Origin of the sequence: Ferriphaselus amnicola, assembly GCF_000974685.2 — a bacterium.
Lineage (GTDB): Bacteria > Pseudomonadota > Gammaproteobacteria > Burkholderiales > Gallionellaceae > Ferriphaselus > Ferriphaselus amnicola.
Genome location: NZ_AP018738.1, coordinates 2056689 through 2113735, shown reverse-complemented (window position 1 = coordinate 2113735; position 57047 = coordinate 2056689). Strand labels below are relative to the sequence as shown.

Here is a 57047-nt window from a genome sequence, read left to right as displayed (position 1 = left end):
GTTCTGGGCGCGTTATGCGCCTTGCCGCTCAAGGCAGAGGAGCTGTCGAAGGGGCAGACGATTTATCTGCCAATCTACTCGCACATCTGGTACGGCGATCTGGATGCCTCCGGTCAGCCTAGGAAGGCGTTGATGTCGGCGCTGGTGAGTATCCGCAATACCAGCTTGAAGATGCCGGTTCGGGTGACTTCGGCGCGTTACTACAGCACCGAAGGGCGATTGTTGAAGGAGTTTGCCGCTTCGCCGCGCACCGTACCGCCGATGGCGACGCTGGAATTCTTCGTCGAGAAAAGCGAGTCGGCAGGCGGATCAGGGGCCAATTTCATCATTCAGTGGGAAGCCTCCACAGAGACCAATTCGCCACTGGTCGAGGCCGTGCATACCGACATTCAACTCAACCGCACGCCGACTTTCCTGACGTCTGGGAGGCCGATCAAATCAGAGTAGCGAGTTGTGTGGAGGCGTTGTTGAGCCTTCAATAGCATCGTTTCGCGGCAAAGTCGCTTGAGCGCCTTGCCTTCTTTAGGCGATGAGCACAGTAGTGGGAGGGAGCTTTCGTATGATCTGGATGTGGGTTGGTTTCATCGTGTTTATCTTGCTCATGCTGGCACTGGATCTCGGTGTCTTTCACCGCAAGGCGCATGTCGTCACGGTCAGAGAGGCGGTCGCTTGGTTCGTGATATGGATGGCAATGGGCGCTGCTTTCGCCGTTTTCGTTTACTTCGCTTACGATGGCCAGTGGTTCGGCCTTGGCACCTTGCCGGATCCCGTCGATGGCTTACTCAATGACGGGGCGACGGCGACAGAGAAGTATCTGACGGGCTACGTCGTTGAAAAGTCGCTCAGCGTGGACAATATCTTTGTCATCGCCATGATCTTCACATACTTCGGAGTGTCGCCGCTTTATCAGCACCGTGTACTGTTCTGGGGCATCTTGGGCGCGTTGTTATTGCGCGGCATGATGATATTCTTTGGCGCAAAGTTGATTGCTGAATTTCACTGGATACTGTACTTTTTTGCCGTATTCCTGATCCTGACAGCAATCAAAATGCTGTTTCTCAAGTCGGAGCAATCTGACCTGAACAGCAATGTCATCGTCCGAATGATTCGTTCCATTTTCCCGATAACGGCTAGGTTTCACGGCGACCATTTCATGGTTCGTGCAGGATCATCAGCTGCGTCCGAAAGTGAAACACCCAATGCACCTATTACGCCTGACGATATGGTGGAAAAGTCGAAGCCCGGCACGCTGCTGCTCACACCGCTGGCCTTGGCGCTAGTCATGGTAGAGACGACCGATCTGATCTTTGCGGTGGACTCGATCCCGGCCATCTTTGCCATTACTGGCGACTCATTCTTGGTTTTTACGAGTAACGTATTTGCGATGCTCGGCCTTCGCTCGCTCTATTTTGCACTGGCTGGCTTAGAGCGTAAATTCCGCTACCTCAAGGCCGCTCTCGCTACGCTGCTCATGGTCGTGGGTGTCAAGATGCTGTTCGCAGAGTGGCTCAAACTCTCGCTGGGTGAGCATTTCAATCTGTACTTGCTCGGAGTGGTCGTTATGATCTTGGCGATCGGCGTGGGTGCCTCGCTCATCGCGGATCGTAGAGGTATGAAAGGCCAGTAGATCAACCCGTGACGACGCTGATACCGATGGCAACGCAAGCAACCTAGGAGTTTTCTGATCTCTGGGGGCGCTTAAGTTAGAGTGTTTCGATAGCGACTGAGGTTCCAGTCTCGCGGCTCATCAGTGGCTGGCCAATTATTCGGCTCGGCTCATCGCTACCAGTGCCGCCCGTGCCTGTTGCGCATCCAACACGGGTTCGGGGAAGTCGAAGCGATACACGTCGCCGTCGGCGCGCACGTCGAAGCCGTCGCAGTCGATGCCGACCATCTCTACGGTCTGGGCTTCGCATTGGTGGACGTGCTGGCAGTAGCGGCGCAGCGAGTCGGCGTGGTCGGCGTTCATGTGGGCGAGGATGTCAGTTTCTTGCTCGATCAGCGGGTAGCTTTCAACTTGGTAGTTTTCTGCTTTGATCCAGTGGATGTGGCCGAAGCCGCCGATGTAGCGTAGAGACAGCGGGGCGATGCGGTAGAACGAGAAATCGTGCATCGCGAAGTAGGTCTGCGCTTCGGGGAAGTAGCGCAGATAGCGCTGTCCGGCGGCTTCGCGGTCGGCCACGATCTCGGCGTTGCCCAGCAGGGTGATGCGGCCCTGCGTCTGGATGTGCGGGCTACGCTGGTTGTGGCTGATGAGGCTGACGCGCGGGTCGGCGGCAATGTTCTTGGTGTGTTCGGCGAGGGTGCTGATGAGGATGAGCAGGCTGCCGTCGTGGTCCACCATGTAGGGCGTGATCGAGCCGAAGGGATGGCCGTCGAACTTTTTGGACAGGGTGGAGAGCGCGCCGTAACGATGGGCGCGTAGCAGTTGGCGGGCTTCACGGGCGTTGCTCATGCGTTGAGTCTCCTTGCAGTGAGGGCTAGACGTTTGCCTAGCGCGATACACAGTTTGCGTTCGTGTTCCGAGATCGGCAGTTCGCCCGCTACGCCTGCGTGGTGGCTGGCACCGTAAGGTGTGCCGCCGCTTTGGGTGCTGGTGAGTTCGGGTTCGGAGTAGGGCAGGCCGACCAGCACCATGCCGTGATGCAGCAGCGGCACCATCATGGTCAGCAGCGTGGCTTCCTGTCCGCCGTGCAGCGTGCCGGTGGAGGTGAACAGGGCGGCGGGTTTGCCCGCCAGTGCATGCTTCATCCAGAGCGGGCTGGTGCCGTCCCAGAAATACTTCATCGCGGCCGTCATGTTGCCGAAGCGAGTGGGGCTGCCCACGGCGATGCCGATGCACTCTTCCAAATCGGCATGGGTGGCGTAGGGCGCGCCGCTGTCGGGAATAGCCGGAGCGGTGGCTTCGCAAGTGGCGGAGACCGGCGGAACGGTGCGCAACCGAGCGGTTAAACCGGCCTGTTCTACGCCGCGTGCGATCAGTTGAGCCATCTGGCGAGTGGCACCGTGCTGGCTGTAGTACAGCACCAAGATTTCTTTGGCTTCGTTGTCAGGTATCATGCGCGCCATTATAACTGTGCATTTCACTATGCAATCTCTGATCCATAGACGCTTCCACGATTTTCGCCAGTTCTCGCGACTGCTTGCCCAGCGCTTTGTGCAGGATCGTTGTAACCAGATCGCGGCCAGCCTGACGTTCACCACGCTGCTGTCGCTGGTGCCGCTGATTGCCATCGCGCTGACCCTGTTCTCGGCGTTTCCCGTATTCTCCGATTTCTCGTCGTCGATCAAACAGTTCGTGCTGTCCAATCTGATGCCGGAGACCGGTGGCAAGCTGATCACGCGCTACATGGAGCAGTTCGCCGAGAGCGCGACACGGCTGACTGCCATCGGTGTGCTGTTCCTCGGTGCGGCGGCGATGCTACTGATGCACACCATCGAGGATGCCTTCAACGTCATCTGGCGAGTGTCGCGCCCGCGAGGGTTGACCCAGCGCGTGCTGATCTATTGGGCGGTGATCACGCTGGGTCCGTTGCTCGTGGGCGGCAGTCTGTCAGCGACATCTTGGTTGGTCAGCCTGTCGTCAGGCTATGCCAAGCAAGTGCCGCTATTCGGTGTGGGTGTGCTCAAAGTGGTGCCGATACTGCTGACCACGCTGGCTTTCTACTTGCTGTTCTTGGTCGTGCCTAACCGTCATGTGAGCAAACGACACGCGCTTATCGGTGGGGTCGTGTCGTCGGTGGCATTTGAGACCATGAGCCGTATCTTTGCCATCTACATCTCGCATTTTCCAACGTACAAACTGGTCTATGGTACGTTTGCCAGCATCCCGATCTTTCTGCTGTGGGTCTATTTTTCTTGGCTGACCACGCTGGTCGGGGCGTTGATTACAGCTACGCTACCGCACTGGCGCAGCAAGGTCGCTGGGCCGCTCACGCCAGCCACGGAGTTGTACTATGCTTTGCGGGTGCTACGCATCATGGACGAAGGACTGCGTACGGGGACAGTGCAGTCCATGCCCAGTCTGAGCGGTCACTTGCATGTCAGTTTCGAGAGGCTGGAGCTGATCCTTGATAAGCTGGTCAAGATCGGTGTGGTTCGTAAACTCGCCGCCAATGGATGGATAATGATCCGCGATGCGGAACATATCCGAGCAAGCGAACTCTATGCCAAGTTCGTGTACACCGTGCCCAAGCTGTATGCCTCCGATGAGGATGCAGCTATTCTGGCCTGGATGGCGCGTATGGCGGAGTTGTCGGCCGCGCAGGCCGATGTTACTTTGAAAGAATTGTTTGCCGAAATGCCCAGAGATGAGGAGAAGGAATGAAATCAATAGTTGCGATGCTGGCTATGCTGGGCATGAGCTCATTGAGTGGCTGTGTGGTCGTGGATGTGGCTAGTGCGGGCGCACATGTTGCTGCAACGGCTGTGTCGGTGGGAGCGACTGCCGTGGGCGTCGCCGCTGATGTTGCCGGAGCGGGAGTGTCGGTGGCCACCACCACGGTCAAGGCCGGCGCGGCGGTAGGTGGTGCGGCCGTCGATGTTGCTTCGTCGGCGGCAAAAGAAGGTGCGAATTAACACGGCTACGCCATCGTCGGTGGCATCCTTGGAGTAGGCATCATGCCAGAGTCATCTTCCTTTCTTGAGTTGCTCGCCCCCGCTAAGACCGCTGCCATCGGTCGGGAAGCGATCTTGCATGGCGCAGATGCGGTGTATATCGGCGGGCCGTCGTTCGGTGCGCGTGACAAGGCGGGCAATCCGATGGAGGACATCGCAGAGCTTGTGGCCTACGCGCACCGCTTCCATGCGCGGATATTCGTCACGCTCAACACCATCCTGCATGAGAACGAGTTGGAGACGGCGCGCAAGCTGGCGTGGGATTGCTACGAGGCCGGAGTGGATGCGCTGATCGTGCAGGATATGGGCTTGCTCGAGCTTGACCTGCCGCCCATCGATTTGCACGCTTCGACCCAGTGCGACATCCGCACGCCGGAGAAGGCGAAGTTCCTTGCCGATGTCGGTTTCTCGCAACTGGTGCTGGCGCGCGAACTAACTCTTCAGGAGATCGCCAAGGTGCGTGCCGCCGTGCCTGCCGATACCATCATCGAACACTTCATCCACGGCGCGCTGTGCGTGGCCTACTCCGGCCAGTGCTACATCAGCCACGCCCACACCGGACGCAGCGCAAATCGTGGCGACTGTTCGCAGGCCTGCCGTCTGCCCTACACCTTGCAAGACGCGCAAGGGCGTGTGGTCGCTTACGAGAAGCATCTGTTGTCGGTCAAGGACAACAACCAGAGCGACAATCTGCGTGCGTTGATAGACGCGGGCGTGCGCAGTTTCAAGATCGAAGGCCGCTACAAGGACGCGTCCTACGTCAAGAACATCACCGGCCATTACCGTCGTCTGCTGGACGAGATCCTCGAAGACCGTCCAGAGCTGCACGCAGCCTCCAGCGGCAAGACTCGCTTGTTCTTTACTCCCGATCCCGACAAGACCTTCCATCGTGGCGCGACCGAATATTTTTCCAATGGTCGCAAAGCTGACATCGGCGCGTTTGACGCGCCCAGCTTCGTCGGTCTGCCCTTGGGCACGGTGAGCAAGCTCGGCCCAGACTGGTTCGAGATTGAAACTGACGAGGTGATGGCCAACGGCGACGGCCTCAATTATCTTGTTAAGCGCGAAACCCACGGTATCCGCGCCAACAGCGTGAAGCATTTGGGGCGTTTCTGGCGTGTATGGCCGAACGAGAAGATGTTCGAGCTGGAAGGCTTGCGTGTCGGTTTGGAGATCAATCGCAACAGCGATCAAGCTTGGGAGCAGGCTCTGATCAAAAAATCCGCTGAACGCAAGATAGGCGTGAGTGCGGTGTTTGAGGAAACTGCACAAGGTTATGCGTTGACCTTGCAGGATGAGGATGGCATCCGCGTGACTGTGGCGGCAGAGTTTGACAAGCAGCCGGCCAAGCACGCTGACGAAGCCGAGGATAGGTTGCGTGAGCAGTTGGCTCGCTTCGGTAGCACCGACTTTGAACTGATGGCAGCCTCCGTCATTTGGGCGCAGCCGTGGTTCGTGCCTAGCTCACTGCTCAATCAATTGCGCCGTGAGGCCGTCGAGAAGTTGGACGCTGAGCGCCTCGCAGCTCATGTCCGTGTGATCCGCAAAGCCGCAGTCGAGCCTCCGGCGCGGTATCCGGAGGAGTCGCTGTCTTACCTCGCCAACGTTAACAACTCCGCCGCGCAAGCCTTTTACACCAAGCACGGTGTCAAGCTGATTGCCGCCGCTTATGAGCAACACGAGGAGGCGGGCGAAGTCTCGCTGATGATCACCCGCCACTGCATACGCTACTCGTTGAGTCTGTGTCCGAAACAGGCCAAGGGCGTGGTCGGCGTGCAGGGGCACGTGCGCGCCGAGCCTATGGTGTTGCTCAACGGCAGCGAGAAGCTGACGCTCAAATTCGATTGCCGCGCCTGCGAGATGCACGTGATGGGCAAGATGAAGAAACAGGTGTTGAAATCTATCACCGCTTCGGTGGTGCCGATCACGTTGTATCCGCGCCGTGATCGTGCCCATCACTCTGAGAAATTGGGTAAATAGTCATGTCAGTCACTCATGTTGATGTACTGCTGGTAGGTGGCGGTGTGATGAGCGCGACGCTGGGTACGTTGTTGGCGCAACTCGCACCTGAGTTGAAGATGGTGATGGTCGAGCGTCTCGATCAGGTCGCCCATGAAAGTACCGATGGCTGGAGTAATGCAGGAACCGGCCATGCGGGTTATTGCGAGCTGAACTACACACCGCAGGCAGCGGATGGCTCGGTCGAGGTCAAGCGGGCATTGGCGATCAACGCTGATTTTGAGGTGACGCTGCAATTCCTGAGTTACCTAGTAGAGCGCGGTCTGTTGCCGCCACCCGCTACGTTCATCAACCGAGTGCCGCATCTGAGTTTTGTCTGGGGTGAGGAGGATGTGACTTTCTTGCGTAAACGCTACGAGGCGATGCGCAGACACGCACAGTTTTCCGACATGCAGTTCAGCGATGATCCCGACGTGTTGCGTCAGTGGATGCCTTTGGTGATGGCGCAGCGTGATGTCTCCCAGCCTGTCGCTGCTACTCGGGTCGAATATGGTTCGGACATCGACTTTGGTGCGTTGACACGCGGCATGGTGGAGACGCTGAAGCGGCAACCGAACTTCAATCTTCTGCTCGAACATTCGGTGCGCTCGCTCGAACAGGATAAGCATGGCCACTGGCACGTCCATGTGCATGATCGCGCGAGTAATAAGAGCAAGACCTTCGTCAGCCGTTTCGTCTTTCTCGGCGCGGGCGGTGGTGCGTTGCCGCTGTTGCAAAAATCGGGCATCCCTGAGAGCAAGGGCTATGGTGGCTTTCCTGTCAGTGGGCAATGGCTGATTTGTAACGACCCCGAGATCGTTCAGCAGCATCACGCCAAGGTATATGGCAAGGCTCCACTCGGAGCGCCGCCGATGTCGGTGCCGCATCTGGATACGCGCATCATCAACGGCCAGCGGGCACTACTGTTCGGCCCCTACGCGGGGTTTACCACCAAATTCCTGAAGCAGGGCTCGTACCTGGATCTGCTGAAATCAGTCAGTCCGTTCAATCTTAAGCCGATGATGTCGGCGGGCTGGAGTAACGTCGATCTCACTCGCTATCTCATCGGAGAGGCGCTTCAGTCGCCTAAGCAACGCAACAAGGCCTTGCGCAACATCTATCCGCAAGCGCATGTGCGCGATTGGTCGCTGGCCAACGCAGGTAAGCGGGTGCAAGTTATCAAGGGCTATGACAAGGGTGTGGGCAAGTTGGAATTCGGTACGGAAGTCGTTGTCGCGCAAGATGGCACACTAGCGACTTTGCTGGGAGCATCTCCGGGTGCATCTATCGCACCGCCAGCGATGATCCAGATCATCGAACGTTGTTTCGCGGATAAGCTGAAGGCGGATGAGTGGCAACAGCGGCTGCGGGAGATGATGCCAAGTTACGGCGTCTCTTTGACGGAGGAGCCGGAGTTGCTAGCTAAGGTACGAGGTCGAAATCTGCGGGTGCTCGGCTTGGGTTAAACCATTGCGCCCGCAGCGGGAATATCAATCAGAGGAATCTATCCAGTAGCTTGCGGCTGTGCTTGTCCAACGATTGCGTGTCGCGGATGAGGTAGTGAATGCTGTGACTGTCGGCGATCAGCAAGGTGTTGTGGTTCAGGCGGCGGATGCTGTCTTCGCTCTTCAGCGTGAAACTGGCCGATCCGCGATCCGTGTCCACCTTCCAGATGGTGGGCGTGGAGAAGCTGGAGACATCTCGCAGGGCGGTGATGGTCGGCATGAATTCACGGCCAGCAAGCTCCTCTTCCAGTAAGGCGCGCGTGTCGGCGGGCTGGTCGCTGAGATGCTCTATCCATGCCAGCTCGTGACCATCTACGCTCATCAGCGCGATGCCGTGCTCGGGGTCGGCGATGGGGAAGGCGCGTACTGGCATGATGCCAGCGTGTTTCACGCCCTCGGCATCGGTCAATTCCAGCTTGCCGTAGGCATCGCGGGTCAGGCTGAAATCAGGCATCGGGCTTCCTCTCAAGCATGTCTTCGGTGTCCACGTTGCGCATCTGCGCTTGGTACAGGCGGTAGTAATGGCCTTCGCGTGCCATCAACTCGTCGTGGTCGCCGACTTCGACGATCACGCCTCGATCCATTACTACCAGCCGGTTGGCTTTTCGCAAGGTGGACAGGCGGTGGGCGATGGCGATCGTGGTGCGCCCCTGAATCAGATTATCGAGTGCGCCCTGGATCTCGCGTTCTGTGGTGGTGTCCACCGACGACGTAGCCTCGTCTAGGATCAGGATGCGCGGGTTGATGAGCAGGGCTCGGGCGATGGAGATGCGTTGGCGCTCACCACCGGACAAGCTCTGGCCGCGTTCGCCGACCAGAGAATCATAACCGTGTGGCAGGCGCAAGATGAATTCGTGGGCATGGGCGGCGCGGGCGGCGGCGATGATCTCTGCGCGGGAGGCGTTCGGCTTGCCGTAGGCGATGTTGTCGGCGATGGTGCCGAAGAACAGGAATGGTTCCTGCAACACTAGGCCGATGTTGCTGCGGTATTCATCTACTGAGAGCGAGCGGATGTCCACGCCGTCAAGCAGGATGGCACCTGCGGAAACGTCATAGAAGCGGCACATCAGGTTGACCAGCGTGCTTTTCCCCGAGCCGCTGTGGCCGACCAAGCCGATCATTTCGCCGGGCTGGATCACTAGGCTCACATCCTTGGTGACGGCGCGGTTGCCGTAGCGGAAACCGACGCGGCGCAGTTCGATCTGACCGCGAACTTGTTCAAGATGCACGGGGTGGGCGGCATCAGGCACGCTGGAAACGTGGTCGAGGATGTCGAAGATGCGTTTAGCGCCAGCAGCGGCTTTTTGCGTCACCGAAACGATGCGGCTCATCGAATCCAAGCGGGTGTAGAAACGGCTGATGTAGGCGAGGAAGGCGGCCAGTACGCCGACGGTGATCTCGTTGTGCGAGACCTGCCAGATGCCGAACGCCCATACGATGAGTAGGCCGATCTCGGTGAGCAGGGTGACGCTGGGAGAGAACAGCGACCAGACGCGGTTCACTCGATTGTTCACTGCTAGATTGCGCTGGTTGGCATCGCTGAAACGGGCGACCTCGCGGTCTTCCTGCGCGAAAGCCTTGACCACGCGCACGCCGGGGATGGTGTCGGTCAGCACGTTGGTGATCTCGGCCCAGATGCGGTCGGTCTTCTCGAAGCCATGGCGTAATTTGTCGCGCACTTTATGGATCAGCCAAGCGATGAAGGGCAGGGGCAGCAGCGTGACAAGCGCCAACCAAGGATTGATTGAGAACAGGATGGCCGCCGTCATCACGATCATCAGCACATCGGTGGCGAAATCGAGCAGGTGCAGCGACAGGAATACGTTGATGCGGTCGGTCTCCGAACCGATGCGTGCGACCAGATCGCCGGTGCGTTTTCCGCCGAAATATTCCAGCGACAGGCGCAACAGATGGTTGTAGGTGGTGGTGCGCAAGTCGGCACCGATACTTTCCGACACCAGCGCCAGCAGATAGGTGCGCGCCCAGCCTAGACTCCAAGCCACTAGTCCAGCAGCGAGCAGGCCGCCCAGATAGAACCATGCCTTCTGGAAGTCGATGGGATGACCGTTCTGATAGGGGATCAGCACTTCATCCATCAGCGGCATGGTCAGGTAGGGCGGCACCAGCGTGGCAGCGGTGGCGGTCAGTGTGAGCAAGAAGCCGAGTATCAGTCTTCCGCGATAGGGGCGGGCGAACCGCGCCAGCCGTAACAGCGCCCAGCCGTTGCGTCCGCTGTCTTCCTCGGGGGTGCAGTCGGGGCAGGCATTGATTCCGGCGGGGATGGTTTCGCCGCAGTTCGGACAGACGGTGGATTCTTCCACGGCTTGGGTGCCCGCTTGCTGGTGCCCGAAGCTAGTGATGAAATCGCGTACCGCTGGGTCGTGTTCCAGTGTGTAACGCCAATAGACCAGACGTGCGTGGCGATCCAGCAGTTCCAGCGTACCAACGCCGGCGTAGTCGAAATTTTGTAGCGACAGTTCGTTAGCAAGTTTCCAGCTTTGCCAGTCTCCATCGGCTTCTTTGCTGAGCAGACGCTGTCCAGTCAATACCAGCAGGGTGCGAGCGAAGTGCAAGCGGCTGTCCAGATCGAGCTCCAGCCAGCCGCGCACTGATTCGCCAGTCGCCAGTTGGGACTGAACGGCGGTGCGCCAGTGTTCCGGTAGCGGGAGGGTGGACGGATTTTTATCCATTCAGGTCAACCATTCTTGTTGCGGTGCGTTCAGGGCGTATCATATCCGAGGATGCAAGCCTACAGTCAGTATGGAACAAAGACAAATCGAAATTCTCAAGATTACCCCGCTGCGCGGTCCGAACATGTGGACTTACCGTCCGGTGCTCGAAGCACTGGTCGATATCGGGGCCCTCGAAGACTCACCCTCCAATACTATTCCCGGATTTTACGAACGGCTGTCCGCTTGGCTTCCCTCTCTGATCGAGCATCGTTGCAGCTACGGTGAGCGCGGCGGCTTCCTGCGTCGGGTGGAGGAAGGCACTTGGCCCGGTCACATTCTGGAGCATGTCACTCTCGAATTGCAGAATCTGGCTGGGATGCCCGGTGGATTCGGCAAGGCGCGCGAAGTATCCAAGCGCGGTGTCTATAAAGTGGTGGTGCGCGCTTGGCAAGAAGACGTGACTCGGGCCAGCCTGTATGCCGCCCGCGATCTGGTGATGGCCGCCATCGAGGATCGCCCGTTCGATGTGGCTGCCACAGTGGCTGAATTGCGTGATCTGGCCGAGCGCAAATTGCTGGGGCCGAGCACGAACAGCATCGTGGATGCCGCCGATGATCGCGATATTCCCGCCATCCGCCTCAATGACGGCAATTTGGTGCAACTTGGCTATGGCGCGAAGCAGCGCCGCATCTGGACAGCCGAGACCGACCGTACCAGCGCTATCGCCGAAACGATCTCGTGTGACAAGCCACTGACCAAATCCCTGCTGCAAGCCTGCGGCGTTCCTGTGCCCGAAGGCCAGATCGTTGAATCTGCCGCTGAAGCGTGGGAAGCCGCACAGGACATCGGTCTGCCCGTGGTGGTGAAGCCTTCCGATGGCAATCACGGTCGCGCAGTCTTTACCAATCTGACCACGCAGAGCGAAGTCGAGACGGCGTTCGCCGTGGCGCAGGAAGAAGGTAGTGAGGTGTTGGTCGAGAGTTTCATTCCCGGTGATGAGCATCGTCTGCTGGTGGTGGGCGGAAAACTGGTGGCAGCAGCCAAGGGCGAAGCCGCTTGGGTGACTGGCGATGGCAAATCGAGTATACAAGGCTTGATCGATAGCCAACTCAACAGCGACCCGCGCCGTGGCTACGATGAGGAGCAGCCGCTCAATCCGGTGCGTATCGACTCCGCTGCTCGCTTGGAGCTGGAGCGTCAGGGTTACGCTGACGACAGCATCCCTGCCGAAGGCGTGAAGGTGCTGATCCAGCGTAACGGCAACGTCGCCTTCGACATCACTGATCGCGTGCATCCCGAAAATGCCAAGGTGGCCGAGTTGGCTGCCCGCGTGGTCGGACTGGACATCGCCGGTATCGACTTGGTGGCTGAGGATATTTCCCGCCCATTGTCTGAGCAGAATGGGGCCATCGTTGAAGTCAACGCCGGCCCTGGGCTATTGATGCATTTGAAACCAGCGACTGGCTCGCCGCGTCCGGTCGGTCAGGCCATCGTGGATAGCTTGTTCGCAACGGGCGAGAATGGTCGCATCCCGATTGTCGGCGTGACGGGTAGCGGAGCTAATACGCTGGTTGCTCGATTGCTGGCGCGCTTGATGCACTTGGCGGGTCAGCGCGTCGGTCTGGCTTGCCGTGACGGTCTGTACCATGATCGTCGGCGAGTCGAAGCGGGCGACCGTACCGGCTGGACATCCGCGCGCAAATTACTGATGAGCGCATCCATCGATGCCGCCGTGTTCGAGAACGACTTACGTGTGATGGCGACCGAAGGTCTGGCCTACGACCGCTGTCAAGTGGCCGTGGTCACAGGTATTGCGCCGGATGCCGCGCTGCCGGAGGCTTGGATCGAGACACCAGAACAGGTTTTCAACGTGCTGCGTACGCAAGTCGATGTGGTGCTGGAGGACGGTGTCGCCGTGCTGAATGCCGCTGATGCGCGAGTCGCTGACATGGCCGAGCTGTGTGACGGCGAGGTGATCTTGTTCGGTCTGGATAGTGCGTCGGCAGTGCTGGCCGCCCAGCGTGAACAGGGTAAACGAGCCGTGTTCATGCGCGACGGCAAGATCATTTTGGCGACAGGCGCAGCGGAAGAGGATATCAAGGGCTTGGTCGTTCCTCCCGCCTTGCTGGAGCAGCCGGAAGCCATGCTGGCCGCCACCGCTGCTGCTTGGGCGCTGGGTATGACGGCGAAGCTGATCGCTGCCGGTATCGAATCATTCGGGTTGGACTGAGCCACCCAATCACAGAGAAAATAGGAAAATCTATGGAAGTCTCACGCATCCGCGCGCTGCGCGGTCCCAATCTGTGGGGTCGTCATACGGCCATCGAGGCGATCATCAATTGCGCCGAATCTGAACGTTCGATCGCCGATATATCTGGCTTCGAGGCGCGTCTGCGCGAGCGATTCCCAGGTTTGAGTGCCTTGAAGAGTCGAGGCAGCAAGTTGCCTATCCCGCTGGCGCACGTGTTGGAACAGTGTGCCATCGACCTGCAAGCGCAGGCCGGTTGTCCGGTCACATTCGGTCGCACGGTGGAAACCACGGAAGCGGGTGTCTATCAGGTGGTGGTCGAATATTCCGAGGAAGAGGTGGGGCGGCTGGCGTTCAAATTGGCTAGCCAACTTTGCCAAGCAGCGCTGGACGATACAACGTTCGATCTGGACGACGCGCTGTTCAAGCTGCGCGATCTGGACGAGGACTTGCGCCTCGGCCCTTCCACGGGTGCCATCGTATATGCCGCCGTGGCACGCGGAGTACCTTATCGCCGCTTGACTACGGGCAGCATGGTGCAGTTCGGTTGGGGCAGCAAACAACGCCGCATTCTGGCGGCGGAGACCGATCGCTCCAACGCCGTGGCCGAAGCCATCGCGCAGGACAAGATGCTGACCAAGGATCTGCTGGATGCCGCTGGCGTTCCCGTGCCGAAAGGCCGCCCAGTGGCTGATCTGGAAGATGCCTGGGCGACAGCGCAGGAGTTGGGGTTGCCGGTCGTGGTCAAGCCACAGGACGGCAATCAGGGCAAGGGCGTGACGGTCAACGTGAAGAGCTACGATCATCTCAAGATCGCCTATGCCGCCGCCGAGGAGATCAGCGACGAAGTGATGGTCGAGCGCTTCATGCCCGGCCACGATTTCCGTCTGCTGGTGGTGAACGATTACGTGGTCGCCGCCGCCCGCCGCGACCCACCGCACGTCATCGGTGATGGCAAGCACACCATCCGCGAACTGGTGGATCAAGTGAACAGCGACCCGCGTCGCGGCACCGGTCACGCCACCACGCTGACCAAGATCCGTTTCGACGACATCGCGCTGGCGCGTCTGGCCTTGCAGAATTACAACGCCGAATCCGTGCCGCCGCGCGGCGCGCGCGTGGTGCTGCGCAACAACGCCAACCTGTCCACCGGCGGCACTGCCACCGATGTGACCGAGGACGTGCATCCCGAAGTGGCGGCGCGTGCCGTGGCCGCAGCCAAGATGATCGGGCTGGACATCTGCGGCGTGGATGTGGTGTGCGAAAGTCTGCACGAACCGCTGGAAGATCAGAATGGCGGCGTGGTCGAAGTGAACGCCGCCCCCGGTCTGCGCATGCACTTGGCGCCTTCCTTCGGCAAGGCACGTCCGGTGGGCGAAGCCATTGTCGGAGGTATGTTCGCCGAAGGCGAGAATGGCCGCATCCCCGTGGTGGCGGTGGCGGGTACCAATGGCAAAACCACGACCGTGCGTCTGATCTCGCACCTGTTCACACAAAGTGGCAAACGCGTCGGCATGACTAACTCTGATGGCGTGTACATCGAAGGCAAGCGCATCGACACCGGCGATTGCAGTGGCCCGAAGAGCGCCCGCAATGTGCTGGCGCATCCCGATGTGGATGCCGCTGTGCTGGAAACGGCGCGTGGCGGCATCCTTCGCGAAGGCCTGGCGTTCGATCGCTGTAACGTGGCGGTGGTGACTAACATCGGTCTGGGCGATCACTTGGGTTTGAATTACATCCGCACCGTGGAGGAGCTGTCCGTGGTCAAACGCGTGATCGTCGAGAATGTCGCGACGGATGGCTACGCCGTGCTTAATGCCGCCGACCCTAACGTGGTGACGATGGCCGAGGCCTGCCCCGGCAAGGTGATCTTCTTCGCTCATGACAAGCATCATCCGGTACTGACAGCGCATCGCGCACGCGGCCAGCGTGTGGTCTATGTCGAGGCGGGTGAGATCGTCGCGGTGGAGGGGCGGCGCAAACAGCGTTACCCACTGGTAAACATCCCGCTGACACGTAATGGCATCCTTGGCTTCCAAGTCGAGAATGCGATGGGCGCGATTGCAGCGGCCTGGGGGCTGGGGCTGGATATCGATGTCGTCCGTGCCGGACTCGCGACGTTCATCAACGATGCCGCGACTGCGCCCGGACGTTTCAATATGTTCGATTATCGCGGTGCCACCCTGATCGCTGATTACGGTCACAATCCCGATGCGATCATCGCGCTGGTCAGTGCGATCGAGCAGCTGCCCGCCACCCGCCGCTGCGTCGTCATCAGTGGTGCCGGTGATCGCCGCGATGAGGACATTCGCCAGCAGACCGAGATTCTCGGTGACGTGTTCGACGAAGTGGTGCTGTACGAAGACCAATGCCAGCGCGGACGCGCCGACGGCGAGGTGCTCAAGTTGCTGAGGGATGGCTTGGCAAATGCTAAGCGCGCCAAGCAGACCCAAGAGATACGCGGTGAATTCAAGGCCATCGATGCCGCACTGGCGAACCTCAAGGCCGGTGAGTTGTGCCTAGTCTTGATCGATCAAGTGGACGAAGCGCTGGAGTACATCGCCAAACGCGTCGCCGAAGGTTGAGTCTCTGTATCAGGGGGCTCCCAAGATTTACGCCATTTTTATATCCATGATGCAATAATTTTCCCGATTGCTCAGGCTGTGCTGAGACGGCCACCTAGAGACAGGCGGGAAAATGGATACGTTTCACTCATCATCGGTAAGCAAGGAATCTGGGCTGGTGCATCAGCTATGGGCAATCGTGGCCTGTGTGCTGATGACGCTGGTGACTCAGCCCTTGCGTGATCTGGTCGATCTAGCCAACATCGTCATGTTGTTTTTGCTCACTGTGGCGATCATCGCGGTCTGGCTAGGACGCAAACCCGCCATCACCGCTTCGCTGGTCAGTATCGGGCTGTTCGATTTCTTTTATGTTCCCCCTCGGTTCTCCTTCTCGGTCAATGACGCGCAGTATCTGATCACCTTCACGGTGATGCTGATGGTCGCCCTGATCATCAGTCATCTGACTGCGGGTCTGCGGCAGAATGCCATCGAAGCTCAGCGACGCGAACAGCAGATACGTGCGCTCTACGCATTGGCGCAGCAGTTGGCAGGCGCGTTGACCGTCGAGCAAGCTTCGCTTGATGCTCAGCGTTTCATCCGCCATCTCGGCATGGAGCTGCATGTGTTGGTTCCTACGCTCAATGAGGTTCTACTGACTGTCGGCGGCGAGCCTGTCGCCTTGGATGTGGCCGAAATGATGGTGGCCAAGTCGGTATTTTCCAACAATGAGGCGATGGAGCTGAGGAGTGAGTCGCCGACCAAGTTGGTGTTGCCCTTGTCGGGTGTCACGCGTCCGCGCGGCGTGATCTTGGTGAGCGCCGAGCGCGAGGTGCTGGCACTTCAGCGCCCCTTGCTGGAGGCAGTTGCTTCCCTGATGGCGACCGCGCTTGATCGCTTACATTTTGTCGAGGTCGCCCAACAGCATCGGATGCAGATGCTGACTGAACGTCTGCGAAGCTCGATTCTGGCGGCCTTGTCGCATGATGTGCGCACGCCGCTTACGGTGCTTTACGGTTTGGCTGACACACTGACTTTGCCTCAATACGCACTGCCCGAATCAGCCAAAGAAACTGCGTGTGCCATCCGCGATCAATCTTTGCGGCTGAACAACCTCGTCAACAACTTGCTCGACATGGCGCGGCTGCATGCAGGGCAAGTTCAGTTGCGCAAGGAGTGGCAGCCCATCGAAGAGGTGATCGGTGCCAGCATCAAACTGCTGGGGGTCGCACTTCAGCGCCACCCCGTTAAGGTTCATCTGGCTGCCGATCTGCCCTTGATCGAATTCGATGCGGTGTTACTGGAACGCGTGTTCTGCAATCTGCTAGAGAATGCCGCCAAGTATGCACCGCTGGATACCGACATCGTGATGAGCGCGCGAGTCGTTGGCGTCGAGCTTGAAGTGACGGTCGCTAATGCTGGAACCGGATTCCCTCCCGATAAATTGCTTAAGGTGTTCGAGCCATTCGAACGTGGCATCGCTGAAAGTCCGGTGGCTGGCGTGGGGATGGGACTGGCCATTTGCCGTGCCGTGATCGAGGCGCATGGCGGGGAAATCTCTGCCAGCAACCCCGAGAGTGGCGGCGCCTGCGTGCGCTTCACTCTGCCCTTGGGTGAGCCGCCCGTGATCGAACAGGAAGCTGGAGAGTTGCCATGAGTCTGGTCTTGCTGGTTGAGGACGAGCGCGAGATTCGCCGCTTCGTCCGCCAAGCGCTCGAAGGCGAGGGCTGCGAGGTGCGTGAAGCGGGAACGATGGCACTAGGACTGGAGGAGGTGGTCACGCTTAAACCTCAACTGGTCATCCTCGACCTCGGGTTGCCAGACGGCGATGGCGTGGACTTTGTGCAGCGTCTGCGCAGTTGGTCGCAGATACCGGTGCTGGTGCTGTCCGCCCGTTCGACTGAGCGCGACAAGATCGCCGTACTGGATGCGGGGGCTGACGACTACCTGACCAAGCCGTTCTCCGTCGGCGAGTTGCTGGCTAGGGTGCGCGCCTTGTTACGGCGAGGTCGCTCGGGTGAAGTGTTCGAATCGCCGCTGGCTCGCTTCGGTAGTGTTGAGGTCGATCTAGCGCGGCACAGTGTTACCAAACATGGGCAGCCAGTCCGCTTGACGGCGATTGAATTCAAATTGCTCTCGGTGCTGCTGGCCAATTCCGGCCGGGTGTTGACGCATCGCCAATTGCTGCGCGAGGTATGGGGAGCGACGCACATCGAGAGTACGCATTACTTGCGTATCTACGTCGCACATCTGCGGCAGAAACTCGAAGATGACCCGACCCAGCCCGCCCACTTCCAGACCGAGATCGGCATCGGTTATCGCTTTCAGTTCTAATCGCAGGAGTTCACATGCAAGCAGCTAAATCCAGTCTAACCACATTGACCATTGCCGCGCTCGGGGTGGTCTATGGCGACATCGGCACCAGTCCCTTGTACGCTTTCAAAGAGGCCTTCGCCGGAGCGAACCCGCTGCCACTGGATGAGGCCAATGTCCTCGCCAGTCTGTCGGTGTTGTTCTGGTGCATGATGCTCATCATCTCGGTCAAATATGTCTGGTTGGTACTGCGCTTCGACAATCAGGGCGAAGGTGGCGTACTTGCACTGACCGCCTTGGCGCATCGCTTGAGTGTCAAAACACCGCGCATCGCCCAGCAGATCGTCGGCTGGGGCGTTTTCGCCGCCGCGCTGTTCTATGGCGATGCCATCATCACCCCCGCCATCTCGGTGCTGTCAGCGGTGGAAGGGCTGAGTATCGCTACGCCCCAGTTTGAACATTGGATATTGCCGATTACGGTCGGCGTGCTGATCGGATTGTTCCTGATCCAGAAGCAAGGCACCGGCAAGATCGGCGGACTGTTCGGACTGGTGACGCTGGCCTGGTTCATCACGCTTGGCGTATTGGGTGTGATGAGCATCGCGCAGAATCCTGTCGTGCTAAAAGCGCTCAGCCCACTGTATGCCATCGATTTTGCGGTTCATCACACCGGCGTGACTTTCCTGTTGTTGTCCGCCGTGTTCCTTGCGCTGACCGGCGGTGAAGCGCTGTATGCCGACATGGGGCACTTTGGCGCCAAGGCCGTGCGGGTAGCTTGGTACACGCTGGTGTTTCCGTGCCTCATCATCAACTATTTCGGCCAAGGCGCACTGGTGTTGCGCGATGCCAGTGCGGTGCAAAATCCCTTCTACCTGCTGTCGCCGGACTGGTTCATGCTGCCCTTGGTGGCCTTGGCGACGGCGGCGACCGTGATCGCCTCACAAGCCACCATCTCCGGCGCGTATTCGATGACGCTGCAAGCCTCGCGCTTGGGCTATCTGCCGCGCGTGCGCGTGCTGCATACGTCCGACAAGGAGCGCGGCCAGATATATATTCCCACGGTGAACTGGCTGATGCTGGTCGCCGTCATCGTGCTGGTGTTGCAGTTCCGCTCATCGGGTGCCTTGGCAGCGGCTTATGGCATCGCTGTGTCGGGAACGATGATCATCACCACCGTTCTCGCAGGATTCGTAGTGCTGGCAGGCACTGGGCGCCATCGCACTTTGCTGTTGTTGAGCTTTGCCCTGTTCGGCTCGCTGGAACTGGGATTCTTCGGCTCGAACCTGACCAAGATCGCCAGCGGCGGCTGGTTCCCGCTGGTGCTGGGGGCGATCATCTTCCTACTACTGACAACGTGGAAACGAGGAAGCTTGCTGGTGTCCGACCAGCGCCGCAAACTGGATATTCCGGTAGGAAGTTTCGTCTCCAGTGCGCTGCCGGATGTGCCGCGCGTGGCGGGCACGGCGGTCTATCTCACCTCGGATACCTCGCTCGTGCCCAGCGCTTTATTCCACACCCTCAAGCACTACAAGGTGCTGCATGAGCGCGTGGTCTTCTTGCACGTGTTGAACGAAGAGGTTCCATACATCGCCGCCGATCAACGGTTGGACATCAAGGAACTGACCCCGGGGGTCTATCGTGTGGATGTGCGTTTCGGCTTCCGCGAAGAGCCGGACATTCCCGAGGCGTTGCGGCTTGCGCCAAAATTCGGTCTTGAGATCGAAGCGATGAGCACCTCCTATTTTGTCGCACGCTCCGTGATCGTGGATGGCCCCGGCGCACTGCCGCGCTGGCGCTGCAACCTATTCTCCTGGCTGACCCGCCAGTCCGAAGGTGCCGCTGCGTATTACCGTCTGCCCGCAAACCAAGTGGTTGAACTGGGGACGCAGGTGATGTTGTAAGCAAGGGGCGACTTGTTGTCTTGAGTTGGGGGTTGCGGTGTTCAGTTTAGGCGTGGCTAGATTCAACGAAAACCGCCGGGTAATCACCGGCGGTTTTAACCATGCGGCGCAATGCCCGTTGGTTATTGCGCCCTACTTGCTTGCTGTCCTTGGGCTGCCAGCCAATTGCACTCGAATTCTTGCCACCTCTGTTCAAAGCTTGAGGAAGCTATCTCAGCGCCCAACTCCTTTGGAGCAGAGCCGAGATCGGTGAATATGCCGCAGTTTTTACCAAGAGGTGCGGCTGCAACCGTCTTGCCCGAGGCATTGAAAGCAAGCTCACGCTGCACATTTTCGTATGCCGACTGAAAGTCGGGATTGGCTCGTGGCAAAATGTGCGACAGGCAAGTGGCGATGAAGCTTGGCTTGAGCCATGGGCCAGCGCTGAAGGTGGCGTAGCGCATCGTTTGTTGTATCGTCTAACTAGAATTGGACTCCAAACTCGGAGTCCATTAATCCAACAAATCCGCAAACAGCGGTGTGGAAAGATACCTTTCCCCGAACGATGGGATGATGACCACGATGGTTTTGCCTGCGTTCTCTGACCGGTAGGCGACCTTCAGCGCCGCCCAGACGGCTGCGCCGGAGGAGATGCCGACCAGTAGGCCCTCTTCGCGTGCCAGTTTGCGGGCGGTGGTGAAGGCGTCTTCGTTCTTGACGCGCACGACTTCGTCATAGATTTGCGTGTTCAAAATGTCCGGTACGAATCCAGCACCGATACCTTGGATCGGGTGCGGGCCGCGTTGGCCGCCGGAGAGGACGGGCGAGGCATCTGGCTCGACGGCGATGATCTGCACGCCGGGCTTCCTAGCTTTCAGCACTTCGCCCACGCCGGTGATGGTGCCGCCGGTGCCCACGCCGGAGACGAAGATGTCCACTGCACCGTCGGTGTCGTTCCAAATCTCCTCCGCCGTGGTGACGCGGTGGATGGCGGGATTGGCTGGGTTGGCGAATTGCTGCGGGATGAAGTATTTGGGATCGGCGGCGGCCATGTCTTCAGCGCGCTTCACTGCGCCCGGCATGCCTTCCGGCCCCGGCGTCAGGATCAGTTCCGCGCCATAGGCTTTGAGCAGCAAACGGCGCTCGCGGCTCATGGTCTCGGGCATCACGAAAGCGCATTTGTAACCGCGCGCGGCGCACACCATCGCCAAACCGATGCCGGTGTTGCCGGAGGTCGGTTCTAGGATCACTGTGTCCGGCCCGATCTTGCCCGCCTGCTCCGCTGCGTCCAGCATGGCGACCGCGATGCGATCCTTCACGCTGTGCGCCGGATTGAAGAATTCGAGCTTGAGCAGGATGCGGGCGTGAGCGTCCTGACCGATACGGTTGAGTTGAACCAGCGGCGTGTTGCCAACCAGTTCGGCGACATTCTTGGCGATCTTCATGGTGTCCATCCTTAGCGATTCAAAGTGGGCAAAACTATAGCGCAGCGCGTGTGTGCTGTGGCGAACTTATGATGCTGATCATATCGCTGCCGGTTATGAAGCAAGGTCACCTCGGAAAACCTACTGCGCGACTTGATTTACCCGCTAGGGGCAGGTCGGCGGGTGCCCGGCGGCGTTGCCGCCACCCTTTCGCTCGCGGCGTTGCGCGGTGCTCACTCAATCGCTCCGCTCCGTGCGCTTTGCACTCAAGCCGCTCGCTACGGTTTTTCGAGGTGCCCACAAGTGTGCCCAGCAGCGTGCATCCTTGGGGTACGATGACGCTTATTGATGGCAGTTACGGAAAGGTGATTCAAGTGCATATTGGCGTTCCCAAAGAGATCAAAGCGAATGAACATCGCGTGGCCTTGGTGCCTGCGGGTGTGGCTGCGCTGGTGGCGGCTGGGCATTCTGTGTGGGTGGAGCAGGGCGCGGGGCTGGGTAGCGGTTTCAGCGACGATCACTATCGGGCGACTGGTGCGCAGATCGCGCCGGATGCCGATGCCACGTGGGCGGCGGCGCAACTGATCGTTAAAGTCAAAGAGCCGATACGCGCCGAATGGCCACGCATCCGCGCCGGGCAGGTCATCTTCACCTACTTCCACTTCGCCGCCGACCGCGAATTGACCGAAGCGCACTTGGCCTCCGGCGCGACCTGCATTGCCTACGAGACCGTGGCCTTGCCTTCTGGCGAATTGCCGCTGCTCACGCCGATGTCCGAGGTGGCGGGCCGCATGGCGGTGCACGAAGGCGCGAAATATCTGGAGAAACACCACGGCGGCAGCGGTGTGTTGCTGGGCGGCGTACCCGGTGTCGCCGCTGCACATGTGCTGGTGATCGGCGGCGGCGTGGTCGGCAGCAACGCCGCGCGCATGGCCGCCGGACTGGGCGCACGCGTCACCCTGCTCGACCTCTCGCTGGAACGCCTGCGCCACCTCGCCGACACCTTGCCCGCCAACGTGCAGACGCTGTATTCCAATCGCCACAACCTGTTGGAACAACTCGCCAGCGCCGATCTGGTCATCGGCGGCGTACTCATCCCCGGTGCCGCTGCGCCCAAACTCATCCGCCGCGAAGACTTGAAATTGCTACGCCCCGGCTCGGTCATCGTCGATGTCGCTGTCGATCAAGGCGGCTGCTTTGAGACCACCCACCCAACTACCCACCAAGAGCCGACCTATCTAGTGGACGGCATCGTTCACTACGCCGTCGCCAACATGCCCGGCGGCGTACCGCGCACCTCCACGCTGGCGCTGACCAACGCCACCTTCCCGTATCTGCTGCAACTGGCGGACAAAGGCTGGCAACAGGCACTGCGCGACAATCCCGCTCTGCGGCAAGGGCTGAACGTGGTGGCCGGGCAGGTCAGCTACCGTGCAGTCGCCAAGGCCTTTGATCTGCCATACGCGGCGGCGGACGGGTTTCTGTAGCACTGGTGAACTGTCATTCCGGCCTGCGCCGGAATGACAGAGTCAGCTAAATCAGCACATCTGCCGCATTCAGCGGGGCACCGCGTCCCAGCGCCTGACGCAAGAGCGCCAGCGCCCGGCCACTGGAAAGCTCGTCCAGCCATTCCGGCAACGCGCCGAAGCGGCGTTCATACGTTTGCAGGGCTTCGTCCAGCAGGGAAAAACGGTGAATCTCGATGGTGTCCAACATGATTGCTCCTTGCCCTCTAAGTGTCTGGCGTAGCCAGCACCGGAGGGGTCGGAGCGAGCACGCTTTAGCCAGAATTTGTATTCCGCCCTGGAAAGTTGTCGGTTAAATCCGGCGGATGAGTCGCATCTTAATGAGTTTTGTTGTGCTGTAATGGAATGATTCGTTCTATTGATAGCTTGAATTGGAATATGGTATTTTGGTGAAAATGGAATAAGGAAATCAGAAAATATAATTTCACAGAATTAAGCAGCTTTTCTATAGTGCGCTCCATCGCAATTCAGTCAACCCAAGGAGCACACCATGAAAAGAAGTTTGTTGAGCATTGCCCTGTTGTCCAGCCTGTTTGTCGTTTCGGCGCAAGCCGCCGAAGTTTCATTGCTGAACGTTTCCTACGATCCGACCCGCGAGTTGTATCAAGACTACAGCGCTGCATTCGCAAAATACTGGAAAGCCAAGACCGGCGACACCGTTACCGTGAAAGCATCGCACGGTGGTTCCGGCAAGCAGGCACGCGCCATCATCGACGGTCTGGAAGCTGATGTGGCGACCTTGGCGCTGGCGGCAGACATCGACGCGCTGCAAGAAAAAGCGAACCTGATCCCCGCCAACTGGCAGACACGCTTGAAGCACAACAGCTCGCCTTATACCTCGACCATCGTTTTCCTAGTGCGCAAGGGCAATCCCAAGGCGGTCAAAGATTGGAACGATCTGGTCAAGCCCGGCATTCAGGTCATCACACCTAACCCCAAGACTTCCGGCGGTGCGCGCTGGAACTATCTGGCGGCGTGGGTTTACGCGCTGAAGAACAACGGCAATAATCCAGCCAAGGCGCAGGAGTTCGTCACCAAGCTCTACGGCAACGTGCCCGTGCTGGATTCCGGCGCGCGCGGTTCGACCACCACCTTCGTTGAACGCGGCATCGGCGACGTATTGCTGGCGTGGGAGAACGAAGCCTTCCTAGCGATCAAGGAACTGGGGCCGGACAAGTTCGAGATCGTCGTACCCAGCTTGAGCATTTTGGCTGAACCTCCGGTCGCCGTGGTGGACAAATACGCCGACAAACATGGCACCCGCAAGGTTGCCGAGGCGTATCTGGACTACCTCTATTCGACCGAAGGTCAAGAGATCGCGGCGCAGAACTACTACCGCCCGACCGACCAGAAGGTCGCGGCCAAGTATGCCAAGAACTTTCCCAAGCTGAACCTGATCACCATCGACGGCGCGTTCGGCGGCTGGACCAAAGCGCAGAAGGAACACTTCGCCGATGGCGGTGTGTTTGACCGCATCTACACCAGGAAGTAAGTGAGGTGAATCATGGCACAAGCAAACTACGCGTATCTAAAGCTGTTATTCAAGAACAATTTGTTGCTGGACTTGGATGAGTATGAATTGAGTGATGTGAACTCACTGGGCTTGGTGTGCCAATTTCTGGGGATGCACTTGTCGAGTGCTTTCCAGCCGATCTTCAGGTCGGATGGCAAGATCATTGGCCGAGAGGCATTGCTGAGGGCATCGGTACATGAGCAGTTCGAGTTGTTGCCCGAGGCTGCTTTCGAGGAGGCTTATCAGACAGGCAGGCTGGTTCAATTCGATCGCTTGGTTCGCACGATCCATTTATTGAATCACGACCGTCGTTTCCCGGAGCATGAGTTGCTATTCCTGAATGTGCACCCACGACTGCTGAGCGCAGTGAGTGATCATGGACGTACGTTCGAGCAGATCCTCCACTACTACTCGGTGCCGACCTCGCAGGTGGTCATCGAGATCAAGGAGTCTGCCGTTGCGGATTCTGTGGTGCTTGCAGAAGCAATTCGTAACTATCGCAATCTTGGCTACAAGATCGCGGTTGATGACTTCGGCTTAGCTCAGCGTGGGCTGAAAAAGCTATCCGGTTTGCCGGGCACTTACGAGCGGCTGGTTTCCAACATTCACCATGATGAATTGAGTCGGGTGATTGCTCTCCATCCAGACTTCGTCAAACTGGATGGCGCGGTGTTGGCAGATCCGCAAGCGACAGGTGTCATCTATTCACTGGTTACCAGCCTAAGGGCTGCGGGCATTCAGGTCGGTATCGAATGTATTGAGACGGCATCACAGTTAGCCATCGCGCGTAAGGCCGGGGCTGACTTCTTACAGGGAAATTATCTGGCTAAGGCTGAGAGCGCCCCATACTCAAAAATTCGCCCATCCGTAGCTGAACATCTGGCGGCGTAACGCAACTCTCCTCCTAGGCGCAAATCCAGGTTTCAGGGGCAGGCAACTGCCCCTGTTTTTTATGTTCATAGGGTTTATTCCAATTTCTGCTAACCAAAGTAGTTTTTCTTATTTTTCCTGCTAAGCAGCTGTCGTTAGACTGCGCGCCTTGCCTACTTTAAGGATGTTGTGATGGCGCAATTCAAAGCGCATAGCGTGTTGCCGGGATTCAATCTGGCGCTGGGTTACACGCTGCTTTACCTTTCATTGATCGTGCTGGTGCCACTGTCGGCGCTGTTCTTCAAGACGGCCACGCTGGGTTGGGGCGGATTCATGGAGGTCGCCAGCAGCGAACGGGTGCTGGCGGCGTTGCGGGTGACCTTCGTGACCTCGTTCGCGGCGGCGGTCACCAATGCCGTTTTCGGTTTGGTGGTGGCTTGGGTGTTGGTGCGTTATCGCTTTCCCGGCAAGAAGTTGGTGGATGCCTTCGTCGATCTGCCATTCGCTTTGCCTACGGCGGTGGCAGGCATCACCTTGGCCACCTTGTATGCGCCGAACGGTTGGCTCGGTCAGTATTTTGCTGCGCATGACATCAAGGTGGCTTACACCCCGCTGGGCATCGTCGTCGCGCTGACGTTCATCGGCTTGCCTTTCGTGGTGCGTACGGTGCAGCCGGTGCTGGCCGATGTCGAGGCGGAAGTCGAAGAGGCGGCGGCCAGTTTGGGCGCGGGACGCTGGGATGTGTTCCGCCGCATCATCTTTCCCGCCATCTATCCGGCACTGCTCACCGGCTTCGCGCTGGCTTTCGCCCGCGCCATCGGCGAATACGGCTCGGTGATCTTCATCGCGGGCAACATGCCTTACATCTCCGAGATCGCGCCGCTGCTGATCGTCGCCAAGTTGGAGCAATACGATTACGCCGGTGCGACCGCCATCGCGGTGCTGATGCTGCTGATCTCGTTCGCCCTGTTACTGGGTATCAACGCTCTGCAATGGTGGAGCAGTCGGAAAGGGGCACGCTGATGTCTGGCCATTCGTTGCAACGCAAGATCGCCACGCATGAATCCAAGGGCGTGACGCTCGCGCTTATCCTGCTGGCGTTGGGCTATCTGGTGCTATTCCTCGGGATGCCGCTGTATGCCGTGTTCTATCAAGCCTTCAGCAAGGGTTGGGACTTGTATTGGGAGGCGCTGAAAGAGCCGGATGCTTGGTCGGCGGTCAAGCTGACGCTCATTACGGCGGCCATCGCGGTGCCGGCCAACCTCGTGTTCGGCATCGCGGCGGCGTGGGCCATCGCCAAGTTCGAGTTCAAGGGCAAGAGTTTGCTCATCACGCTGATCGACTTGCCGTTCGCAGTCAGTCCGGTGGTGTCTGGCTTGATCTACGTGTTGCTGTTCGGCGCACAAGGCTGGTTCGGGCCATGGTTGATGGAGCACGACATCAAGCTCATCTTCGCCGTTCCCGGCATCGTGCTGGCGACCATCTTCGTGACCTTCCCGTTCATCGCCCGCGAGTTGATTCCGCTGATGCAGGCACAAGGCAAGGATGAGGAAGAGGCGGCGGTGTCGCTCGGTGCTTCCGGCTGGCAGACTTTCTGGCGCGTGACCCTGCCGAATATCAAATGGGGATTGTTGTACGGCGTGATCCTGTGCAACGCACGGGCGATGGGCGAATTCGGCGCGGTGTCGGTGGTGTCCGGTCATATCCGTGGCTTGACTAACACCATGCCGCTGCACGTCGAGATTCTCTACAACGAATACAACTTCGTCGCCGCCTTCGCGGTGGCCTCGCTGCTGGCTTTGCTGGCGCTGGTCACGCTGGGATTCAAGTCACTGGTCGAGTGGCAGGCACGACGGAGTGGCGAACCTTTGCATGGAGCACATTAAATGAGTATTACCATCGAAAATCTGAACAAGCGTTTCGGCGACCACATCGCGCTGAGCAACATCAACCTCGAAGTGAACAGCGGCGAGTTGTTGGCACTGCTCGGCCCGTCGGGCTGCGGCAAAACCACGTTGCTCCGCATCATCGGCGGCTTGGACGTGGCGGACTCCGGCAGCTTGCTGTTTCATGGCGAGAACGTGGAAGAACGCGATGCGCGTGAACGCAATGTCGGCTTCGTGTTCCAGCACTATGCGCTGTTTCGCCACATGACCGTGTTCGAGAATGTCGCCTTCGGTTTGCGCGTCAAGCCGAAGAAGGAGCGTCATCCCGAGGCCGAGATTCGCAGGCGGGTAACGCATCTGCTGGAGCTGGTGCAACTCGACTGGATCGCGGATCGATGTCCGTCACAGCTTTCTGGTGGGCAGCGTCAGCGCATCGCACTGGCTCGTGCGCTGGCAGTGGAACCCAAGATATTGCTGCTGGATGAGCCGTTCGGCGCGCTGGATGCCAAGGTGCGCAAGGAGTTGCGCCGCTGGCTGCGCCATTTGCATGACGAGCTGCATGTCACCAGCATCTTCGTTACCCACGATCAGGAAGAAGCGCTGGAAGTGGCCGACCGCGTGGTGGTGATGAACCACGGCAAGATCGAGCAAGTCGGCACACCGGACGAGGTGTATGCGACGCCAGCCACGCCATTCGTCTATCAGTTCATCGGCAACGTAAATCTGTTCCACAGCCGCATCCACTCGGCCTGGACGCAGCAGCATGGCGATGCCGTGGCCTATGTTCGCCCGCATGACATCGACATCAGTCATACTCGGCATGACGATGCATCGCTGGCTGGCGAGATCAAGCTGATACGCGCCATCGGTGCGGTGGTGCGCGCCGAAGTGGCGGTGGCGGGCAGTGAAGAGTTGGTCGAGATCGAGTTGTCGCGCGAGCGTTTCGAGGCGCAACCCTTGGCGAATGGCGATCAAGTGTTCATTCGGCCACGCCAAGTGAGAGTGTTTGAGGAATCGGTGAAGGGCACGCTATGAATTTCCAGCAACAACGCATCATCCGCGAAACGGTACGGCAGAACTTCAATCTGACCGAGGTGGCCAATGCACTTTATACCTCGCAGTCCGGCGTATCCAAGCACATCAAGGATCTGGAGGACGAGTTAGGCATCGAGCTATTTGTCCGCAAAGGCAAGCGCTTCCTCGGCCTGACCGAGCCGGGGCGCGAACTGGTCGAGATCGCCAACCGCATCTTGCTGGACGCGGGCAACATCAAGCAATTGGCCGAGAATTTCAACACGCGCGACGAGGGGCGGCTGACCGTGGTGACGACGCACACTCAAGCGCGTTATGCGCTGCCGTCCGTGGTGGCGAAGTTCAAACAGGCGTTCCCCAAAGTACATCTGGTGCTGCATCAAGGCAGCCCCGGCGAGATCGTTAAGATGCTGCTCGAAGGCCATGCTGACATCGGGTTGGCGACCGAGGCGCTGGAGGGTACCGAGAATCTGGTGTCGTTTCCCTACTACCAGTGGCATCACGCCGTGATCGTTCCTGCGGGGCATCCTCTGGAATCGGTGCAGCCGCTCACGCTGGAAGCTATCGCCGACTATCCCATCATCACCTACCACGAGGGCGTCACCGGACGGACGCGTGTGGATCAGACTTTCGAGCGGGTCGGGCTGTCGCCAGAGGTGGTCATGTCGGCGCTGGATTCTGATGTCATCAAGACCTATGTCGAACTGGGCATGGGCGTGGGCATCATCGCTTCGATGGCTTTTGAGCCTGCCCGCGACAGCAAGCTGCGCGTGCTCGATTGCGCGCACTTGTTCGAGCCCAACACCACCCGCATCGCCTTCCGGCGCGGCCATTAGCTGCGTGGCTATGCCTACCGTTTTATGGAATATTGCTCGCCGGAGCTGACCGAGAGCGTAGTCAGCTCCGCGAATACGGCGCAGTTATCAGAGTGAGTTTTTAAGCGGCTTGCCGTTCCAGCACGGCTGCGAAGAAGCCATCCGTACTGTGTACTTGCGGCAGCAGTTGCAGGTAGTCGCCCATCTCCAGCGGGATCTTTTGCTGCTTCAGCACTTCGCCTGCGGGCAGCAGGATGAAGTTGGGGTGGGCGGTGAGGAAGGCGGCTACGATTTCTTGGTTCTCTTGCGGCAATAAGCTACATGTCGCATAGACCAAGCGTCCGCCGGCTTTCAGCAGTTTGGCGGCGGCGGCGAGGATGGCGGCTTGCTTGACGTTGAGTTCGTCCACGCTGGTGGGCGACTGGCGGAACTTGAGGTCGGGGTTACGGCGCAGCGTACCTAGGCCGCTGCACGGCGCATCCACTAACACGCGGTCGATCTTGCCAGCGAGGCGCTTGATCTTTTGGTCGTGTTCGTGGGCGATGAGTTGCGGCTGGACGTTGGACAAGCCGGAGCGCGCCATGCGCGGCTTCAGGTTGGCCAGTCGTTTTTCGGACACGTCGAAAGCGTACAAGCGCCCTTGTGAATTCATCATCGCGCCCAGCAGCAGCGTCTTGCCGCCTGCACCGGCACAGAAATCCACCACCATTTCGTTGCGCTTGGGGGCGAGCAGGAAGCCGAGCAACTGACTGCCTTCGTCCTGTACCTCGAACTTGCCGCCCTCGAACATCGGGCTCTTGTTCAGCGGCGGTTTGCCTTTGACGCGGATGCCGATGGGGGAAAGTGGCGTGAGCGTGGCTTCCACCTTTTCGCCTTGTAGGCCTTGCATTACTTCGTCGCGGCTGGCGCGCAGGGTGTTGACGCGCAAGTCGAGCGGGGCGGATTGCTGCATGGCGCGCCCAGTGGCGAGGATGTCTTCGTCCGACATCGAACCGCGCAGTTTTTCGATCACCCAGTCCGGTAATTCAGCCTGAATGGACAGCGGCAGTTCGGCCATCTTGTAGCCTTTGACTTGCCCCAGCCATTCCGACTCGGTGGGCTTGAGCAGCGGCGTCAGTTCGCGCAGGTTGTAGCCGCCGAAGCGCACCCAGTAAGCCAACGCCATGCGGCGCGGTGTCGAGCGTTCGGCGGTGCAGGCCAGTTCCAAGAATGCACGGTGACGCAAGATGCCGAACACGGTCTCGGCGATCAGCGCTCGTTCACCGGAACCGGTGCGCTCGCTGCGGAAGTGGTGGCTCAGCGCAGCGTCAGCGGGATGAGCCAGTGGCAGGACGGCGCGCAGCGCTTGGATGACGAGTTCGAGGCGGTATTCAGTGATCAGCATGATGGTGTGTCTTGATTCGGGAGGGGGATTTTCTCATTTCAGCGAGGGCGGCATGAATAAATCTTCTAAGGGCGAGGTTCACTCGTCCGACAAGCGGATTTCTTGGATGACCATCACGCCGTTGATCGAGCCATCGCGTTCGATACGGACGACTTTTACTGGCAGCAAACGGTATTCCAGCGCCAACCAAATTTCCAGCCCTTCTTCGTCTGGACCGTGGATCTTGCGCACGGGCAAGGTGCGCAGTTTGCCCATCGGCGTCATGATCTCTTCCTCTTGATCGAGGCTGACGCGATAGCGCTCCAGCTTACGGCCATTGGTCACGGCCAGCGGCAGTGCTTCTTCGCGCAGTCGGAAGCGGGAGAGCTGGTAGAGCATGCTGAGTCTGTCTTGAGCATCATCGGTCAGCGCCGTTTCGCCACCTTGCGAGAAGCGCAGGATATGGTTCGTGTGGTCGAAGAACATCTCCACGTTCTGGTTCTTGCCGTCGAGGTTCTTGTCTTCTTGCGCGTAGTCCGGCTGGAATCCAGCGTGGGTGATGGTGCCGCGACTGGTCTGGTTGTAGAGCACGTTCTTGACCAAGCGCGCCAAACCTATGGTGCGGATGGTCGCGGTCAGCGTGTAGTGGCCGTCTTGGATCTCTAGCAGGTGGCGCACATCACCGACGTCGAAGCCGCCATCGGACAGGCGAACTTTGTATTTCAGCATGGCGTGCTTGGGCAGTGGCGGTGGCTCAGCTTCCAACGGTGCGGATTTTTCTGGTGGAGACGAGTCGGCAGCCGTCATGGTCGAATCCGGTTCGGGTTCGGCCGTGGCCTCGGTCGGCACGGCTGTGTCTGCCTGATCCGTAGTGGCGACTTCCGGCTGCGGGACGGGGGCGGCAGCAGGAGGTTGCGGCTTGGGACGCTTGGCGTTCAGCTTGGTCACTTTTTTGGGAGGTACGGCGGCGGGCTCGGGCAATTTCTCCAGCTTAGCTTGCAGCGGTGGCAGGTCGGGTTCGTCTTCCGGCAGGCTGAGCGGGACTTGCCATAACAGCAGCAGATGTAGCAGCGCCGAGGCGGCCAGCGCGATGACGATATGGCGCTGCTCGATGCGGGTCACGGCGTGATGCTGAGCCGGGTCAGGGTTTGCGTGTAGCGATTGCCACCGCCTTCGGTCACGACCACTTTTACCGGAAGCTGGTTGCGTTCGGTCGCCAGCCATATCTCGGTTTTAGCGCCGTTGGCTTGTGGCGGGGTGCTGACGTAGATCGCTTTGAATGTGCCGAAAGGAACCTCGATGTTCTGCTCAGCGGTGATCTGGTAATTGTAGATGTCCAGCTTGCTGCCGTTGGTCATGTGGAAGTCCAACGTCGATTTGCCCTGCAAGTCGAGGAACATGAACTGGTACATGGCCGACAAGCGGTCTTGCGTATCTTCCGGCAAGGTGACTTGGCGCGTGCCATTGTGGTCGTTCAGTGTGAGTTGATGGCCCGCCCAGTCGAACGTGGCGTTGGAATTCCGCTCGGTGTCCTTGATACGTTCCTGAGTCACGCGCTGCGGATGCAAGCCTTGCTCAAGGATGCTGCCGGTGCTGATGATCGTGATGGTTTCCGATTTGAACATGGCCGCGATGCCCACCGCTCGGGACACGCTTTCGATGCGGTAACTGTCGCCGTTGCGGGTGTAGGTCTCTTTGATCTCGGCGACATCCAGCCCCTCCAACTCCAGCGTGTATTCAGCTTCGACTCGGCTAGGCGGCGTAGCCCATGCGTTCGAGGAGATCAAGCAGGACAACAGGGCCAGCCAGCTCAGTACACGCAACATGGTTTACTCCATTTCAGGTGCGACGATGAAAGTATCGTTCGCTTCAGGCCCGTTGGAGGTGACTTTGCCGGATTCGTTCAACCACATCTGTCCGCCGCACAACCAAGCCACCGCTTGCGGATAGATGCGATGCTCCACTTTTAGGATGCGCGCCGCCAGCGTATCCGGCGTGTCGTCGCGTAATACCGGCACCGCACCCTGCGCGATGATCGGCCCGTGGTCGAGGTCGGCAGTGACGAAATGCACCGTGCAGCCATGCAGCTTCACGCCGTCGTCGATCGCACGCTGATGCGTGTGCAAGCCGGTGTAAGAAGGCAGCAGGGAAGGGTGGATGTTGATGAGTCGCCCGGCAAAATGCTCGACGAAACCCGGCGTGAGGATGCGCATGAAACCGGCCAGCACCACCAAGTCCGGCTGATGACGGTCGATCTCTGCCGCCAGCACCGCATCGAACGCCTCGCGCGTGGGATGTTCGCGGTGCGACACCACCGCCGTGGGGATGCCGCGCGCCTGCGCATAGTCCAGCCCACCCGCATCCGCCCGATTGCTGATGACCGCTGCGATGCGATGCGGCAGACCGGCCTCGACGATGGCCTGCATATTCGAGCCGCGCCCGGAGATAAGAATGACGATGTTCTTCATGGTGTGCAAAGGGATGAGGCGAGTGCGCGGATTATAACGGAAGCGCGCGGGTGTTTAGGCGGGCTGCACCACCACATAGTTCGCCGCGATTTCGCGGTAGAACTCGGCGGGGATGTCGGCCCAATCAACCAGTTGCACGATGATGGGCAGGTCGCTTTCGGAGAGCGCTTCAATCACGTCGGATAGGCTGGTCTGTCTGCGGTGCAGGTTATCCGGCTGCCGAACCACCAGATCAAGGTCGCTGGCGGCGTAGCAATCGCCGTTGACCCGGCTCCCATACGCCCATACTTCCGCTTGCGGCAGATGTCTGCGCATAATGTTCCGCACCATTTTCAGGTAAGGCGCAGGCAACTCCAGCCGCGCCGCTTCAGTCGTCGGCATGGCCGCTTTCCTTGTCCTGCTTGTGTTGCAGCGTGTCGGCCTGCGTGCGATGTTCCACAAAAAGGCGGGGGGCAGCACCAACGTTTTCTGTGTGAACTGCTCGCCGTAATCATGCGTACAGAATTTTACGGCTATCGCTCCGCGAAGAAAGCACTTTGCTGGCGAACTCACCCCGATTTGCCGCCAGATAACCCGTCAATGTTTGGTGGATGATGTCGGATTCGGAGCGATGCGTTTCTTCGGTCAGAGTTGACATGGTCAATACCTGCTTGGAGTAAAGTAAGGGGCGAAGTGCATTCCATCGGATGTTTTGGTATCCCCCATATGGGGCATTGCCCCTTTGTTATTAAGGCATACTCCGACTGACGGGGGCGAAGAATGGATGGCGACTACTTTTACGGAGATATTACTTCATTAGTTAGTAAGCTTTTTGCAAGTAAATCTGATGCTGCTGGTGTTAGATGACCATAGTCCCAAGTAGTAATGCCAAGTTTTCTATCTATTCCAATATATGTCAAACACCCCTCTTTGTTGCAAAAGAAGTCCATTAAATCAATAAACTTAACTCCACGTATCTTCTGAAATTTATTGGCCTTGAGGGAATCATTTAGTGCGAAAAATTCGCGATCAACACCTACCCAGGTTCTCTGGGGCGTGTTTATCCATAGATTACGCGCTATTACTTTTGGTAAGTCAGGCTTCCAGTGTGGAACCGGACCAGTAAAAATGATTCTATTTACCCCTATGTTTTTCAGCTTTTTAATAATCTGTTCCATTGAAGCTAGCGAGTGTCCCCCAGCTTGGGCAACTATAACAACGTCTGGTTTTACTTCAGAAATTGTTTTAATTGCAAACCAATTTGATTGCTCACAGTAGTTAGTAGTTGATGTGGCTGCAATACTAGGATGTGGAGCGCAACCAGAACTAGTAGCCATCAATATCTGCCAATCAAAGGGTAGATTTTTTTCAAGCCCAAAATATAACTGTTGTGCGTGTGAGTCTCCCCAAATTAGCACAGAGTGTGCGTATTTTGAATTTCTTGTATAACAGCTGCTAGCCACAGCTACACGCGGCGTTTGTGTTGACTTACCTGCCCGATATTTATCTATATCGTAAAAATCACAATCAAATCGATATTTGATGGGAATCTCCATTGTGGCAAAATATTTCTGTTTGGGGGGCGAGTTCTCAAAATAGGACAGGTAATCCCCCTTGTTATCGAGAGATCTTTGGGGAGCGCCTCCTTGCTTGTACAAGCCTGCTCCAAATGTCCAGACACACAACATTACAACCAATAAAGCAATAGTTTTTCCACGAGTGTCCCTCCCATGTCTGAATGGCTTCTCAACTAGCAGGTAGGAAAGCCAAGCTAAGCTGAGAGCCACTGCTAAAGCCAATAGCCCTTCGAAGGCAGATATATCGCCATTGGTAATTCTCAAATACGAAAGAATCGGCCAATGCCACAAATAGAGTGGATAGCTGATTAGCCCAATCCATACCATGAGTTTGTTGGTTAGCAGCTTTTCATTCAGCCAGGTTGTAGGTCCGGCGGAGATAATCAGAAATGCACCAATTGTTGGTAGTAATGCCCACCATCCCGGAAAATCTCTCCCTTTGTTTAGCAGGAGTAGTCCACTAAGGATTAGTGCAAACCCCAAGAGTGATTGGGTGTTTTTGTGTCTTTCGATGAGTTGTGGGCGATGCAAAGCAACGTAAGCTAAAACACCTCCCACCATTAACTCCCAAAATCTCGAGAGCGGTAGAAAGAATGCAGATGTAGGGCTGCGGTGTACTAGGTAGATATTGGTGGCAAAAGAAAGCACTGCAATCACGGCCGTAATTCGTAAAAAACTCCAATGACGTTTCCAAACATACGCCAGCAGTAGAGGCCAGAAGATATAAAACTGCTCTTCAATTGCTAGACTCCAAAGATGGAGCAAGGGCTTGGTTTCTGCTGAGTTGTCGAAGTAGCCACTTTCTTTCCAAAGAATCAAATTCTGAATGAAGCCTGAGCTAGCAGCGGTGTGTTTTCCAAGCTGTTTATATTCATCTGGAAAAAGCACAAACCAGCTAAATGCCAAGGAAGAAACCAGAACGAGGATTAGTGCTGGGAATATCCTGCGGACACGACGTGCGTAAAACTCTACGAGACTAAAGCGGTTGCGTTCAAGACTCGAGAAAATGATTGTCGAAATCAAAAATCCAGAGATAACAAAGAAAATATCGACGCCGATAAACCCACCGGGCATTTTCCCAGGAAATGCATGGAATATTACGACGGCAAGAATCGCAATCGCACGCAAGCCATCAATATCAGGCCGATATTTGGGGTGTGCTAGGTGGGGGTGTTTGGGGGGCGTCACTGCCAGCTCCCTCACTTCACCTGCGTCTGATGCTCTTCGCCATTCCTTGCACGAATCACGCCGATCTTGCTCACCGTCTCGCCCGCTGCTTGCAACTGGCTGACCGCCGCGTCGGCATCCGCTGCTGCGACCACGACTACCATGCCGATGCCGCAGTTGAAGGTGCGGTACATCTCTTGGGCTTCGACGTTGCCGCCTTCTTGTAACCAGCGGAACAGTTTGGGCATTTGCCAGCTAGCAGCATCGATTTCAGCGACGACGTTGGCGGGCAACACGCGCGGGACGTTCTCGGTGATGCCGCCGCCGGTGATGTGGGCCATGCCTTTGACGTTGATCGCTTGCATCAGCGCCAACAGCGGTTTCACGTACAAACGGGTGGGCGCCATGATGCAGTCGGCCAAGCTACGTTTGCCGTCGAATGCCGCGTCCAGATCAGGCGCGGAGCGTTCGATGATCTTGCGGACCAGCGAGTAGCCGTTGGAGTGTGCGCCGTTGGAGGCCAGGCCCAGCACCACGTCGCCAGGGACGATGGTGTCGCCGGTGATGATCTTACTCTTTTCCACCACGCCGACGGCGAAGCCAGCGAGGTCGTATTCGCCCACGGGGTACATGCCGGGCATTTCGGCGGTTTCGCCGCCGATCAGCGCACAGCCGGAATCCTCACAGCCTTTGGCGATGCCCTTGATGACTTCCGTTGCGGCAGCTACGTCCAGCTTGCCGCAGGCGAAGTAGTCGAGGAAGAACAGCGGCTCAGCGCCTTGCACCAGAATATCGTTCACGCTCATGGCGACGAGGTCGATGCCGACGGTGTCATGGCGGTTGAGTTCGAAGGCTAGCTTCAGCTTGGTGCCCACGCCATCGGTGCCGGAAACTAGCACTGGCTCTTTGTACTTTTTGGAGATTTCGACCAGTCCGCCGAAGCCGCCGATGCCGCTCAGGACTTCGGGACGCATGGTGCGTTTGGCGTAAGGTTTGATGTTTTCGACCAGCTGGTCACCGGCGTCGATGTCAACACCGGCGTCGCGGTAGGATAGGGAGGCGTTCTGGTTCAAGTTGAGTTCTCGCTTTCTTCAGGATAAAGTGCGGCAAATTTCGCCGGATTTTACCTTAAATGACCCCGCAACGCTTCGCTGCACTGCAATGGCTGGCCTTTCTTCTGGCTGCGCTGACGCTGCTCTACCTGCTAAGCCCCATCCTCACGCCGTTTGTCGCGGCAACCATCCTCGCTTACATCTGCAATCCGCTGGTGGCGCGGCTGTGCCGCTGGGGGTGCTCGCGCACGCTGGCGACGATCGCGGTGATGCTGGGTTTGGTCGCACTGGTGGCCGGGTTGCTGCTGATCATCTTGCCGCTGTTGCAGCAGGAATCGGCGCTGCTGGTGGAGCAGGTGCCGGGTTGGTACGAGCAGCTGCGCCAGCGCTGGTTGCCGCAGTTGCAACAGTTGTTGGGCGACGATGCCAGCGCCGCTGGCTTACGCAGTTGGCTGATGGCGCACTGGCAGAACGCAGGCGGCGTGGCGGGTAAGCTACTGCCTTGGCTGGGCGGCAGCAGTGCAGCGCTGTTCGCTTTGTTGATGAATCTGCTGCTGATCCCAGTGGTGCTGTTTTACTTGCTGCGCGACTGGGAAGCGTTGCTAGGCAAGCTGAGCGAGTTAGTGCCTATGCGCCATAAGGCGTTAGTGAGCCGTGTCACGCTTGAGATCGACGGTGTGCTGGCTGAATTCCTGCGCGGCCAGCTCTCGGTGATGGCGCTGATGTCGGCCTATTACGTGCTCGCTCTGAGTTTGACCGGCCTTGAATTCTCGCTGCCCATCGGTCTGCTGGCCGGAATGCTGGTGTTCGTGCCCTACCTTGGCATGGTTGCGGGGCTGGCGCTGGCAACCTTGGCGGCAGTGATGCAGTTCGACGAATTCACCCGCGTGTTCCTCGTGTGGGCGGCGTTCGGCCTCGGCCAGTTGCTGGAAGGCGTGGTGGTCACGCCCTGGTTGGTGGGCGAGCGCATCGGCCTGCATCCGCTGGCGGTGATCTTCGCTCTGCTGGCGTTCGGCCAGTTGTTCGGCTTCTTCGGCGTGCTGCTGGCGCTGCCGCTCTCCGCCGTGTTGCTGGTCGGCTTGCGCCATGCGCGCGATGGCTATCTTTCCAGCACCTTGTATCGGGACTGAGTGATGAACCAATTACTGCTGGGGATCGCACCCGACTGGGTGCCGACGTTGGACAATTTCGTGTCCGGCCACAATGTCGAATTGTTGGAACGTCTGCGACATGCGCTGCTGGGCGAAGGTGAGCGCAGCATCTACCTGTGGGGCGAGGCGGGCAGCGGCAAATCCCATCTGTTGCGGGCGTTGGTGGTCGCGGCGCAGGAACTGGGGCTGAGCGCGGAATACGCTGTGGCGAACGTCCCCGTGGTAGCCGATGTGATCGCAGTCGATGACGTGCATACGCTGGATGGCGAGGCGCAGATCGCGCTGTTCGCTTTGTATAACCAGATGCGCGATAGCGGCGGACTGTTGCTGGTGAGCGGTACGATGGCGGCGATGCAACTCGGATTGCGCGATGATCTGCGCACGCGGCTTGGCTGGGGCTTGGTCTATGAGGTTCACTGTTTGAGCGACGAGGAAAAGGCGCAAGCGCTGCAACGTCATGCCTATGCGCGCGGGCTGGAATTGCCGTCGGAAGTCATCCAATACTTGTTGCGTCACGGACGGCGCGATCTTCCTGCTTTGCTGACGACGCTCGATGCGCTGGATGAGCTTTGCTTGCGTCTGAAGCGCTGGCCTTCGGTGCCTTTGCTGAGAGAGGTTATGCAAACGGCAAGTCAGGCCGACTTGCCGTTCAACACTGATTAGGCTGACTCTGCCGCGCGTTCCACGCGCTGAATCTGCAAGGCCGTTTCCAACTGCTCGTTGCTGATCAAGCCATGCTGGATCAGGAACGCGCCGATGCGACCATCGCGTTTGGGGTTGAACTGCGCCAAAACGCCCATCAACACTTCTTCGGTGAGCGCGCCGGTATCCAGCAAGATCGCACCCAATGGGCGGTGGTTGGGTTTGTGCAGCGGCACGGGTTCGTGGACTTCACTGATCTCGCCGAAATACAGGGGATTGTCTTTGTCGATGCGCTGGCCGAGCGCTTGCACTTCTTTCCAGTAGGTGCGGTTGCTATCAGTCGCGGCGAAGCGGCGAGCGGCGCTTTCAAACTCTTCGTGCCGATCCAGTGAGCTAAGGATGGATAGCAGTAGCAACCAAGCCTGCGGCTTGTCGGGCGATTGATCCAATAGTTTCTCTAGGATTTGGATGGCCAGCTCGGGATGGCCGTGAACGGCGTACAGCTCAGCCTCTTCAACCACCCAATCGGATTCTTGGGGTGGCTCCGCTGGTTTGACGGGAGGCGCTACGGCGATGATGGGCTCGGGAGCTACGACGGCAGCGGGCGTTACTACGACTTCTGCGCTGGATGTGACTGGCGCGACATCTTGGGAGACAGCAACTGGGGTCAGATTGGCTGGAGCAAGTGGTAGGGTCGGCTCATCGCTGTCTTGCACGATGCTTTCGCCCGTCCATTGGGCTTTCATGCGTTTATTGTACTGGCGCAGGCCGACTAGGATCAACAGAATGGCACCCAAAGCCAAGGCTAGATTGCTCATCAAGTCAGACTCTGGCTCGATCACCGGGGGCGGTGTGGTCGCCTTGACTGGCGTGGGTTTTGCCGTCGGTACCGCTGCGGGTTGCGACTGAGCGGCAGGCTGAGCTGACTCCATCGAGGTCGCTTGAGCGGGTTCGCTCACTGCTTGCCCCATCTGGACGCGCACCAGCTTAAGCTCTTCCTGCAATTGCATGACCTGATGCTGCAAGGCAAGGAAATTAGCCGTCTGATCATCCTGATCCAGCAGGCGTTGTTGAGCGAGCAGTTTGTTGCGATCGGCTTCACTCAGCTTGCCGACGCGCGAGGTGTCGATCACATCGGTGGATAAGCGCAGATGGAATTCGCCGATCTCGGGAGCTTTGCGCGAGATCGGCGCAGAGCGATCATCTTTGGCTTGCGCAGTCTGGTTGGTTTTCACTCGTTTGCTGCGACGCGCTTTCGGTGAACTCGGTGCGGTGTCTTTGGCGGCGCTGCGAGTTTTGATCGGAATCGCTGTGCCTAGGGTCGGGCTTTGGATCAGGCTGGGTTCGGCAGGGGTTTCCGCGCTGGGGGACGACTCCAAACTGGGGAGCGCAGTGAACGTGCGGCTGATGCTACCTTGTCCGGGGCAGCGGACTTGTAACTGCAAACGAACGTAAGCCTTGTTGATCGGTTGATTGCCTTGGATGAGCACGACTGAGCGGTCTTTGTCTTGCTGCAATGACAAGCTGGCCTGAGTGATGAATTCGTCAGGATTACCTTGCTCGGCGCTGGGGGCGATCAGCGTGAGGCAGCCTTCATCTACAGTCTCGTTGCTGGCAAGAGAGAGTGAGACTCTGGCCTTGAGTGGTTCCCCTAAGTGACTTTGTAATACGATGTCGCCGATGCTGACGGCTTGAGCGATACACGGAAGTGCTAATGCCAACGACAGCGCGAGCGGCGAGGTGAAACGAAGCACGAAGGCGCGCGCCGTGCGGCGCTGCATCTGAGCGGTGTGCTGACTTTGAACGGAATCCATGCCATCCCTTTGGTTATTATGCGGCTGGGCTTTGGTGCCGACACGTTCCGCTGTGGCTTGAATCTGGTATCGTTCGCCCTCGCGGAAACAGCCTTTTCCCTGTGCGCGGCATTATAGCCCGATGCGAGCGTGCATTGCCAAGCCGCTTACGCGTTAGTTTTACTGAATAATTGGAGTTTTGTTGTGAATCTTGCCCTATTTGATCTAGATAACACGCTACTGGATGGCGATAGCGACTTCGAATGGTCGCAATTTCTCATTTCTATCGGCGTACTCGACCGCGAATTGTTCGAGGCGAAGAATCTGCACTTCTATGAACAGTACAAGGCGGGCACGCTGGACATCCACGAGTTTCTCGACTTTCAGCTGAAGCCGCTGTCACGTCATTCGCGCCATGTGCTCGATGGCTGGCATCAGCAATTCATGCGCGACAAGATCATGCCCATGATCACGCCGCAGGCTCGAACTTTAGTTGCCAAGCACCGCGATGCGGGCGATGTGTGCGTCATTATCACGGCGACGAATAGCTTCGTCACCGCGCCCATTGCGCAGGAGTTCGGCATCGAATACCTGATCGCAACCGAACCGGAGCAGAAGGAGGGTGAATTCACTGGCGGTGTGGCGGGCGTACCCAGTTTTCGCGAAGGCAAGATCACCCGGCTGGAGCAATGGTTGGCGGAGAGCGGCTGGACTTGGGCAAGTTTCGACCGATCTACGTTCTACAGCGATTCCTTGAACGACTTGCCTTTGTTGGCCAAGGTGCAAACGCCTGTAGCGGTGAAGCCTGACGCTACGCTACGTACCTATGCCGAACAGGCGGGGTGGCCAGTTCTGGAGTGGTAAGGGTCTAGCCAGCGAGTAGCTAGATATAGGCGTTCGGGCTTAATGCTTTATTTTTTGAAGTGCCTAATAATGAATGCGGTGCCGTCAAGGCGCTAGTCTGATTTGAAGTTAACCGACCACCAAGGAGACGAACATGAAACGATTGATCGCATTGGCAGTGATGGGTTCGAGTTTGGCTGTCGCACCCGCCGTATTCGCAGGCGCGCAGCAGGAGAAGATGAAGACGTGCAACAAGGATGCTAAGGAGAAAGCGCTCAAGGGCGACGAACGCAAGGCATTCATGAAGTCTTGTCTGAGCGGCGGTGCCGCCGAAAGTGGCAAGGGTAAGCAACAAAGCAAGATGAAGGACTGCAATAAGCAGGCCGAGGGCAAGAAGGGCGATGAGCGCAAGTCGTTCATGAGCCAGTGCCTGAAAGGGTGATGTCTGCTGACTCAACATTGAGGGCGCGTCTAGCGCCCTTTTCATTATCCAAACGATGAATCCACGCTGGCTTTTCATATTTCTGCTGTTCGTCGCTGCACTGTCTGTGTGCGGCGCGCTGCTGAGTGGCTCGTCGCCGCTGTCGGCGGGCGAAGTCTGGCTCGGCTTATTGGGTCGGGGTGAGGCTGCGCAGATCGTTCAGGAATTGCGCTTGCCGCGCGTGTTGGCGGCGTTCGCTTGCGGCGGGCTGTTGAGCTTGGCGGGCGTGTTGTTGCAAGCGCTGTTGCGCAACCCGCTGGCCGATCCCTACATCCTCGGCGTATCTGGTGGGGCGGCAGTGGGCGCGTTGGCAGCGATGTTGTTGGGCGCGGGATTGCTGGCGGAACAGGGCGCTTCTTTGGCTGGCGCACTGCTGGCGATTGTGGTCGTGTTCGGCCTGGGCTTTCGCCACGGTGAGCGCAACCTCTACCGTTTGCTGCTCACTGGCGTAGTGCTTTCCGCCGGATGTGGCGCATTGGTCAGCTTGTTGTTGACGCTGGCACAAGCCGAGCAGGTGAAAGGCATGTTGTTCTGGCTGATGGGCGATCTGTCGCAGCCGCAAGGCTTGGAGCCAGCTTGGTTGGTATTGCTGGTCGTCAGCGTGGTGGCGACGCTGGCGGCGGGCGGACTGGATGTGTTGGCAGGCGGGCGTGACAAGGCCGCCGCGCTTGGTTTGGCCGTCACGCGCTGGCAGGCCGCGTTGTATTTCGCTGCCGCGCTGCTCACCGTGGCGGCACTGCAACTCGGCGGAAGCATCGGCTTCGTCGGCTTGCTGGTGCCGCACGCGATCCGCTTGCTGGGGGTGTCGGCGCATCGCTGGCTGATCCCGTGTGCCGTGCTGCTAGGCGGCAGCTTTCTCGTGCTGGCTGACACGTTGGCACGCTCTTTGTGGTCGCCGCTGCAACTGCCGGTCGGCATCTTCTCCGCCTTGCTCGGCGTGCCGGTGCTGTTATGGTTGCTGGGAAGGCGGGCGTGATGCTGGAAGCGCGTAGCCTCACGGTGAGTATGGGCGGCAAGACCGTCTGCCGTGAACTGAGTTTTGCCGTACAGTCCGGCGAATGCTGGGGCGTGCTGGGACAGAATGGCGCGGGTAAGTCCACCTTGCTGCGCACCTTGGCTGGATTGCATCAGCCTGATTCAGGCGAAGTTCGCTGGGGGAAATCGCTGTTGACCAACATTCCGCGCCGCGAATTAGCGCAGCAACTGGGGGTGCTGCTGCAAAGCGAGGGCGGCGAATTTTGGGGCTCGGTGCTGGACTATGTGCTGCTGGGACGCTTCCCGCACCGCCGCGCCTTGTTCGGCTACAGAACCGACGATGAAGCCATCGCGAGACAAGCGATGGCGGCGATGGACTTGAGCGAACTGGCGCAGCGTCCGCTCAACCAGCTTTCCGGTGGCGAACGCCAGCGTGCCGCCATCGCTCAATTACTGGCGCAGCAAGCGCAATGTCTATTGCTCGACGAACCCTTACAGCACCTTGATCTACGCCATCAGGCGCAGGTGATGGAACTACTTTCTGGCATGAAGTCGCGAGCCGTGTTCATGGTGCTGCACGATCTGCTATGGGCGCAGCGTTGCTGCGACCACCTGCTGCTGATGTTCCCAGATGGTCAAGTGCTGGCGGGGGCGAGCGCTGAGTTGCTGACATGCGAACATCTAGAAGCGCTTTACCAGTGCCGTCTGCGGGTGGCCGAGGTGGAAGGGGAGCGCTGTTTTCTTCCCGGTGTATAATCGCGCGTCATTTTGACGCCGCATCCCAACATCAACGAACTCCATGATTAGAAAACTGTTCAAGCGCGTATTCGGCAGGTCGGCCAAAGCCAAGTCCGTGGGCATGAGCCACGCGATCCCGTTCGCCGAGCACGGTGTCAGCCGCGACGGCATCAGCTACGGCGCGAAGCGCGTCACCGATGGCTTGCAGGCCGCTGGATTCAAAGCCTACGTGGTCGGCGGCGCAGTGCGCGATCTGCTGCTCAAGCGCGACCCCAAGGATTTCGATGTTGCCACCGATGCCACGCCGGAAGAAGTGAAGCGCGTGTTCCGCCGCGCCCATATCATCGGTCGTCGCTTCCGACTGGTGCACGTGATGTTCGGGCAGGAGACGGTCGAGGTGTCCACCTTCCGTCGCGCATTGGAAGCGGAAGAGGCGCAGACCGACGCGCATGGCCGCATTCTGCGCGACAACGAATTCGGCAACATGGAGCAAGATGCCGCTCGGCGTGACTTCACCGCCAACGGCCTGTTCTACGACCCGACCACCCAAGAGATCTTCGACTACCACCACGGTGTGGACGATGTGCGCGCCAACGTGCTGCGCATGATCGGCGACCCCGCTACCCGCTACCGCGAAGATCCGGTGCGCATGTTGCGCGCGGTTCGTCTCTCAGCCAAGCTGGGCATGACTATCGATCCGGCTACCGCCCAGCCCATCTTCGGTATGAAGGAACTACTGAGCAACGTGCCTGAGGCGCGGCTGCTGGACGAGATGCTCAAGCTGCTGCTGTCCGGCCATGCGGTCGAGTGCATCAAAAAATTGCGCGCCATGCACCTGCACCACGGCTTGTTGCCGATGCTGGACGTGATCCTGGAGCAGCCGATGGGCGAGCGTTTCGTCATGCTGGCGCTGGAGAACACCGACCAGCGCATCCGCGACGACAAGCCGACGTCGCCTGCGTTTCTGTTTGCCGCGCTGCTGTGGCACGAAGTGCTGACGGTCTGGAACAAGCGCATGGAGTCGGGTGAGCGTTCCTTGCCTGCGTTGAACGAAGCGATGGAGATCGTGCTGGAGCGCCAGCGTAAGAAGCTCGCCATTCCGCGCCGTTACGACGTGACGATGAAGGAACTGTGGTTGTTGCAACCGCGTCTGGAGCAGCGCAGCGGCCAGCGGCCTTATCGTTTGCTGGAGCAGCCGCGCTTCCGTGGCGCTTACGATTTCTTGGTGTTGCGTTGCCGTAGCGGTGAGGCCGATGCCGAATTGGGCGAGTGGTGGGACGAGTTTCAGGATGCCTCGGATGAGCGTCGTGCCGAGATGCTGATGCCGGACAACGGCTTGGCTGCGAAGAAGAAACGCCGTCGCCGCAAAAAACCGGCCAACGGCGCACCGGCTGCCACACCGGACGCTGTGGCGGAGTAATCATGGCGCACATCGCTTACATCGGACTGGGCAGCAATCTGGCTGACCCAGCGGCGCAGGTTCGCGGGGCATTGCGCGCACTCGACACCTTGCCGCAAACCCGCCTGCTGGCTCAATCCTCGTTGTACCGCAGCGCGCCAGTGGGTTACCTCGATCAGCCGGATTTTATCAATGCCGTGGCGAAAGTCGAGACGGGCTTAGGCGCACATGCGCTGCTGGATGCGCTGCTGGCGTTGGAGCAGGTCAACGGCCGTACCCGCGAGTTCCTCAATTCGCCGCGAACGCTGGATCTGGACGTGCTGCTGTACGACGATTTGCAACACCATGAGCACGGCCTGACCGTGCCGCATCCCGAGATGCATAAGCGCGCCTTTGTGCTGTTGCCGCTGTTGGAGATCGCGCCGGACTGCGAGATCCCGGGCGTCGGGAGGGCGGCAGAGGCCATGCAAAACTGTAGCGATCAATCACTGGAGCGGATGCAAGATGTCGCTGGATAAATATCGCCACATCGTCGTCGAAGGTCCCATCGGCGTGGGCAAGACCAGCCTCGCGCGCAAGCTGGCCGCGCACACTGGCGCAACCACGCTGTTCGAGAAGCCGGAAGCCAACCCCTTTCTGGAGCGCTTCTACCTCGATCCGGCGCGCTATGCCTTGTCCACCCAGCTGTCCTTTCTGTTTCAGCGTATCACCGAGATGAAACAGCTGACACAAGCGGGTATGTTCGAGGTCAACACAGTATCCGACTACCTGTTCGCCAAGGACGAGTTGTTTGCCCGCCTCAACCTGCACGACGACGAATTCATGCTCTACCAGAACGTGTTTCGCCACCTCGCGCCGCAGGTGCCCGCGCCCGACCTAGTGATCTATTTGCAAGCCGCACCGGAGACACTGATCGAGCGCGTCCATCGTCGCGCCAACCCTTACGAGCGGCCGATCTCTGACAGCTATCTCACCCGTCTATCGCAAGCTTACAGCGATTTCTTCTACCATTACGATGCCGCGCCGGTGTTCGTGGTGAATAGCGAAAACCTCAATTTCGTGGACAAGGCGGACGACTTTGCCATGTTGATGGAGCGCATCAAGCAGATGCGCGGAGCGCGGGAATATTTCAACGTGGGGGCCTGATGCGAACAACGCTGACCAATTTGCAAACCATGCGCAGCAAGGGCGAAAAGATCGCCGTGCTGACTTGTTACGATGCCAGTTTCGCTGCGCTGCTGGAAGCGCAGGGCGTGGACGTGCTGCTGGTCGGCGATTCGCTCGGCATGGTGTTGCAAGGCCACGAGACTACCCTGCCTGTGTCGCTGGACGACATGGTGTATCACACCGGATGCGTGGCGCGTGGCGCGAAGCAAGCCTTCATCGTTGCCGACCTACCGTTCGGCACCTCGCAAGTTAGCCCGGAAAAGACGTTCGAGAATGCCGCTCGGCTGATGGCGGCGGGTGCGCAGATGGTTAAATTAGAAGGTGGCAGTGAGATGGTCGCCACCGTCGAATTCCTCACCCGGCGCGGCATCCCTGTCTGCGCTCACCTCGGCCTTACCCCGCAATCCGTCCACCAACTCGGCGGCTACCGCGTGCAAGGCCGCGAGCAGAAACAGGCATTGGAACTCATCGAAGCCGCCCGCGAACTGGAGCAGGCAGGGGCGGGGATGTTGGTGCTGGAAATGGTTCCGGCTATTTTGGCGGAAGAGATCACTGCCAATCTGAACATTCCTACCATTGGTATCGGCGCAGGCGCGGGATGCTCCGGGCAAGTGCTGGTGCTGCACGATATGTTGGATGTGTTTCCGGGGAAGAAGGCAAGGTTTGTTAAGAGTTTTATGGCGGGAGCGACCTCTATCGCTGAGGCGGTGGGGGGGTATGTGAGGGAAGTGAAGGCAGGGGAGTTTCCGGCGAAGGAGCATGGGTTTTGAAGGCGGAATCTCACCACGTGCGTCTCAAGTTCGCGCTTATTATCAATCCTTGGATTGCTGTATAAATTGCGCGTTAGCCCTCATCAGCTGAGTACCTATGTTGTTTGAAACGTCAGAGCTAGAAGTCAGTGGATCATCCAGCATCATCGGGTTCACAACCGAGGGCGGTGGCAACTGGAAGGTGTGGGATCGATACTTGACAATTGATGGGAAGAAGGCTTTCCATATTGGCAACGTGTGCGAAACATGTTCATTCTTTTTTGAGCGTCTAGAGGGTGCCAACAAAAGCGTAAATTCCGAGGTAGTTGTTGATGCTCTTAATAAAGGTGTTCGGAATCTTGCCCCTTCTATCGTCCAAGCGTTAGCGCTAATCGTTCCAGACGGCAAGTACAAGTTGTTGCTACAAGACGTCCGGCCTCGCTTGGTGAAGCCAGGAGAAGAGTCAGACTACTTCGCAGACGAACAGGTGGCGCTGTGGGGAGTCAATGGCTTTTGGGGTATGCCCCACTTCCCAAAGACCGAGTATTACCGTCTTCGGACAAAATCGATGAAAGAGGGTCGGGGTCTATTCGAATTCTTAGTTCCGATGTTTCCGCACAATTGGTTAGATCAGAGGCGCTTGGCAGAATACGAGGCTGCATATAACAACAATGAAATGCCATCCGCTGTGAGTATCAGTATCCTCGACATCAAGTCACCTGCGGATTGGGATAGAGAGCAAGACATCACGAGCCATTGGTGTCTAGCACATTACCTTATCGATGGGCACCACAAGGCTTACGCTGCTGCAAAGAGCGGAAAGCCATTTACACTTATTTCCTTTCTTGCCGTAAGTCAGGGTATTTCCTCTGAAGAGGAAATAACAGAGGTAGTGAGAGCGTTAAATGACCTAGGTAGGGCGCAATAAGCAACTGGCATTGCGCCGCACGGTTAAAATAGCCGAGCTACCCCCGGTGACTTTCGTTGAACTCCACTAAGCCTAAACTGAACACTTCTACCCCCTCCCTGCAACGGAGCCGGTCTAGCTGACTCGCGATGCGTTAAACTCCGCCCATTAGTTTTTCCTTCAATTCTCAAAATGCAGTTGATCCATTCCGTTTCCGAGTTGCGCGCCCGTTTGGCGGGTGAGTCGTCCGTCGCTTTTGTGCCTACGATGGGCAATCTCCACGTGGGTCATCTTGATCTAGTGCGCATCGCCCGTCAGCATGGGCGCTGTGTGGTGGTGAGTATTTTCGTCAACCCGTTGCAGTTCGGCGTGGGCGAGGATTTCGATACGTATCCGCGTACTTTAGAGGCAGATTGTGCGCAGTTGCAGGGCTTGGCGGATGTGGTGTTTGCGCCCTCGGTCGCTGAGATGTATCCGCTGCCGCAGACGATGACGGTGACACCGCCGCCTATCGCCAGTGAGTTGTGCGGCGCGGCGCGGCCCGGCCATTTCAGCGGGGTAGCGACGGTGGTGTTGAAGCTGTTCAATCTGGTGCAGCCGCAAGTCGCCGTGTTCGGCAAGAAGGATTACCAGCAGTTGCACGTGATTCGTCAGTTGGTGGCGCAGTTCAACCTGCCGGTCGAGATCATCGGCGGCGAAACGGTGCGGGCGGCGGATGGCTTGGCCTTATCTTCGCGCAATCAGTATTTGAGTCCTGCCGAACGTGGCGAGGCGGTGTTTTTGTCACAAACCTTGCAGGCAGTGAAACAAAATCTGCTCTCCGGTGTCCGAGACGCCGCCGCGTTGGAGCGGCAAGCGGCAGAAGCCCTGGCGGCGCGTGGTTGGCAGGTGGACTACGTGGCGATACGTTCACAAGCTACGCTGGCTGCTCCGACATCCGGCGAGCACGAGTTGGTGGTGCTGGCGGCGGCCAAGCTGGGCATCACCCGCTTAATCGATAACCTTGAAATTTGTCTTGAGGGGTAAGCGCTTATATAATGCGCGCCTCTTTTCTGGAAGGTCAGTCCATGCAACGTACCATGCTCAAGTCGAAACTGCACCGCGTGACCGTCACGCAGTCGGAACTTCATTACGAAGGTTCCTGTGCGATCGACGATGATCTGCTGGATGCGGCTGATATCCGCGAGTATCAGCAGATCGACATCTACAACGTGAGCAACGGCGAGCGCTTCACTACTTATGCCATTCGCGCCCAGCGCGGTTCCGGCACGATCTCGGTGAATGGTGCGGCGGCGCACAAGGCCAATCCGGGTGACTTGCTCATCATCGCGACTTACGCGCAATACACCGAACTGGAGCTGGAGCGCTTCCACCCGCAACTGGTGTACGTGGATGCGCAGAACCGCATCGTGATGCAGCGCGACTTCATCCCGGCGCAGGCCGCATGAGCGTCGAACTCTCGGTAGTCATTCCCGTTTATAACGAAGAGCAAGGCTTGCAGGCCTTGTTCGACCGGCTGTATCCGGCACTGGACAAGCTCGCCATCGCCTACGAGATCGTGTTCGTCAACGACGGCAGCCGTGACCGCTCCGCCGCCATTCTGCGCGAGCAGTTCCAGAAGCGTCCAGACGTGACCCGCGTCATTCTGTTCAACGGCAACTTCGGTCAGCACATGGCGATCATGGCGGGCTTCGAGCGTTGTCGTGGTCAGCGCATCGTGACGCTGGATGCCGATTTGCAGAATCCGCCTGAAGACACTGCTTTGCTGCTGGCCAAGATGGACGAAGGCCACGACTACGTTGGCTCGATCCGTCGCCAGCGCAGCGACAGCACTTGGCGGCATTACGCTTCGCGCGCCATGAACGGTCTGCGCGAAAAAATCACCCGCATCAAGATGACCGATCAGGGCTGCATGTTTCGCGCCTACGATCGCGCCATCATCGACGCTATCAACGCTAGCCGCGAAGTAAACACCTTCATCCCGGCGCTGGCCTACACCTTCGCGCGCAACCCCGCCGAAGTGGTGGTTGGCCACGAAGAGCGTGCGGCGGGTGAGTCGAAATATTCGCTATACAGCCTGATCCGCCTCAACTTCGATCTGGTGACGGGCTTTTCCGTGGTGCCGCTGCAATGGTTCTCGATGGCAGGTATCGGCATCTCGCTGTTGTCGGCGATCTTCTTCGTGTTCTTGGTGCTGCGCCGTTTGTGGATCGGCCCCGAGGCGGAAGGCCTGTTTACCTTGTTCGCGCTGATGTTCTTCCTGATCGGCATCGCCTTATTCGGCATCGGTCTGCTAGGCGAGTATGTCGGACGCATCTACCAGCAAGTGCGGCATCGGCCGCGTTATCTGGTGGAAGCCGTGCTGGAACAGCGCGATGAGTAGCGCGGTCGTCTTCGCCTATCACAACGTCGGCTGTCGTTGCCTCTCCGTGCTGTTGGCGCACGGCGTGGACGTGAAGTTGGTGGTGACCCACCGCGACAACCCTAACGAGAACATCTGGTTCGACAGCGTGCAGGCGCTGGCCGAGCTGCACGGCATTCCGACCATCACGCCGGACGATCCGAACACGCCGGAAGTCGTCGAGCAGATCCGCGCCTTGCAGCCGGAATTCTTCTTCTCCTTCTACTATCGCGAGATGCTGAAGAAGGGCTTGCTCGACATCCCGCCGCGCGGGGCGCTCAACATGCACGGCTCGCTGCTGCCCCAATATCGTGGCCGCGTGCCGGTGAACTGGGCGATCATCCACGGCGAGACCAAGACCGGTTCGACCTTGCACTACATGACCGAGAAGCCGGACAACGGTGACATCGTGGCGCAGCAGGCGATCCCCATCCTGCCCAATGACACCGCGCACGAGGTGTTCCAGAAAGTGATGGTCGCCGCCGAGTTGGCGCTGAACGGTGTATTGCCCGCCCTGCTGGCCGGAACCGCGCCGCGCTTGAAGCAGGACTTGAGTCTGGGCGGCTATTTCGGTGGTCGCAAACCGCAGGACGGCGTAATTGATTGGGCGCAAAGTGCGCAAACCATCCATAATCTGGTGCGCGCCGTCGCCCCGCCGTATCCGGGCGCAACGACCACGCTGATGGGCAAACCGATGCGCATTCTGCAGACGCTGGTGACGCGTTGTACCGTGGCAGGGAAAGAGCCGCCCGCCTTTTATGTCAAGGAAGGCCGAGCCTATGCGATCTGCGGCAGCGGCGTGCTGCGCGTGGTGCGTTTTGAGCTGGACGGCGTGGAGATGAGTGCAGCAGCATTCGCGGCGCAGTATGGCTCGGCAAGATTCGAATTCAATTCTTAAGGAAACAACATGAAAAAAGTCCTGATCCTCGGCGTGAACGGCTTCATCGGCCACCACCTGTCCAACCGTATCCTGGCTACCACCGACTGGGAAGTCTACGGCATGGACATGAGCACCGACCGTATCTCCGACCTGATCGGCAAGCCGCGCTTCCACTTCTTCGAGGGCGACATCACCATCAACAAGGAATGGGTGGAATACCACGTCAAGAAGTGCGATGTGATCCTGCCACTGGTGGCCATCGCCACGCCTTCGACCTACGTGAAGCAGCCGCTGCGCGTGTTCGAGCTGGATTTCGAAGCCAACCTGCCCATCGTCCGTGCCGCGGTGAAATACGGCAAGCATCTGGTGTTCCCGTCCACTTCCGAAGTCTACGGCATGTGTCATGACGAAGAGTTCGATCCGGAGAATTCCGAGCTGATCTGCGGCCCGATCAACAAGCCGCGCTGGATCTACTCCAACTCCAAGCAGTTGATGGACCGCGTGATCTGGGGCTACGGCATGGAAGGCCTGAACTTCACCCTGTTCCGTCCGTTCAACTGGATCGGCGCCGGTCTGGATTCCATCCACACTCCGAAGGAAGGTAGCTCGCGCGTGGTGACCCAGTTCCTCGGCCACATCGCGCGCGGCGAGAACATCAGTCTGGTCGATGGCGGCCACCAGAAGCGTGCCTTCACCCATATCGGCGATGGCATCGACGCGCTGATGAAGATCATCGAGAACAAGAACGGCGTGGCCACCGGCAAGATCTACAACATCGGCAACCCGACCAACAACTACTCCATCCGAGACTTGGCTGACATGATGATGAAGCTGGCCAACGAGTACGTGGAATACCGCGACACCGCCGCCAAGGTGAAGATCGTCGAGACTACCTCGGACGCATATTACGGCAAGGGTTACCAAGACGTGCAGAACCGCGTACCGAAGATCACCAACACCTGCGAAGAGCTGGGCTGGAAACCCACCACCAGCATGGCTGACACTCTGCGCAGCATCTTCGAAGCCTACCGCAGCCAGATCGCCGAAGCGAAGGGTTTGGTGGACTAAAACAGTGCTGAGTTGCGAGTGCTGAGTGCCGAGCAAGTCTGCTCTACACTCAGCACTCGGCGTTTCCTACTCAGCTCTCAGCACTTTGTATTCCGTACTCAGCACTCGCCTCTATGCAGCTCGCACTCAAGATCGACGTAGATACCTATCGTGGCACCCGCGAGGGTGTGCCGCGCCTGATGGAGGTGCTAAAGAAACACGGCGCGAGCGCCACCTTTTTCTTCACTCTCGGTCCAGACCATATGGGGCGCGCCATCAAGCGCGTGTTTCGTCCCGGCTATCTCGGCAAAGTGTCGCGCATGTCAGTGGTGGAGCATTACGGCATCAAGACGCTGCTCTACGGTACGCTGCTGCCTGCGCCCGACATCGGCAAGCGTTGCGGCGACCTCATGCGCAAAGTACGAGATGAAGGTTTTGAGGTTGGTATCCACTGCTACGACCACATCCGCTGGCAGGATCACGTGGCGGAGAAGGATGCCGAGTGGACGCAGCAAGAACTCAAGCGTACCGTTGATCGCTATAGCCAGATCTTTGGTGACGCCCCGAAATCGCATGCCGCTGCGGGTTGGCAGATGAACCGCGAAGCCTTTCGCCTGATGCAACAGCACGGTTTTTCCTATAGCTCTGACACGCGCGGCACGCATCCCTTCATGCCGGTGTGGGAGGGCGAGATCATCGCTTGTCCGCAGATTCCCACCACGTTGCCTACGCTGGACGAACTCATCAATCGCGATGCCATCACGCTGGATACATTGGCCAACTACATGCTGCACCTGACGGAAAACCAGCCGGAGCAGTCGCAGGTGTTCACCCTGCATGCTGAGCTGGAAGGCGGCAAGTGGATGCCGGTGTTCGAGCGGTTGCTGGAAGGCTGGAAGGCACAAGGCTTCGAACTGGTGTCGATGGCGCAATACCGCGCCAGCCTCAAAGCTGAAGAGCTGCCGCTGCACAACATCGAGATGCGCGAAGTGGATGGGCGCATCGGAAAACTGGCGGTACAGGCGCAAGCGTATCCTTAACAGTGCTGAGTCGTAAGCGACTGTTACAATAGCGGTAACTCATCTTTCTTTTTGTCATGGGACTTTACGCTTTTATCGCTATTGGACTCGGTGCGGCCATCGGCGCTTGGCTGCGCTGGGGGCTGGGTCTGTGGCTGAATCCGGCGCTGCCTGAACTGCCGCTGGGCACGCTGGCGGCGAATCTGGTGGGCGGCTATCTGATCGGACTAGCGGTGGCGTTCTTCATGCAACACCCGGGGATCGCGCCGGAGTGGCGCTTGTTCGCCATTACCGGCTTCCTCGGCGGCCTGACCACCTTCTCAACTTTTTCCGCCGAGACCGTCACCCTGCTGATGCGCGGCCAGTACACTTGGGGCGCGGCCATCATCGCCGCCCATCTTGGCGGCTCGCTGGTGATGACGGTGCTGGGTATCCAGTCGTTCAAGTGGTTGCAATCCTAGGGGGCGTGATGGAAACCTTGAAGTTCTACCTCAGTGAGAAGCAGCAGCGCGAGGGAAAATCGCTCTACGAATGGTTGCTGGAGGAGGCGCGCCGATTAGGTGTCTCCGGCGGTTCGGCGTTCCGCGCCATTGCAGGCTACGGGCGGCACGGACGGTTGCACGAAGAGACTTTCTTCGAGCTGGGCGGCGAGTTGCCGGTGACAGTGGAGTTCGTGCTGGAATCGGCACAAGCGGATCGACTGCTCGAAGCCCTGCGTCCGCAGGGGCTGAAACTGTTCTACGTCCGGCAGCCAGCTGAGGCGGGCGTGGTGTGATAGTGAGTGTGCAGACGTATCTGCGCACGCCAAGCAGCCGCATCGCTCAATGGGGCGCAGCCAATTCCCGCATTCCCAGCAACGCCGCGCCGAACGCCGCTTCCGCCTGATTCGCTGCCATCACCGACACGCCCAACAGCCGTTCCCGCATCTGCATCCACACGGCATTCTTCGCTCCGCCACCCGCCGTGACCACCGCGCGCAAGGGTGTCGCGCCCAACTCCGCCAGCTTGGTGTAACCCGCCGCTTCGATGCGGCTTAGACCTTGCAGCAAGCCATGCAGGAATTCGGCATCATCATGAGGTCGAGGCGATAGGCGTGGCGTGAGCAGCGGATCGTTGATGGGGAAGCGCTCACCGGGGCGCGGCAGCGGGTAATAGTCGAGTGGGCTTTCCTTGGTTGGGTCGATGCGGGCGGAAAATGCCGTTAGTTGCGCGTCGTCAAAGAATTGTCGCAATACCCCACCCCCTGCGTTGGACGCGCCGCCCGCCAGCCACAGGTTGCCGTAGCGATGGCTGTACACGCCAAACTCTGCCGCTTCGACGCGCTGCTCCGACAGCAGTTTCAGCACCAGCGTCGTTCCCAGCGATGTCACCGCCTCGCCCGGCTGCGTCACACCTGACGCGATGAAGGCGGCGATACTGTCCGTCGTTCCTGCGTGTACCTGACAATCTGCCGCAATGCCGTAACGTTGCGCTAGCTCCGTCGAGATCGTGGCGATGGCCGTGCCGGGTGCGACGATCTTTGGCAGCAGTTGGCTGTTCGGCAAGGTCAGTACCCACTCCGGCCAGCACAACGCTTCCACGTCGTAGCCGCTCTTCAGCGCGTTGTGATAATCGGAAATGCCGCCTTGGCCTGTGAGTAAAGCCGCCAGCCAATCCGCCTGATGCAGGAAATGCGCCGCCCGCGAAACCTCGGCATGGCGCGTCAGCCACAAGAACTTCGCCAACCCGGATGTCGCACCACACACCGTGTGATTGGGCGGCGCGATGCCCTTCAGTTCAAGCGCCTCCGCCGTTGCCCGTCCATCGTGATACATCAGCGCAGGCGAGATTGGCTCCAGCGCCGCATCGCACATCAACACCGTCGCGGAAGTCGCGTCGATCGTGATGCCGCGCAACTGGCGGGCAAGCTCGGCGGGCAAACCAGAAAGCAAGGAATGCAGCGCCTCGCGCCAGACTTGAGGCGATTGTTCAGCGGGAAAGGCAAGTTGCCCCTGATGGATGATGCGCGCGTCCGCGTCGAGCACACACGCCCGTGCGCCGGACGTACCGAAGTCGAGGCCGAGGTAATAGCTCATTTTTACCTCGGCTGCGCGCTTAGCCTCGCGTATTCGATTGCGTCGAGAACTGGCTCAGCTCCACATACGGCGCGGGCTGCCAGCCTTGTTTGCGATGTTCGGCGACCACGTTGGTGAAGATGCCACCGCGCACGTAGAACTTGGCGGTGAGGCGCATGAACTTGGGATCGGTGGCGGCGACCAAATCGTTGAGGATGCGGTTGGTCACGTCTTCGTGGAAGCAGCCTTCGTTGCGGAAGCTCCACATGTACATCTTCAGGCTCTTGAGTTCGACGCATTGCTGGTCAGCGATGTAATCCAAGATCAGCGTGGCGAAGTCCGGCTGGCCGGTTTTTGGGCACAAGCAGGTGAACTCCGGGATCTCCATGTGGATGTGGTAATCACGGTTCGGGTGCGGGTTGGGGAAGGTTTCCAAAGACTTGCTGGGTTGTGTGCTCATGTTGATGTACTCGGTTAGAATGCGGCGGATTATACCGTTGAGCGACCCGAATTGCGCCTTTCCCATATCAAACTCGCTGGTTTCAAATCCTTCGTTGACCCGACGCACATCGCGTTGCCGGGTCAGTTGGTGGGCGTGGTGGGGCCGAACGGCTGCGGCAAGTCGAACGTGATCGACGCGCTGCGCTGGGTGCTGGGCGAATCCAAGGCATCGGCTTTGCGCGGTGAATCCATGCAGGATGTGATATTCAACGGCTCGCTCAATCGCCGTCCGGTGGCACGCGCCAGCGTCGAGCTCGTCTTCGATAATTCGCTGGGCAAAGCGGCGGGGCAGTGGACGTCCTACGCCGAGATTTCCATCAAGCGAGTGCTTAAGCGCGACGGCGATTCTTCCTATTTCATTAACAACCAGCATGTGCGCCGCAAGGACGTGACCGACATCTTTCTCGGCACTGGGCTGGGGGCGCACGCCTACGCCATCATCGAGCAGGGCATGATCTCGCGCATCATCGAGGCCAAGCCGGAAGAGTTGCGTGTGTTTCTGGAAGAAGCGGCGGGGGTGTCGCGTTACCGCGACCGGCGGCGCGAGACCGAGAACCGGTTGGCCGACACCCGCGACAACCTGCTGCGCGTGGATGACGTATTGCAGGAGCTGGATGCGCAGTTGCTACGGCTGGCCGAGCAGGCTGAGCTTGCCAAATTGTTCCGTGCGCTGGAGCAGCGCCGCACCACCACGCAGCATCTGCTGTGGTTGGTCAAACGTCAGGAAGCGGCATTGCAACGCCGCCGCTATGCAGATGCCACAGAGCAAGCGCGCACCGATCTAGAGGCGGCTGCCGCGCATCTGCGCGAGACTGAAGTCAGGCTGGAAGCATCACGCAGCGCCCATTACCAGATGTCCGATGAGCTGCATGGCAAGCAGGTTGCGCTGTACGAGGCTAGCGCCGACGTGTCTCGGCTGGAGCAACAAATCGCGCACTTGCTGGCACAGCGTCAGCGCATTGCCCAGCAAGTGCTCAGTAACGAGCGACTGATCGAGCAGCAGCGTGCGCAATCGCAAGCGGTGACGCAGAAACTGGCGCATTGGCGGCGTGAGCAAGAGGCTGCCGCGCTGCGTCTAGAAGACAGCGCACAGAATGCCGAAGCGGAATCCGCTAGTTTGCCGCAAGTCGAGGAGGCGCAGCGTGGTGCGCAAGAACGCTACAACGCTATGCAGCACGAACGCTTACAGTTGCAGCAGCAGATGGAGCTGGCCGAATCACAGCGTGGTCACTGGCAGCGCACCATCCAGCAAGTCGCTGCGCGCAAATCGCGCCTGTTGCTGGAACGCGACAATCTGCCCAAAGCGGATGCGGCAGCGCTGGAGACTGCGCTTCAACAACAGGCTGAACTGGAACAGGTCGGCGGCGAGTTGCAGCAGCGGCTGGCAGCATTGCAGGCGCAACTGCCGCAGGCCGATGCGCAACGGCGCAATCTGCGCGGGGCGGTGGTGCAGCAGGAGCGCGGGCTGGCGCAGACGGAGGCTAGGCTGTCCGCTTTGCAGCAGCTTCAACAGAAGTTGGACACGGATCGAGCCATGCAAAGCTGGCTGGCGCGACATCGCCTCGATGGTTTGCCGCGTTTGTGGCAATCGCTGCGGGTGGAAGCGGGCTGGGAAGATGCGCTGGAAGCGGTGCTGCGCGAGCGGCTGAACGCTCTGCGGCTGGATGCGCCGCATGCGTTGTCGGAAGCGCCTCCCGTGAAGCTGGCGCTGTACGGTACAGGAGGCGAGGTACAAGCATGGCCGTCTTCAGCCCTGAAGCCCTTGCAATTGCTGGTCGAATGCGGCGATCCGGCCGTTTCCGTTGTACTGGTCGATTGGCTGGCGGCGGTGTAT

The 57047-nt window shown here is 58.8% G+C and carries 55 protein-coding genes and 1 pseudogene (2 of these 56 cut by a window edge); 38 read left to right on the top strand and 18 right to left on the bottom strand.

Going from position 1 to position 57047, the window contains the following annotated elements; genetic code table 11:
- Both OYT1_RS10515 and OYT1_RS10510 read left to right on the top strand, forming a co-directional pair.
- Positions 1-447 carry the 3' portion of a DUF3124 domain-containing protein gene (locus tag OYT1_RS10515; RefSeq protein ID WP_062626413.1) on the top strand. 33 nt of this gene lie to the left of the window's left edge, so only the last 447 of its 480 coding nucleotides appear in the window; its start codon lies beyond the left edge, outside the window; its stop codon occupies positions 445-447.
- Positions 448-559: 112 nt separating this feature from the next.
- Positions 560-1627: a TerC/Alx family metal homeostasis membrane protein gene (locus OYT1_RS10510; RefSeq protein WP_062626312.1), complete on the top strand. Its 1068-nt coding sequence runs from the start codon at positions 560-562 to the stop codon at positions 1625-1627.
- 135 nt (positions 1628-1762) lie between these two features.
- On the opposite strand, the gene OYT1_RS10505 is transcribed toward OYT1_RS10510, so the two are convergent.
- Positions 1763-2455: a HugZ family pyridoxamine 5'-phosphate oxidase gene (locus tag OYT1_RS10505; protein WP_062626311.1), complete on the bottom strand. Its 693-nt coding sequence runs from the start codon at positions 2453-2455 to the stop codon at positions 1763-1765.
- Complete coding sequence (gene wrbA / locus OYT1_RS10500; RefSeq protein WP_062626412.1) at positions 2452-3060, bottom strand: NAD(P)H:quinone oxidoreductase; 609 nt, start codon at positions 3058-3060, stop codon at positions 2452-2454. Before wrbA ends, OYT1_RS10505 begins: the two co-directional genes overlap by 4 nt.
- Positions 3061-3088: 28 nt before the next feature.
- Here wrbA and OYT1_RS10495 point away from each other — a divergent pair, with 28 nt between their 5' ends.
- Genes OYT1_RS10495 through mqo form a run of 4 tightly spaced genes read left to right on the top strand, consistent with a single transcriptional unit; the run spans position 3089 to position 8081 of the window.
- Positions 3089-4327: a YihY family inner membrane protein gene (locus OYT1_RS10495; protein ID WP_062626411.1), complete on the top strand. Its 1239-nt coding sequence runs from the start codon at positions 3089-3091 to the stop codon at positions 4325-4327.
- The gene (locus OYT1_RS10490; protein ID WP_062626310.1) at positions 4324-4578 is read left to right on the top strand and encodes a hypothetical protein; all 255 of its coding nucleotides are present in this window, start codon (positions 4324-4326) and stop codon (positions 4576-4578) included. The genes OYT1_RS10495 and OYT1_RS10490 overlap by 4 nt, the downstream gene beginning before the upstream one ends.
- 42 nt (positions 4579-4620) lie before the next feature.
- Entirely contained in the window at positions 4621-6597 is a 1977-nt protein-coding gene (locus OYT1_RS10485) for a peptidase U32 family protein (RefSeq protein ID WP_062626309.1), read from the top strand.
- A 2-nt stretch (positions 6598-6599) separates the two neighbouring features.
- The gene (gene mqo / locus OYT1_RS10480) at positions 6600-8081 is read left to right on the top strand and encodes a malate dehydrogenase (quinone) (RefSeq protein WP_062626308.1); all 1482 of its coding nucleotides are present in this window, start codon (positions 6600-6602) and stop codon (positions 8079-8081) included.
- Between the two features lie 28 nt (positions 8082-8109).
- Here the strand turns inward: mqo and OYT1_RS10475 are convergent, their stop codons facing one another.
- Both OYT1_RS10475 and OYT1_RS10470 read right to left on the bottom strand, forming a co-directional pair.
- Positions 8110-8574, bottom strand: coding sequence for a cyanophycin metabolism-associated DUF1854 family protein (locus tag OYT1_RS10475; protein ID WP_062626307.1), 465 nt, complete (start codon positions 8572-8574; stop codon positions 8110-8112).
- Complete coding sequence (locus OYT1_RS10470) at positions 8567-10810, bottom strand: cyanophycin metabolism-associated ABC transporter (protein WP_062626306.1); 2244 nt, start codon at positions 10808-10810, stop codon at positions 8567-8569. The genes OYT1_RS10475 and OYT1_RS10470 overlap by 8 nt, the downstream gene beginning before the upstream one ends.
- Positions 10811-10880: 70 nt before the next feature.
- Here OYT1_RS10470 and OYT1_RS10465 point away from each other — a divergent pair, with 70 nt between their 5' ends.
- From OYT1_RS10465 to OYT1_RS10445, 5 genes are all read left to right on the top strand, one after another.
- Complete coding sequence (locus OYT1_RS10465; RefSeq protein ID WP_062626305.1) at positions 10881-13022, top strand: cyanophycin synthetase; 2142 nt, start codon at positions 10881-10883, stop codon at positions 13020-13022.
- A 32-nt stretch (positions 13023-13054) separates the two neighbouring features.
- Entirely contained in the window at positions 13055-15625 is a 2571-nt protein-coding gene (cphA, locus tag OYT1_RS10460; protein ID WP_062626304.1) for a cyanophycin synthetase, read from the top strand.
- A gap of 112 nt (positions 15626-15737) precedes the next feature.
- Positions 15738-17258 carry a DUF4118 domain-containing protein gene (locus OYT1_RS10455; RefSeq protein ID WP_062626303.1) on the top strand — a complete coding sequence of 507 codons (1521 nt, stop codon included), beginning with the start codon at positions 15738-15740 and terminating at the stop codon, positions 17256-17258.
- Positions 17255-17935, top strand: coding sequence for a response regulator (locus OYT1_RS10450; protein ID WP_062626302.1), 681 nt, complete (start codon positions 17255-17257; stop codon positions 17933-17935). The genes OYT1_RS10455 and OYT1_RS10450 overlap by 4 nt, the downstream gene beginning before the upstream one ends.
- A gap of 14 nt (positions 17936-17949) precedes the next feature.
- Positions 17950-19815: a potassium transporter Kup gene (locus OYT1_RS10445; RefSeq protein WP_062626301.1), complete on the top strand. Its 1866-nt coding sequence runs from the start codon at positions 17950-17952 to the stop codon at positions 19813-19815.
- Between the two features lie 122 nt (positions 19816-19937).
- On the opposite strand, the gene OYT1_RS10440 is transcribed toward OYT1_RS10445, so the two are convergent.
- Both OYT1_RS10440 and cysK read right to left on the bottom strand, forming a co-directional pair.
- Positions 19938-20258: a hypothetical protein gene (locus tag OYT1_RS10440; protein ID WP_062626300.1), complete on the bottom strand. Its 321-nt coding sequence runs from the start codon at positions 20256-20258 to the stop codon at positions 19938-19940.
- A 48-nt stretch (positions 20259-20306) separates the two neighbouring features.
- Positions 20307-21239: a cysteine synthase A gene (gene cysK, locus OYT1_RS10435; RefSeq protein WP_062626410.1), complete on the bottom strand. Its 933-nt coding sequence runs from the start codon at positions 21237-21239 to the stop codon at positions 20307-20309.
- Between the two features lie 353 nt (positions 21240-21592).
- Between cysK and ald the strand changes: the two genes are divergently transcribed.
- Positions 21593-22705 carry an alanine dehydrogenase gene (gene ald, locus OYT1_RS10430; RefSeq protein WP_062626409.1) on the top strand — a complete coding sequence of 371 codons (1113 nt, stop codon included), beginning with the start codon at positions 21593-21595 and terminating at the stop codon, positions 22703-22705.
- A gap of 46 nt (positions 22706-22751) precedes the next feature.
- Here the strand turns inward: ald and OYT1_RS10425 are convergent, their stop codons facing one another.
- Complete coding sequence (locus OYT1_RS10425; protein WP_062626299.1) at positions 22752-22934, bottom strand: hypothetical protein; 183 nt, start codon at positions 22932-22934, stop codon at positions 22752-22754.
- Between the two features lie 300 nt (positions 22935-23234).
- On the opposite strand from OYT1_RS10425, the gene OYT1_RS10420 reads away from it, so the two are divergent.
- The 6 genes and pseudogenes from OYT1_RS10420 to OYT1_RS10395 all read left to right on the top strand — a co-directional run bounded on the left by OYT1_RS10420 (position 23235) and on the right by OYT1_RS10395 (position 28977).
- Positions 23235-24236, top strand: a complete 1002-nt coding sequence (locus OYT1_RS10420; protein WP_062626298.1) for a sulfate ABC transporter substrate-binding protein — start codon at positions 23235-23237, stop codon at positions 24234-24236.
- A 12-nt stretch (positions 24237-24248) separates the two neighbouring features.
- Positions 24249-25148 (top strand): EAL domain-containing protein, encoded by a 900-nt coding sequence (locus OYT1_RS10415; RefSeq protein ID WP_062626297.1) that lies wholly within the window; start codon positions 24249-24251, stop codon positions 25146-25148.
- Positions 25149-25319: 171 nt separating this feature from the next.
- A complete protein-coding gene (gene cysT, locus OYT1_RS10410; protein ID WP_062626296.1) occupies positions 25320-26150 on the top strand; it encodes a sulfate ABC transporter permease subunit CysT in 831 nt (276 codons plus the stop codon).
- Positions 26150-27013 carry a sulfate ABC transporter permease subunit CysW gene (gene cysW, locus OYT1_RS10405; protein WP_062626295.1) on the top strand — a complete coding sequence of 288 codons (864 nt, stop codon included), beginning with the start codon at positions 26150-26152 and terminating at the stop codon, positions 27011-27013. Before cysT ends, cysW begins: the two co-directional genes overlap by 1 nt.
- Positions 27014-28048 carry a sulfate/molybdate ABC transporter ATP-binding protein gene (locus OYT1_RS10400; RefSeq protein ID WP_062626294.1) on the top strand — a complete coding sequence of 345 codons (1035 nt, stop codon included), beginning with the start codon at positions 27014-27016 and terminating at the stop codon, positions 28046-28048.
- A pseudogene (locus OYT1_RS10395) lies at positions 28045-28977 on the top strand (CysB family HTH-type transcriptional regulator). The gene OYT1_RS10400 and the pseudogene OYT1_RS10395 overlap by 4 nt, the downstream one beginning before the upstream one ends.
- Before the next feature lie 4 nt (positions 28978-28981).
- On the opposite strand, the gene OYT1_RS10390 reads toward OYT1_RS10395, so the two are convergent.
- The 8 genes from OYT1_RS10390 to purM form a co-directional block, all read right to left on the bottom strand.
- Positions 28982-30244 (bottom strand): RsmB/NOP family class I SAM-dependent RNA methyltransferase, encoded by a 1263-nt coding sequence (locus OYT1_RS10390; RefSeq protein ID WP_088178201.1) that lies wholly within the window; start codon positions 30242-30244, stop codon positions 28982-28984.
- Positions 30245-30322: 78 nt separating this feature from the next.
- Positions 30323-31345, bottom strand: a complete 1023-nt coding sequence (locus OYT1_RS10385; protein ID WP_062626293.1) for a DUF3108 domain-containing protein — start codon at positions 31343-31345, stop codon at positions 30323-30325.
- Complete coding sequence (locus tag OYT1_RS10380; protein ID WP_062626292.1) at positions 31342-32049, bottom strand: DUF3108 domain-containing protein; 708 nt, start codon at positions 32047-32049, stop codon at positions 31342-31344. The genes OYT1_RS10385 and OYT1_RS10380 overlap by 4 nt, the downstream gene beginning before the upstream one ends.
- Before the next feature lie 3 nt (positions 32050-32052).
- Positions 32053-32691 (bottom strand): phosphoribosylglycinamide formyltransferase, encoded by a 639-nt coding sequence (gene purN, locus OYT1_RS10375; protein WP_062626291.1) that lies wholly within the window; start codon positions 32689-32691, stop codon positions 32053-32055.
- Positions 32692-32745: 54 nt separating this feature from the next.
- Positions 32746-33072, bottom strand: coding sequence for a nucleotidyltransferase family protein (locus OYT1_RS10370; RefSeq protein WP_062626290.1), 327 nt, complete (start codon positions 33070-33072; stop codon positions 32746-32748).
- A gap of 109 nt (positions 33073-33181) precedes the next feature.
- Entirely contained in the window at positions 33182-33328 is a 147-nt protein-coding gene (locus tag OYT1_RS13690; RefSeq protein ID WP_172588541.1) for a hypothetical protein, read from the bottom strand.
- A gap of 139 nt (positions 33329-33467) precedes the next feature.
- The gene (locus tag OYT1_RS10365; RefSeq protein ID WP_197714081.1) at positions 33468-35435 is read right to left on the bottom strand and encodes an acyltransferase family protein; all 1968 of its coding nucleotides are present in this window, start codon (positions 35433-35435) and stop codon (positions 33468-33470) included.
- An 11-nt stretch (positions 35436-35446) separates the two neighbouring features.
- On the bottom strand, positions 35447-36487 hold the full coding sequence (gene purM / locus OYT1_RS10360) for a phosphoribosylformylglycinamidine cyclo-ligase (RefSeq protein ID WP_062626288.1): 1041 nt from the start codon (positions 36485-36487) through the stop codon (positions 35447-35449).
- A 59-nt stretch (positions 36488-36546) separates the two neighbouring features.
- Between purM and OYT1_RS10355 the strand changes: the two genes are divergently transcribed.
- Positions 36547-37596, top strand: coding sequence for an AI-2E family transporter (locus OYT1_RS10355; RefSeq protein ID WP_062626287.1), 1050 nt, complete (start codon positions 36547-36549; stop codon positions 37594-37596).
- A 3-nt stretch (positions 37597-37599) separates the two neighbouring features.
- On the top strand, positions 37600-38280 hold the full coding sequence (gene hda, locus OYT1_RS10350) for a DnaA regulatory inactivator Hda (protein WP_062626286.1): 681 nt from the start codon (positions 37600-37602) through the stop codon (positions 38278-38280).
- Here hda and OYT1_RS10345 read toward each other — a convergent pair.
- A complete protein-coding gene (locus OYT1_RS10345) occupies positions 38277-40073 on the bottom strand; it encodes a type IV pilus assembly protein FimV (RefSeq protein ID WP_062626285.1) in 1797 nt (598 codons plus the stop codon). The two genes, hda and OYT1_RS10345, sit on opposite strands and share 4 nt — an antisense overlap.
- Positions 40074-40256: 183 nt before the next feature.
- Between OYT1_RS10345 and OYT1_RS10340 the strand changes: the two genes are divergently transcribed.
- The 17 genes from OYT1_RS10340 (at position 40257) to OYT1_RS10260 (ending at position 53433) form a co-directional block, all read left to right on the top strand.
- A complete protein-coding gene (locus OYT1_RS10340; protein ID WP_062626284.1) occupies positions 40257-40916 on the top strand; it encodes a histidinol-phosphatase in 660 nt (219 codons plus the stop codon).
- 133 nt (positions 40917-41049) lie between these two features.
- Positions 41050-41337 carry a PsiF family protein gene (locus OYT1_RS10335; protein WP_062626283.1) on the top strand — a complete coding sequence of 96 codons (288 nt, stop codon included), beginning with the start codon at positions 41050-41052 and terminating at the stop codon, positions 41335-41337.
- Positions 41338-41392: 55 nt separating this feature from the next.
- Entirely contained in the window at positions 41393-42352 is a 960-nt protein-coding gene (locus OYT1_RS10330) for a FecCD family ABC transporter permease (protein ID WP_062626282.1), read from the top strand.
- Complete coding sequence (locus OYT1_RS10325; protein WP_232013172.1) at positions 42328-43107, top strand: ABC transporter ATP-binding protein; 780 nt, start codon at positions 42328-42330, stop codon at positions 43105-43107. The genes OYT1_RS10330 and OYT1_RS10325 overlap by 25 nt, the downstream gene beginning before the upstream one ends.
- Positions 43108-43150: 43 nt before the next feature.
- Positions 43151-44509, top strand: coding sequence for a polynucleotide adenylyltransferase PcnB (gene pcnB / locus OYT1_RS10320; protein ID WP_062626280.1), 1359 nt, complete (start codon positions 43151-43153; stop codon positions 44507-44509).
- A gap of 2 nt (positions 44510-44511) precedes the next feature.
- On the top strand, positions 44512-45006 hold the full coding sequence (gene folK / locus OYT1_RS10315; RefSeq protein ID WP_062626279.1) for a 2-amino-4-hydroxy-6-hydroxymethyldihydropteridine diphosphokinase: 495 nt from the start codon (positions 44512-44514) through the stop codon (positions 45004-45006).
- A complete protein-coding gene (locus OYT1_RS10310; protein WP_062626278.1) occupies positions 44993-45634 on the top strand; it encodes a deoxynucleoside kinase in 642 nt (213 codons plus the stop codon). The genes folK and OYT1_RS10310 overlap by 14 nt, the downstream gene beginning before the upstream one ends.
- Positions 45634-46425, top strand: a complete 792-nt coding sequence (gene panB, locus OYT1_RS10305) for a 3-methyl-2-oxobutanoate hydroxymethyltransferase (protein ID WP_062626277.1) — start codon at positions 45634-45636, stop codon at positions 46423-46425. The genes OYT1_RS10310 and panB overlap by 1 nt, the downstream gene beginning before the upstream one ends.
- Positions 46426-46522: 97 nt before the next feature.
- A complete protein-coding gene (locus OYT1_RS10300; RefSeq protein ID WP_062626276.1) occupies positions 46523-47332 on the top strand; it encodes a hypothetical protein in 810 nt (269 codons plus the stop codon).
- A gap of 171 nt (positions 47333-47503) precedes the next feature.
- On the top strand, positions 47504-48337 hold the full coding sequence (gene panC, locus OYT1_RS10295; protein ID WP_062626275.1) for a pantoate--beta-alanine ligase: 834 nt from the start codon (positions 47504-47506) through the stop codon (positions 48335-48337).
- Between the two features lie 41 nt (positions 48338-48378).
- Entirely contained in the window at positions 48379-48759 is a 381-nt protein-coding gene (panD, locus tag OYT1_RS10290) for an aspartate 1-decarboxylase (protein WP_062626407.1), read from the top strand.
- Positions 48756-49694 (top strand): glycosyltransferase, encoded by a 939-nt coding sequence (locus OYT1_RS10285; RefSeq protein ID WP_062626274.1) that lies wholly within the window; start codon positions 48756-48758, stop codon positions 49692-49694. The genes panD and OYT1_RS10285 overlap by 4 nt, the downstream gene beginning before the upstream one ends.
- A complete protein-coding gene (locus tag OYT1_RS10280) occupies positions 49615-50610 on the top strand; it encodes a formyltransferase (RefSeq protein WP_232013171.1) in 996 nt (331 codons plus the stop codon). Before OYT1_RS10285 ends, OYT1_RS10280 begins: the two co-directional genes overlap by 80 nt.
- Before the next feature lie 9 nt (positions 50611-50619).
- The gene (locus OYT1_RS10275) at positions 50620-51660 is read left to right on the top strand and encodes a bifunctional UDP-4-keto-pentose/UDP-xylose synthase (protein ID WP_062626272.1); all 1041 of its coding nucleotides are present in this window, start codon (positions 50620-50622) and stop codon (positions 51658-51660) included.
- Positions 51661-51773: 113 nt separating this feature from the next.
- Complete coding sequence (locus tag OYT1_RS10270) at positions 51774-52679, top strand: polysaccharide deacetylase family protein (protein ID WP_062626271.1); 906 nt, start codon at positions 51774-51776, stop codon at positions 52677-52679.
- A gap of 56 nt (positions 52680-52735) precedes the next feature.
- Complete coding sequence (crcB, locus tag OYT1_RS10265) at positions 52736-53119, top strand: fluoride efflux transporter CrcB (RefSeq protein WP_062626270.1); 384 nt, start codon at positions 52736-52738, stop codon at positions 53117-53119.
- Positions 53120-53127: 8 nt separating this feature from the next.
- A complete protein-coding gene (locus OYT1_RS10260; protein ID WP_062626269.1) occupies positions 53128-53433 on the top strand; it encodes a DUF190 domain-containing protein in 306 nt (101 codons plus the stop codon).
- A 46-nt stretch (positions 53434-53479) separates the two neighbouring features.
- Here OYT1_RS10260 and OYT1_RS10255 read toward each other — a convergent pair whose 3' ends face one another.
- Together OYT1_RS10255 and queF are read right to left on the bottom strand one after the other, a co-directional pair.
- Positions 53480-54733, bottom strand: coding sequence for an FGGY-family carbohydrate kinase (locus tag OYT1_RS10255; RefSeq protein WP_062626268.1), 1254 nt, complete (start codon positions 54731-54733; stop codon positions 53480-53482).
- A 19-nt stretch (positions 54734-54752) separates the two neighbouring features.
- Positions 54753-55172: a preQ(1) synthase gene (gene queF, locus OYT1_RS10250; RefSeq protein WP_062626267.1), complete on the bottom strand. Its 420-nt coding sequence runs from the start codon at positions 55170-55172 to the stop codon at positions 54753-54755.
- Positions 55173-55223: 51 nt separating this feature from the next.
- Here queF and smc point away from each other — a divergent pair, with 51 nt between their 5' ends.
- Positions 55224-57047 carry the 5' portion of a chromosome segregation protein SMC gene (gene smc / locus OYT1_RS10245; RefSeq protein ID WP_062626266.1) on the top strand. The gene runs 1671 nt beyond the window's last position, so only the first 1824 of its 3495 coding nucleotides appear in the window; the start codon lies at positions 55224-55226; its stop codon lies beyond the right edge, outside the window.

Bases quoted from the DNA above. Each gene is read 5' to 3' on its own strand.
- purN (WP_062626291.1), bottom strand. From the start codon at position 32,691: ATGAAGAACATCGTCATTCTTATCTCCGGGCGCGGCTCGAATATGCAG.
- OYT1_RS10425 (WP_062626299.1), bottom strand. From the start codon at position 22,934: ATGTTGGACACCATCGAGATTCACCGTTTTTCCCTGCTGGACGAAGCC.
- OYT1_RS10490 (WP_062626310.1), top strand. From the start codon at position 4,324: ATGAAATCAATAGTTGCGATGCTGGCTATGCTGGGCATGAGCTCATTG.
- OYT1_RS10420 (WP_062626298.1), top strand. From the start codon at position 23,235: ATGAAAAGAAGTTTGTTGAGCATTGCCCTGTTGTCCAGCCTGTTTGTC.
- OYT1_RS10325 (WP_232013172.1), top strand. From the start codon at position 42,328: ATGGTTGCTGGGAAGGCGGGCGTGATGCTGGAAGCGCGTAGCCTCACG.
- OYT1_RS13690 (WP_172588541.1), bottom strand. From the start codon at position 33,328: ATGTCAACTCTGACCGAAGAAACGCATCGCTCCGAATCCGACATCATC.
- queF (WP_062626267.1), bottom strand. From the start codon at position 55,172: ATGAGCACACAACCCAGCAAGTCTTTGGAAACCTTCCCCAACCCGCAC.
- panD (WP_062626407.1), top strand. From the start codon at position 48,379: ATGCAACGTACCATGCTCAAGTCGAAACTGCACCGCGTGACCGTCACG.
- cysW (WP_062626295.1), top strand. From the start codon at position 26,150: ATGTCTGGCCATTCGTTGCAACGCAAGATCGCCACGCATGAATCCAAG.
- OYT1_RS10260 (WP_062626269.1), top strand. From the start codon at position 53,128: ATGGAAACCTTGAAGTTCTACCTCAGTGAGAAGCAGCAGCGCGAGGGA.
- wrbA (WP_062626412.1), bottom strand. From the start codon at position 3,060: ATGATACCTGACAACGAAGCCAAAGAAATCTTGGTGCTGTACTACAGC.
- hda (WP_062626286.1), top strand. From the start codon at position 37,600: ATGAACCAATTACTGCTGGGGATCGCACCCGACTGGGTGCCGACGTTG.
- OYT1_RS10445 (WP_062626301.1), top strand. From the start codon at position 17,950: ATGCAAGCAGCTAAATCCAGTCTAACCACATTGACCATTGCCGCGCTC.
- OYT1_RS10390 (WP_088178201.1), bottom strand. From the start codon at position 30,244: ATGCTGATCACTGAATACCGCCTCGAACTCGTCATCCAAGCGCTGCGC.
- OYT1_RS10450 (WP_062626302.1), top strand. From the start codon at position 17,255: ATGAGTCTGGTCTTGCTGGTTGAGGACGAGCGCGAGATTCGCCGCTTC.
- cysK (WP_062626410.1), bottom strand. From the start codon at position 21,239: ATGAAGATCGCCAAGAATGTCGCCGAACTGGTTGGCAACACGCCGCTG.
- mqo (WP_062626308.1), top strand. From the start codon at position 6,600: ATGTCAGTCACTCATGTTGATGTACTGCTGGTAGGTGGCGGTGTGATG.
- crcB (WP_062626270.1), top strand. From the start codon at position 52,736: ATGGGACTTTACGCTTTTATCGCTATTGGACTCGGTGCGGCCATCGGC.
- OYT1_RS10310 (WP_062626278.1), top strand. From the start codon at position 44,993: ATGTCGCTGGATAAATATCGCCACATCGTCGTCGAAGGTCCCATCGGC.
- OYT1_RS10380 (WP_062626292.1), bottom strand. From the start codon at position 32,049: ATGTTGCGTGTACTGAGCTGGCTGGCCCTGTTGTCCTGCTTGATCTCC.
- OYT1_RS10345 (WP_062626285.1), bottom strand. From the start codon at position 40,073: ATGGATTCCGTTCAAAGTCAGCACACCGCTCAGATGCAGCGCCGCACG.
- cphA (WP_062626304.1), top strand. From the start codon at position 13,055: ATGGAAGTCTCACGCATCCGCGCGCTGCGCGGTCCCAATCTGTGGGGT.
- OYT1_RS10275 (WP_062626272.1), top strand. From the start codon at position 50,620: ATGAAAAAAGTCCTGATCCTCGGCGTGAACGGCTTCATCGGCCACCAC.
- OYT1_RS10415 (WP_062626297.1), top strand. From the start codon at position 24,249: ATGGCACAAGCAAACTACGCGTATCTAAAGCTGTTATTCAAGAACAAT.
- OYT1_RS10280 (WP_232013171.1), top strand. From the start codon at position 49,615: ATGTCGGACGCATCTACCAGCAAGTGCGGCATCGGCCGCGTTATCTGG.
- OYT1_RS10485 (WP_062626309.1), top strand. From the start codon at position 4,621: ATGCCAGAGTCATCTTCCTTTCTTGAGTTGCTCGCCCCCGCTAAGACC.
- folK (WP_062626279.1), top strand. From the start codon at position 44,512: ATGGCGCACATCGCTTACATCGGACTGGGCAGCAATCTGGCTGACCCA.
- OYT1_RS10400 (WP_062626294.1), top strand. From the start codon at position 27,014: ATGAGTATTACCATCGAAAATCTGAACAAGCGTTTCGGCGACCACATC.
- OYT1_RS10510 (WP_062626312.1), top strand. From the start codon at position 560: ATGATCTGGATGTGGGTTGGTTTCATCGTGTTTATCTTGCTCATGCTG.
- OYT1_RS10465 (WP_062626305.1), top strand. From the start codon at position 10,881: ATGGAACAAAGACAAATCGAAATTCTCAAGATTACCCCGCTGCGCGGT.
- panC (WP_062626275.1), top strand. From the start codon at position 47,504: ATGCAGTTGATCCATTCCGTTTCCGAGTTGCGCGCCCGTTTGGCGGGT.
- OYT1_RS10355 (WP_062626287.1), top strand. From the start codon at position 36,547: ATGACCCCGCAACGCTTCGCTGCACTGCAATGGCTGGCCTTTCTTCTG.
- OYT1_RS10255 (WP_062626268.1), bottom strand. From the start codon at position 54,733: ATGAGCTATTACCTCGGCCTCGACTTCGGTACGTCCGGCGCACGGGCG.
- OYT1_RS10495 (WP_062626411.1), top strand. From the start codon at position 3,089: ATGCAATCTCTGATCCATAGACGCTTCCACGATTTTCGCCAGTTCTCG.
- OYT1_RS10440 (WP_062626300.1), bottom strand. From the start codon at position 20,258: ATGCGCTACGCCACCTTCAGCGCTGGCCCATGGCTCAAGCCAAGCTTC.
- OYT1_RS10330 (WP_062626282.1), top strand. From the start codon at position 41,393: ATGAATCCACGCTGGCTTTTCATATTTCTGCTGTTCGTCGCTGCACTG.
- OYT1_RS10475 (WP_062626307.1), bottom strand. From the start codon at position 8,574: ATGCCTGATTTCAGCCTGACCCGCGATGCCTACGGCAAGCTGGAATTG.
- OYT1_RS10505 (WP_062626311.1), bottom strand. From the start codon at position 2,455: ATGAGCAACGCCCGTGAAGCCCGCCAACTGCTACGCGCCCATCGTTAC.
- OYT1_RS10300 (WP_062626276.1), top strand. From the start codon at position 46,523: ATGTTGTTTGAAACGTCAGAGCTAGAAGTCAGTGGATCATCCAGCATC.
- OYT1_RS10455 (WP_062626303.1), top strand. From the start codon at position 15,738: ATGGATACGTTTCACTCATCATCGGTAAGCAAGGAATCTGGGCTGGTG.
- OYT1_RS10470 (WP_062626306.1), bottom strand. From the start codon at position 10,810: ATGGATAAAAATCCGTCCACCCTCCCGCTACCGGAACACTGGCGCACC.
- OYT1_RS10335 (WP_062626283.1), top strand. From the start codon at position 41,050: ATGAAACGATTGATCGCATTGGCAGTGATGGGTTCGAGTTTGGCTGTC.
- OYT1_RS10285 (WP_062626274.1), top strand. From the start codon at position 48,756: ATGAGCGTCGAACTCTCGGTAGTCATTCCCGTTTATAACGAAGAGCAA.
- cysT (WP_062626296.1), top strand. From the start codon at position 25,320: ATGGCGCAATTCAAAGCGCATAGCGTGTTGCCGGGATTCAATCTGGCG.
- panB (WP_062626277.1), top strand. From the start codon at position 45,634: ATGCGAACAACGCTGACCAATTTGCAAACCATGCGCAGCAAGGGCGAA.
- pcnB (WP_062626280.1), top strand. From the start codon at position 43,151: ATGATTAGAAAACTGTTCAAGCGCGTATTCGGCAGGTCGGCCAAAGCC.
- OYT1_RS10270 (WP_062626271.1), top strand. From the start codon at position 51,774: ATGCAGCTCGCACTCAAGATCGACGTAGATACCTATCGTGGCACCCGC.
- OYT1_RS10370 (WP_062626290.1), bottom strand. From the start codon at position 33,072: ATGCCGACGACTGAAGCGGCGCGGCTGGAGTTGCCTGCGCCTTACCTG.